General features: G+C 72.8%; 48 protein-coding genes and 1 pseudogene (1 of these 49 only partly in view). 27 read left to right on the forward strand and 22 right to left on the reverse strand.

Annotation, left to right across the window (positions count from 1 at the left end):
• The 3 genes in view from bioB to bioD are tightly spaced (each overlapping or abutting the next) and all read left to right on the forward strand, a layout consistent with a single transcriptional unit that may run on beyond the window.
• Positions 1-945, forward strand: partial view of a biotin synthase BioB gene (bioB, locus tag ACH4DX_RS17850; RefSeq protein ID WP_398155764.1) — the 3' portion only. The gene continues 303 nt to the left of window position 1, outside the view; only the last 945 of its 1248 coding nucleotides appear in the window; its start codon lies beyond the left edge, outside the window; it ends in the stop codon at positions 943-945.
• Entirely contained in the window at positions 938-2272 is a 1335-nt protein-coding gene (locus tag ACH4DX_RS17855) for an adenosylmethionine--8-amino-7-oxononanoate transaminase (RefSeq protein ID WP_398155765.1), read from the forward strand. Before bioB ends, ACH4DX_RS17855 begins: the two co-directional genes overlap by 8 nt.
• Entirely contained in the window at positions 2269-2985 is a 717-nt protein-coding gene (bioD, locus tag ACH4DX_RS17860) for a dethiobiotin synthase (protein ID WP_398118176.1), read from the forward strand. The genes ACH4DX_RS17855 and bioD overlap by 4 nt, the downstream gene beginning before the upstream one ends.
• A gap of 109 nt (positions 2986-3094) precedes the next feature.
• Here bioD and ACH4DX_RS17865 read toward each other — a convergent pair whose 3' ends face one another.
• The 3 genes from ACH4DX_RS17865 to ACH4DX_RS17875 all read right to left on the reverse strand — a co-directional run bounded on the left by ACH4DX_RS17865 (position 3095) and on the right by ACH4DX_RS17875 (position 4297).
• Entirely contained in the window at positions 3095-3457 is a 363-nt protein-coding gene (locus ACH4DX_RS17865; RefSeq protein ID WP_398118174.1) for a VOC family protein, read from the reverse strand.
• A gap of 237 nt (positions 3458-3694) precedes the next feature.
• Positions 3695-4033 (reverse strand): fic family toxin-antitoxin system, toxin component, encoded by a 339-nt coding sequence (locus ACH4DX_RS17870; RefSeq protein ID WP_398119070.1) that lies wholly within the window; start codon positions 4031-4033, stop codon positions 3695-3697.
• A gap of 36 nt (positions 4034-4069) precedes the next feature.
• A complete protein-coding gene (locus ACH4DX_RS17875) occupies positions 4070-4297 on the reverse strand; it encodes a toxin-antitoxin system HicB family antitoxin (RefSeq protein WP_030565916.1) in 228 nt (75 codons plus the stop codon).
• Between the two features lie 187 nt (positions 4298-4484).
• Between ACH4DX_RS17875 and ACH4DX_RS17880 the strand changes: the two genes are divergently transcribed.
• From ACH4DX_RS17880 to purB, 6 genes are all read left to right on the forward strand, one after another.
• Positions 4485-5438, forward strand: a complete 954-nt coding sequence (locus ACH4DX_RS17880; RefSeq protein WP_398155766.1) for an ABC transporter ATP-binding protein — start codon at positions 4485-4487, stop codon at positions 5436-5438.
• Between the two features lie 11 nt (positions 5439-5449).
• Positions 5450-8017, forward strand: a complete 2568-nt coding sequence (locus ACH4DX_RS17885; protein WP_398155767.1) for an ABC transporter permease — start codon at positions 5450-5452, stop codon at positions 8015-8017.
• A gap of 393 nt (positions 8018-8410) precedes the next feature.
• Positions 8411-9751, forward strand: a complete 1341-nt coding sequence (locus ACH4DX_RS17890; RefSeq protein WP_398155768.1) for a hemolysin family protein — start codon at positions 8411-8413, stop codon at positions 9749-9751.
• A complete protein-coding gene (locus ACH4DX_RS17895; RefSeq protein ID WP_398155769.1) occupies positions 9748-10761 on the forward strand; it encodes a hemolysin family protein in 1014 nt (337 codons plus the stop codon). Before ACH4DX_RS17890 ends, ACH4DX_RS17895 begins: the two co-directional genes overlap by 4 nt.
• Positions 10762-11145: 384 nt before the next feature.
• Positions 11146-11991, forward strand: a complete 846-nt coding sequence (locus tag ACH4DX_RS17900) for an SGNH/GDSL hydrolase family protein (RefSeq protein WP_398155770.1) — start codon at positions 11146-11148, stop codon at positions 11989-11991.
• 78 nt (positions 11992-12069) lie between these two features.
• Positions 12070-13512 (forward strand): adenylosuccinate lyase, encoded by a 1443-nt coding sequence (gene purB / locus ACH4DX_RS17905; protein WP_398155771.1) that lies wholly within the window; start codon positions 12070-12072, stop codon positions 13510-13512.
• Between the two features lie 115 nt (positions 13513-13627).
• Here purB and ACH4DX_RS17910 read toward each other — a convergent pair whose 3' ends face one another.
• Positions 13628-14221 (reverse strand): DedA family protein, encoded by a 594-nt coding sequence (locus ACH4DX_RS17910; protein WP_398155828.1) that lies wholly within the window; start codon positions 14219-14221, stop codon positions 13628-13630.
• A 351-nt stretch (positions 14222-14572) separates the two neighbouring features.
• Between ACH4DX_RS17910 and ACH4DX_RS17915 the strand changes: the two genes are divergently transcribed.
• Both ACH4DX_RS17915 and ACH4DX_RS17920 read left to right on the forward strand, forming a co-directional pair.
• The gene (locus tag ACH4DX_RS17915; protein ID WP_398155772.1) at positions 14573-15724 is read left to right on the forward strand and encodes a sensor histidine kinase; all 1152 of its coding nucleotides are present in this window, start codon (positions 14573-14575) and stop codon (positions 15722-15724) included.
• The gene (locus ACH4DX_RS17920; RefSeq protein ID WP_398155829.1) at positions 15724-16359 is read left to right on the forward strand and encodes a response regulator; all 636 of its coding nucleotides are present in this window, start codon (positions 15724-15726) and stop codon (positions 16357-16359) included. Before ACH4DX_RS17915 ends, ACH4DX_RS17920 begins: the two co-directional genes overlap by 1 nt.
• 146 nt (positions 16360-16505) lie before the next feature.
• Here ACH4DX_RS17920 and lysA read toward each other — a convergent pair whose 3' ends face one another.
• Together lysA and ACH4DX_RS17930 are read right to left on the reverse strand one after the other, a co-directional pair.
• Positions 16506-18005 (reverse strand): diaminopimelate decarboxylase, encoded by a 1500-nt coding sequence (gene lysA, locus ACH4DX_RS17925; protein ID WP_398155773.1) that lies wholly within the window; start codon positions 18003-18005, stop codon positions 16506-16508.
• Between the two features lie 118 nt (positions 18006-18123).
• On the reverse strand, positions 18124-18561 hold the full coding sequence (locus ACH4DX_RS17930) for an SAV_915 family protein (RefSeq protein WP_398155774.1): 438 nt from the start codon (positions 18559-18561) through the stop codon (positions 18124-18126).
• Positions 18562-18939: 378 nt separating this feature from the next.
• On the opposite strand from ACH4DX_RS17930, the gene ACH4DX_RS17935 reads away from it, so the two are divergent.
• On the forward strand, positions 18940-19773 hold the full coding sequence (locus ACH4DX_RS17935) for an endonuclease/exonuclease/phosphatase family protein (protein WP_398155775.1): 834 nt from the start codon (positions 18940-18942) through the stop codon (positions 19771-19773).
• Positions 19774-19960: 187 nt separating this feature from the next.
• Here the strand turns inward: ACH4DX_RS17935 and ACH4DX_RS17940 are convergent, their stop codons facing one another.
• Complete coding sequence (locus tag ACH4DX_RS17940) at positions 19961-20650, reverse strand: response regulator transcription factor (RefSeq protein WP_398155776.1); 690 nt, start codon at positions 20648-20650, stop codon at positions 19961-19963.
• Between the two features lie 721 nt (positions 20651-21371).
• On the opposite strand from ACH4DX_RS17940, the gene ACH4DX_RS17945 reads away from it, so the two are divergent.
• From ACH4DX_RS17945 to ACH4DX_RS17960, 4 genes are all read left to right on the forward strand, one after another.
• A complete protein-coding gene (locus tag ACH4DX_RS17945) occupies positions 21372-23240 on the forward strand; it encodes a methylmalonyl-CoA mutase family protein (RefSeq protein ID WP_398155777.1) in 1869 nt (622 codons plus the stop codon).
• Positions 23237-25543: a methylmalonyl-CoA mutase gene (scpA, locus tag ACH4DX_RS17950; protein WP_398155778.1), complete on the forward strand. Its 2307-nt coding sequence runs from the start codon at positions 23237-23239 to the stop codon at positions 25541-25543. Before ACH4DX_RS17945 ends, scpA begins: the two co-directional genes overlap by 4 nt.
• A gap of 12 nt (positions 25544-25555) precedes the next feature.
• Entirely contained in the window at positions 25556-26590 is a 1035-nt protein-coding gene (gene meaB, locus ACH4DX_RS17955) for a methylmalonyl Co-A mutase-associated GTPase MeaB (RefSeq protein ID WP_398155779.1), read from the forward strand.
• Positions 26591-26683: 93 nt separating this feature from the next.
• A complete protein-coding gene (locus tag ACH4DX_RS17960) occupies positions 26684-27757 on the forward strand; it encodes an enoyl-CoA hydratase/isomerase family protein (RefSeq protein WP_398155780.1) in 1074 nt (357 codons plus the stop codon).
• A 95-nt stretch (positions 27758-27852) separates the two neighbouring features.
• On the opposite strand, the gene ACH4DX_RS17965 is transcribed toward ACH4DX_RS17960, so the two are convergent.
• The 3 genes from ACH4DX_RS17965 to ACH4DX_RS17975 form a co-directional block, all read right to left on the reverse strand.
• Positions 27853-28293, reverse strand: coding sequence for a hypothetical protein (locus ACH4DX_RS17965; protein WP_398155781.1), 441 nt, complete (start codon positions 28291-28293; stop codon positions 27853-27855).
• Between the two features lie 143 nt (positions 28294-28436).
• Complete coding sequence (locus ACH4DX_RS17970) at positions 28437-29174, reverse strand: ABC transporter permease (protein ID WP_398155782.1); 738 nt, start codon at positions 29172-29174, stop codon at positions 28437-28439.
• Between the two features lie 3 nt (positions 29175-29177).
• Positions 29178-30227: an ATP-binding cassette domain-containing protein gene (locus tag ACH4DX_RS17975; protein ID WP_398155783.1), complete on the reverse strand. Its 1050-nt coding sequence runs from the start codon at positions 30225-30227 to the stop codon at positions 29178-29180.
• A 152-nt stretch (positions 30228-30379) separates the two neighbouring features.
• On the opposite strand from ACH4DX_RS17975, the gene ACH4DX_RS17980 reads away from it, so the two are divergent.
• From ACH4DX_RS17980 to ACH4DX_RS17990, 3 genes are all read left to right on the forward strand, one after another.
• Positions 30380-31618 (forward strand): sensor histidine kinase, encoded by a 1239-nt coding sequence (locus ACH4DX_RS17980; RefSeq protein ID WP_398155784.1) that lies wholly within the window; start codon positions 30380-30382, stop codon positions 31616-31618.
• Between the two features lie 81 nt (positions 31619-31699).
• Positions 31700-32362 (forward strand): response regulator, encoded by a 663-nt coding sequence (locus tag ACH4DX_RS17985; RefSeq protein ID WP_398155785.1) that lies wholly within the window; start codon positions 31700-31702, stop codon positions 32360-32362.
• 199 nt (positions 32363-32561) lie between these two features.
• The gene (locus ACH4DX_RS17990; protein ID WP_398118137.1) at positions 32562-33719 is read left to right on the forward strand and encodes an ROK family transcriptional regulator; all 1158 of its coding nucleotides are present in this window, start codon (positions 32562-32564) and stop codon (positions 33717-33719) included.
• 111 nt (positions 33720-33830) lie between these two features.
• Here the strand turns inward: ACH4DX_RS17990 and ACH4DX_RS17995 are convergent, their stop codons facing one another.
• Positions 33831-34592 (reverse strand): GntR family transcriptional regulator, encoded by a 762-nt coding sequence (locus ACH4DX_RS17995; RefSeq protein WP_398155786.1) that lies wholly within the window; start codon positions 34590-34592, stop codon positions 33831-33833.
• Between the two features lie 287 nt (positions 34593-34879).
• On the reverse strand, positions 34880-35770 hold the full coding sequence (sigJ, locus tag ACH4DX_RS18000; RefSeq protein WP_398118134.1) for an RNA polymerase sigma factor SigJ: 891 nt from the start codon (positions 35768-35770) through the stop codon (positions 34880-34882).
• A gap of 214 nt (positions 35771-35984) precedes the next feature.
• On the opposite strand from sigJ, the gene ACH4DX_RS18005 reads away from it, so the two are divergent.
• Positions 35985-36833, forward strand: a complete 849-nt coding sequence (locus ACH4DX_RS18005; RefSeq protein ID WP_398155787.1) for an alpha/beta fold hydrolase — start codon at positions 35985-35987, stop codon at positions 36831-36833.
• On the opposite strand, the gene ACH4DX_RS18010 is transcribed toward ACH4DX_RS18005, so the two are convergent.
• Positions 36811-37059 carry a hypothetical protein gene (locus ACH4DX_RS18010; protein WP_398155788.1) on the reverse strand — a complete coding sequence of 83 codons (249 nt, stop codon included), beginning with the start codon at positions 37057-37059 and terminating at the stop codon, positions 36811-36813. The genes ACH4DX_RS18005 and ACH4DX_RS18010 overlap by 23 nt on opposite strands.
• Positions 37044-37454 carry a VOC family protein gene (locus ACH4DX_RS18015; protein ID WP_398155789.1) on the reverse strand — a complete coding sequence of 137 codons (411 nt, stop codon included), beginning with the start codon at positions 37452-37454 and terminating at the stop codon, positions 37044-37046. Before ACH4DX_RS18015 ends, ACH4DX_RS18010 begins: the two co-directional genes overlap by 16 nt.
• 265 nt (positions 37455-37719) lie before the next feature.
• Here ACH4DX_RS18015 and ACH4DX_RS18020 point away from each other — a divergent pair, with 265 nt between their 5' ends.
• From ACH4DX_RS18020 to ACH4DX_RS18030, 3 genes are all read left to right on the forward strand, one after another.
• Complete coding sequence (locus ACH4DX_RS18020; RefSeq protein ID WP_398155790.1) at positions 37720-39300, forward strand: alkaline phosphatase D family protein; 1581 nt, start codon at positions 37720-37722, stop codon at positions 39298-39300.
• Between the two features lie 229 nt (positions 39301-39529).
• Complete coding sequence (locus ACH4DX_RS18025) at positions 39530-41107, forward strand: GNAT family N-acetyltransferase (protein ID WP_398155791.1); 1578 nt, start codon at positions 39530-39532, stop codon at positions 41105-41107.
• 234 nt (positions 41108-41341) lie between these two features.
• Positions 41342-43048, forward strand: coding sequence for a DUF885 domain-containing protein (locus ACH4DX_RS18030; RefSeq protein WP_398155792.1), 1707 nt, complete (start codon positions 41342-41344; stop codon positions 43046-43048).
• A gap of 63 nt (positions 43049-43111) precedes the next feature.
• On the opposite strand, the gene ACH4DX_RS18035 is transcribed toward ACH4DX_RS18030, so the two are convergent.
• The gene (locus tag ACH4DX_RS18035; protein ID WP_398155793.1) at positions 43112-43960 is read right to left on the reverse strand and encodes an SDR family oxidoreductase; all 849 of its coding nucleotides are present in this window, start codon (positions 43958-43960) and stop codon (positions 43112-43114) included.
• A 77-nt stretch (positions 43961-44037) separates the two neighbouring features.
• Positions 44038-44184 (reverse strand): annotated as a pseudogene (locus tag ACH4DX_RS18040) (rhodanese-like domain-containing protein); the annotation flags it as partial.
• 312 nt (positions 44185-44496) lie between these two features.
• Between ACH4DX_RS18040 and ACH4DX_RS18045 the strand changes: the two are divergent.
• A complete protein-coding gene (locus ACH4DX_RS18045; protein ID WP_398155794.1) occupies positions 44497-44943 on the forward strand; it encodes an Lrp/AsnC family transcriptional regulator in 447 nt (148 codons plus the stop codon).
• Between the two features lie 37 nt (positions 44944-44980).
• On the opposite strand, the gene ACH4DX_RS18050 is transcribed toward ACH4DX_RS18045, so the two are convergent.
• The 4 genes from ACH4DX_RS18050 to ACH4DX_RS18065 all read right to left on the reverse strand — a co-directional run bounded on the left by ACH4DX_RS18050 (position 44981) and on the right by ACH4DX_RS18065 (position 51418).
• Positions 44981-48100, reverse strand: a complete 3120-nt coding sequence (locus ACH4DX_RS18050) for an AAA family ATPase (protein WP_398155795.1) — start codon at positions 48098-48100, stop codon at positions 44981-44983.
• Positions 48097-49263: an exonuclease SbcCD subunit D gene (locus ACH4DX_RS18055; protein WP_398155796.1), complete on the reverse strand. Its 1167-nt coding sequence runs from the start codon at positions 49261-49263 to the stop codon at positions 48097-48099. Before ACH4DX_RS18055 ends, ACH4DX_RS18050 begins: the two co-directional genes overlap by 4 nt.
• A gap of 148 nt (positions 49264-49411) precedes the next feature.
• Positions 49412-50512 carry a glutamate--cysteine ligase gene (locus ACH4DX_RS18060; protein ID WP_398155797.1) on the reverse strand — a complete coding sequence of 367 codons (1101 nt, stop codon included), beginning with the start codon at positions 50510-50512 and terminating at the stop codon, positions 49412-49414.
• 279 nt (positions 50513-50791) lie between these two features.
• Positions 50792-51418, reverse strand: coding sequence for a YigZ family protein (locus tag ACH4DX_RS18065; RefSeq protein ID WP_398155798.1), 627 nt, complete (start codon positions 51416-51418; stop codon positions 50792-50794).
• 76 nt (positions 51419-51494) lie between these two features.
• Here ACH4DX_RS18065 and ACH4DX_RS18070 point away from each other — a divergent pair, with 76 nt between their 5' ends.
• Together ACH4DX_RS18070 and ACH4DX_RS18075 are read left to right on the forward strand one after the other, a co-directional pair.
• Positions 51495-52208, forward strand: a complete 714-nt coding sequence (locus tag ACH4DX_RS18070; protein WP_398155799.1) for a 4'-phosphopantetheinyl transferase — start codon at positions 51495-51497, stop codon at positions 52206-52208.
• Between the two features lie 104 nt (positions 52209-52312).
• Positions 52313-52768: a tellurite resistance TerB family protein gene (locus tag ACH4DX_RS18075; RefSeq protein ID WP_398155800.1), complete on the forward strand. Its 456-nt coding sequence runs from the start codon at positions 52313-52315 to the stop codon at positions 52766-52768.
• 70 nt (positions 52769-52838) lie between these two features.
• Here ACH4DX_RS18075 and ACH4DX_RS18080 read toward each other — a convergent pair whose 3' ends face one another.
• Together ACH4DX_RS18080 and ACH4DX_RS18085 are read right to left on the reverse strand one after the other, a co-directional pair.
• Positions 52839-53918 carry a M56 family metallopeptidase gene (locus ACH4DX_RS18080; protein WP_398155801.1) on the reverse strand — a complete coding sequence of 360 codons (1080 nt, stop codon included), beginning with the start codon at positions 53916-53918 and terminating at the stop codon, positions 52839-52841.
• Positions 53919-53926: 8 nt separating this feature from the next.
• Positions 53927-54346 (reverse strand): BlaI/MecI/CopY family transcriptional regulator, encoded by a 420-nt coding sequence (locus ACH4DX_RS18085; RefSeq protein ID WP_398124103.1) that lies wholly within the window; start codon positions 54344-54346, stop codon positions 53927-53929.
• A 229-nt stretch (positions 54347-54575) separates the two neighbouring features.
• Here ACH4DX_RS18085 and ACH4DX_RS18090 point away from each other — a divergent pair.
• Positions 54576-54706 (forward strand): TerD family protein (locus ACH4DX_RS18090; RefSeq protein ID WP_398155830.1); only part of this gene is annotated, 131 nt, incomplete at its 3' end.

Below are 54706 nucleotides of genomic sequence, written 5' to 3' on the forward strand. Positions count from 1 at the left end.
GCCGGCGGCGCGAAGCGGGTGTGCCTGGTGGCGAGCGGCCGGGGGCCGACGGACCGGGACGTCGACCGGGTCTCCGACACCATCAAAACGATCAAGGAGCAGAACGAGGGCGTCGAGGTCTGCGCCTGCCTCGGCCTGCTCTCCGACGGCCAGGCCGAGCGGCTGCGCGGGGCCGGCGCCGACGCGTACAACCACAACCTGAACACGTCCGAGGCGACGTACGGCGAGATCACCAGGACGCACACGTACGCCGACCGCGTCGACACCGTGCGGAAGGCACACGCGGCGGGGCTCTCCGCCTGCTCGGGTCTGATCGCGGGCATGGGCGAGACGGATGACGACCTGGTCGACGTGGTCTTCGCCCTGCGCGAGCTCGACACCGACTCGGTGCCGGTGAACTTCCTCATCCCGTTCGAGGGCACCCCCCTCGCCAAGGAGTGGAACCTCTCCCCGCAGCGCTGTCTGCGCATCCTCGCCATGGTCCGCTTCGTCTGCCCGGACGTCGAGGTCCGCATCGCGGGCGGGCGCGAGCTGCACCTGCGGACGATGCAGCCGCTCGCTCTGCACCTCGCCAACTCGATCTTCCTCGGCGACTATCTGACGAGCGAGGGCCAGGCGGGCAAGGCCGACCTGGAGATGATCGCGGACGCCGGTTTCGAGGTGGAGACCACGGACCAGGTGACGCTGCCGGAGCACCGCAGGGGCGGCGGCTGCGGTTCCGTGTGCGGCTCTGAGGAGTCGGCGTGCGGTTCGGAAGAGCCGGTGCACGGGGCCGAGTCGGTACTTGGCGCGGGGTCGGCGCCCGAGGCGGCTGGGGTGCCCGGGGCGGCCGGGGTGCCGGATTCCGCCGGGGCACCCGAGCCCACCGGGGTGCCGGGGGCGCGCACGGACCTGGTCGCGGTACGCCGTCGTGGCGCCGGCACGGACCTGGCCCCCAATGCGTGAGGGCACGGCGGCCCCCGGCCTGGGCCTGCGAGAGATCCTGGACCTCGACCGCGCCCACGTCTGGCACCCCTACGGACCGATGCCGGGCCGCCAGGAACCCCTGGTCGTGGAGTCGGCCACCGGGGTGCGGCTGAAGGTCACCGGTGTGGGCGAGCTGGTCGACGGCATGTCGTCGTGGTGGTCGGCCATCCACGGCTACAACCACCCCGTCCTCAACGAGGCGGTACGCGACCAGCTCGACCGCATGAGCCATGTGATGTTCGGCGGACTCACGCACGAGCCCGCCGTGCGCCTGGCGAAGCGACTTGTCGACATCACTCCGGACGGCCTGGAGCACGTCTTCCTGGCCGACTCCGGCTCGGTGTCGGTGGAGGTCGCGGTCAAGATGTGCCTCCAGCACTGGCGTTCGCTCGGCAGGCCGGAGAAGCGCCGGATGCTCACCTGGCGCGGCGGCTACCACGGCGACACCTGGCAGCCGATGTCGGTGTGCGACCCGCAGGGCGGCATGCACAGTCTGTGGCAGGGCGTCCTTCCCGAGCAGGTCTTCGCCGGGCAGCCGCCCGCCGGGTTCGACGCGTACGACGAGACGTACGCGCAGCATCTGCACGACCTGATCGGACGGCACGCCCAGGAGCTCGCGGGCGTGATCGTGGAGCCGGTCGTGCAGGGCGCGGGCGGGATGCGCTTCCACTCCCCGCGGTATCTGCGGGCCCTGCGCGAGGCCTGCGACGCGCACGACGTGCTGCTCGTGTTCGACGAGATCGCGACGGGCTTCGGTCGCACGGGGGCCCTGTTCGCGGCGGACCACGCGGGCGTCACCCCGGACGTGATGTGTCTGGGCAAGTCCCTGACCGGCGGCTACCTCACGATGGCGGCGACGCTGTGCACCGCCCGGGTCGCGGCGGGCATCGCGCGCGGCGAGGTGCCGGTGCTCGCGCACGGGCCGACGTTCATGGGCAATCCGCTGGCCGCGGCGGTGGCGGGTGCCTCCATCGACCTGCTGCTCGGGCAGGACTGGCAGACCGAGGTCAAGCGCGTCGAGACGGGGTTGCGGGCGGCGCTCGCTCCCGCGGCCGGGCTGCCCGGCGTCCAGGACGTACGGGTACTGGGCGCACTCGGTGTCGTACAGCTGGACCGTCCGGTCGACATGGCCGCGGCGACGCGTGCCGCCGTCCGTGAGGGCGTCTGGGTGCGGCCGTTCCGCGATCTGATCTACACGATGCCGCCCTTCGTGACCGGTGACGACGACGTCGCGAGGATCGGCCGCGCGGTGTGCGCGGCGGCGGCCGCCAGCACGGCCGCGAACGGTGAGGAGGTGTCCGCGTGAGCGTGCTCGTGGTGTCCGGTACGGGCACGGAGATCGGCAAGACGGTGACGACCGCCGCGGTGGCCGCGCTCGCCGTCGCCGCCGGGCGCAGCGTCGCCGTCCTGAAGCCCGCCCAGACGGGCGTCGGGCCCGGTGAGCCAGGGGACGTCGCCGAGGTGCGGCGGCTCGCGGGCGACCGGGTCACCGGGGTCGAACTCGCCCGCTATCCGGAGCCGTTGGCACCGGCGACGGCCGCCGGGCGTGCCGGGCTCGCGCCGGTCACGCCCGCCGAGGTCGCCGAGGCCGCGGCGAAGTTGGCGGCCTCGCACGATCTGGTCCTGGTCGAGGGTGCGGGCGGTCTGCTGGTCCGCTTCGACCGGGCGGGGGCGACGCTCGCGGACGCGGCCCGGCTCCTCGGCGCGCCCGTCCTCGTCGTGACCACGGCCGGGCTCGGCACCCTCAACGTGACGACGCTGACCGGTGAGGCCCTGCGCGCCCGCGGCCTGACCGCCGCCGGCGTCGTCATCGGCAGCTGGCCCGCCGCACCGGACCTGGCGTCGCGCTGCAACCTGGCCGAGCTGGCCGACGCGGCGGGGGCTCCCCTGCTGGGTGCGGTGCCCGAGGGCGCGGGGGCGCTGGACGCGTCCGCGTTCCGTGACCGCGCCGCGGGATGGCTCGGGCCGGGGCTCGGGGGGCGGTGGGACGTGCGGGACCTGGCGGACCAGGCCGTGTAGGAGGTGGCGGACCCGGCCGTGAAGTAGGGGTCGGCGCGGGCAACGGGCTGTACTTCGCGCACCGTCCGGCCGCGGTCGCCGCCGCCCGCCCGAGGCCTGAGCCCCGTCGTCAGATGGGCTGGACAAGGTTCACCGCGTTGCCGTCCGGATCCTGGATGTGCGCGACCCGCTCGCCCCACGGCATGTCGTTCGCCGGGCCGCGCACCGTGCCGCCGAGCGCTTCGACGCGCGCGAGCAGGTCGTCCACGGATGCTACCGTCACGCTCAGGAGCGAGCGCTGCGGGGTGCCGAGTTCGACGCTCTTGTCGGCGACGATGCCGAGGGCGGAGTCCTCGATGCGCAGGCCCAGGAAGAAGACGGGGCCTTCGTCCGGCACCCGGTCGGTCTCCTGCGCGCCGAACAGCTCCTTGTAGAAGGCGGTGAGACGTTCCAGATCGGGGGTGATCAGCATGGGCTGGATGGTGGCGGGCATGTCCGTACTCCAGAGGTGGCGGGGGCGTCGTGACTGCTTGCCCTGTGCTGACCGATGGGCGGGCCACAACTCATCGGTGTCTGCCACCGGGATTTGCTGCCAGTGTTTGCCGCCGGTGCGTGTAGCCGGTGTCTGCCGCCCGAGCGGGCCGATGCGCCGCCAAAAGTCCTTGGGGAGCTCCCGTTAAGCTCCTTCGGAGCCCACTCCGAGGTCCCTCAAAGGTCCAGCAGAGGTCCCTCACAGGCTCCATTGCCGCAGCTCACGGGCTATGTCCTCGACGCTCGCCCCGCCCTCCTTGATCAGGCGGGCCAGGTCCCGTACCTGCTCGGGGGACGTCACCACCTTGACCCCGCTGGCGACGAGGTAGGCGTACGCGACCGAGGAGGCGAAGAGCGCGTTGGAGCGTTCGAGGGCGGGCAGGTGCAGCAGGAGCTGGAGCAGCGCGGCGGCGCGGTCGTGGGGTCCCTCGTAGACGGGTACGCCGAAGATCTCCGCCTGGTGGCGTGCGACGGCGGCGACCAGGGCGCCCCAGTCGGTGACCTGCGGATCGCCGGGCGTCTTGTGCTCGGCGACCATGAGGAGCCAGGCGAGGTCGATTCTGAGGTCCAACGGTCAGCGACGACCCTCGCGCTCCGCGCCGAACTCCTCGGCGAAGACCGACTCGTACTGCTTCATGAAGTCGGCGGCGGCCTCCACGAAGGTGTGGCCGAGCTCGCCCGCGTCCTGCTTGACCAGCTCTTCGATGTAGCGGTTGACGCTCATGCCGCGGGCCGTGGCGCGCTCGCGCGCGGCCCGGGCGGTGTCCTCGTCCACCCGCACGTTCAGCTGAGTCTTCGCCATGCCCACAAGCTAGCGCCGATGCGCTAGCACCGGCAAGAGGTTCGGAAGGAGCCCGACAGGTGCTCCTTACACACGCTCGTTCGACCGACTTCCGAGGGATACCAGCCCCCGGGTACGAGCGTCTACTCTTCGCTGGACTCTCCGCTGGCAAACGCGAGTCGGGGCGGCCACGACCCGGGAGGCGGCCTTGTCCACATCAGCTTCGGCACCGCACACGGAGCCCACCGAGCCCGGTGGCGCAGCCGCCCGCGCCCGCGGGCTGACGAAGGCGTACGGCTCCGGTGAGACGGCGGTGATCGCCCTGGACGCGGTGGACGTGGACATCGCGCGCCGGCGGTTCACGGCCGTGATGGGTCCTTCCGGTTCCGGCAAGTCCACGCTGATGCACACTCTGGCCGGCCTCGACTCGGTCTCCGCGGGTCAGGTGTGGCTCGGCGAGACGGAGATCACCGGCCTGAAGGAGCGCGAGCTGACGCAGCTCAGGCGGGACCGGGTGGGCTTCATGTTCCAGTCGTTCAACCTCATCCCGACACTGACCGCGCGCGAGAACATCACGCTGCCCATGGACATCGCGGGTAAGCGCCCCGACTCCGAGTGGCTGGAGCACGTCATCGACACGCTCGGCCTGCGCGACCGGCTGCGGCACCGGCCCGCGCAGCTCTCGGGCGGGCAGCAGCAGCGCGTGGCGTGCGCGCGCGCCCTCGCCTCCCGCCCGGAGCTGATCTTCGCCGACGAACCGACCGGCAACCTCGACTCGCGGGCGGGTCTCGAGGTCCTCGGGTTCCTGCGCGATGCGGTGGACGCACTGGGCCAGACGGTGGTCATGGTGACCCACGACCCGGCCGCCGCCGGCCACTCCGACCTCGTACTCTTCCTCGCGGACGGCCGGATCGTGGACGAGATGCCGCGGCCCACGGCGGAGGGGGTCCTGGAGCGGATGAAACGCTTCGACGCGCTCCAGGGCGCACGTCCCGCACTCCAAGGCGAACGGCCCGTGCCTGAGGGCGCCGTCCCGCCCGCGCGCCCCAGCCCGCAAAGCGCCGTTCCACCCGCGCCCGAAGGCGCCGCCCCGCCTACGCGGTCCACCCCTGCGGGCCCTCAGGCGCCCGGCTCCCCCGACGACCCGGCCACCCAGGACTGAGGCGGTTACCCGTGCTGAAGGCCACGCTCCGCAGCTTCCTCGCGCACAAGGGCAGGCTGGCCCTGTCCGCGCTCGCCGTGATCCTGTCGGTGGCGTTCGTCGCGGGCAGTCTGATCTTCTCCGACACCGTCGCCCGCACCTTCGACCGGCTCTTCGCGTCCACCTCCGCCGACGTGACGGTCGCGCCCGCGGACGACGACCTCGACGAGAGCCTGCCGACGGGACGGACCCCGACCCTGCCCGCGGCGGTGGCACGGCAGCTCGCGAAGGTCGACGGCGTCGCCGCCACGCACGTGGACGCGGAGGTCGAGAACATCACGGTCGTCGACCGCGACAACAACACCGTCAGCCCCACGAGCGGCGCGCCCACGATCGCCTCCAACTGGTACGAGACCGACCGCAGCCCGGTGCGGCTCACCTCGGGCCGGGCCCCACGCGGCGCCGGGGAGGCCCTGGTCGACGCGGACACCGCGGACAAGAAGGACGTGGAGATCGGGGACACGCTGTCGGTCCTCGCCGCACCCGGCTCGTTCAAGGTCCGGGTCGTCGGCATCGTCACGTTCACGACCACCAACCCCGGCGCGGCCCTCGTCTTCCTGGACACACCTACCGCGCAGGCCAAGCTGCTCGGTGACAGGGGCGCGGCGACCGGCATCGCCGTCGACGCCGCGCCCGGAGTCCCCGACGCCGAGCTGAAGCGCCGTATCGCCGCCGAACTCGGCACCTCCTACGACCTGAAGACCGCGGACGAACAGGCCGAGTCGGCCGCGTCCGAGCTCGGCGGCTTCCTCGACGTCATCAAGTACGTGATGCTCGGCTTCGCCGGCGTCGCGGTCCTCGTCGGCATCTTCCTGATCGTCAACACCTTCTCGATGCTCATCGCGCAACGCACCCGCGAACTGGGGCTGCTGCGCGCGCTCGGCGCCGACCGCAGGCAGGTGCGCCGCTCGGTACTGATCGAGGCCGTGCTGCTCGGCGTGGTCGGCTCCACCCTCGGCCTCGCCGCCGGAATCGGACTGGCCGCCGGACTCATCGAGCTGATGGGTCTGCTCGGCATGAACCTGAAGTCCACGGAGATGGTGATCGCCTGGCCGACACCGGTGGTGTCGTACGTGGTCGGGGTGGGCGTCACCTTCCTCGCGGCGTACCTGCCCGCGCGCCGGGCCGCGCAGGTGTCCCCCATGGCGGCGCTCGCGGACGCCGAGATCGCGGGTGTGGGGCGGCCGTTGCGGACACGGGCCGTCGTCGGCGGGGTCGTGGCGGCGGCCGGGGTCGCCGCGCTCGTCGGGTGCGCGGCCTCGTCCGACACCTCGACGTCGGCGTCGCTGCTCGGCCTCGGTGTCGTCCTCAGCCTCGTCGCCACCGTCGTGGCGGGCCCGCTCCTGGTGCGTCCGGTGATCCGGGTGCTCGGCGGCGCCTTCCCCGCCCTGTTCGGCTCGGTGGGCCGGATGAGCCAGCGCAACGCGCTGCGCAACCCGCGCCGCACCGGCGCCACGGCGGCCGCGCTGATGGTGGGCCTGGCCCTGGTCGGCGGGTTGTCGGTGGCCAGCGCCTCCATGACCAAGTCGTTCGACGAGCAGATCGACAAGACCCTCGGCGCGGACTTCGTCGTGCAGAACAACGCGTTCATGCCGTTCCCCCTCGAGGTCACCGAGAAGGTGCGGGCCACCGAGGGCACCACCGACGTCGTACGCAACCGCTTCACCCCGCTGAAGCTGCGCACGCCCGACGGCGGGACGACCAGGACGACCGCCGCCGGGTACGGACCACAGCTCGACGACGTCGTGAAGATGACGTACGCGCAGGGCAGTTCGGCGCGGGCCCTGGCCCCCGGAAACCTCGCGATGGACCGGGACTACGCCGAGGACCACGGCGTCCGCCTCGGTTCGGTACTGCCCGTGGAGTTCCCCGACAAGCGCGGGGCCCGACTGACCGTGGCCGCGCTCACCGACCTGGACGGGCCCGAGGGCCCCGGCATGCGGGGCGGGGTGTTCATGGGACTCGACACGCTGGAGAAGCACGTGCCCGACGGCCAGGACTCCGCCGTGTACGTGAATGCCGCGCCGGGCACGGACGCCGACACCCTGCGCGACCGTCTGGACGCCGCTCTCGACCCGTACCCGCAGGTCCAGGTGCGCGACCAGGCCGACTACAAGAAGCTGATACGCAATCAGATCGCCGTGATGCTGTATCTCGTGTACGCGCTCCTCGGCCTCGCGATCGTGATCGCGGTGCTGGGCGTGGTCAACACCCTGGCCCTGTCGGTCGTCGAGCGCACCCGGGAGATCGGGCTGCTCCGCGCGATCGGCCTCGCGCGGCGGCAGCTGCGCCGCATGATCCGCCTGGAGTCGGTGGTGATCGCGGTGTTCGGGGCGGTGCTCGGTCTCGTACTCGGTCTGGTGTGGGGGGTGTCCATGCATCAGGTCCTGGAGTTGCAGGGGCTGACGGCGTTCGCGGTGCCGTGGTCGACGGTCGTGGCCGTCGTCGTGGGCTCGGTGGTGGTCGGGATCGTCGCGGCGCTCCTTCCGGCGCTGCGGGCGTCGCGCATGAACGTCCTGGAGGCGATCGCGCACGAGTGAGGGGGCGCCCCTCGCGTGCGGGCCCCGGGCGGTGGTGGGATACCGCCGAGAACGATCTACGTGTACGGCCCGCACCCCCGACGTGCGCCGCAGCCGGAGTGGAGCCGCTGGGTGAAGCCGCTCACCGACTGAAGCGGTGCGGCGGGGGTAAGCGGCACAGCGGGGACACCCGGCGGGGATCACACGGTGTCGTTGAGTTACATGATGTCACCCAGAGTCACATGGAGTCCAGTGTTTTGCCGATCCTTTAACATGGTCGGATCATTCGCATTCGAACCTTACGGAAAGGTGTGAGCGTCCGCCCATGGGCGAGCCTCCCAGTACCACCAGCACCAGTACCCGACATCGCGCATTCACCACGCCCGTGGCCGACCATGGGACGGAGGTGACCCGATGACCGAAGTGCTTCTGCTTCTCCTGGCGGTGCTGCTCTCGCTCGCGTGCGGCGTCTTCGTCGCCGCGGAGTTCTCGCTCACCACCGTGGAGCGCAGCGACCTGGAGCGTGCCGTCGAACGCGGCGAGCGGGGCGCCGCCAGCGCCCTCAAGGCCGTCAAGAACCTCACCTTCCAGCTCTCCGGCGCCCAGCTCGGCATCACCGTGACCGGCCTCGTCGTCGGCATGCTCGCCAAACCGGCCATCGGAGATCTCATCGAGGGCCCGCTGAACGCCGCCGGCGTGCCCGACTCCGCGTCCTCGACGGTCGCCCTCATGCTCGGCACCGCCCTGTCGACGATCTTCCTGATGGTCGTTGGTGAGCTGGTACCCAAGAACTGGGCGATCTCCTCACCCCTAGCCATCGCCAAGCGCGTGGCGACGCCGCAGCGCTTCTTCAGCGCCGCGTTCAGGCCCTTCATCAAGCACCTGAACAACACGGCGAACCGCGCGGTGCGCCGCATCGGCATGGAGCCCACCGAGGAGCTCGCCTCGGCGCGCGGCCCCAAGGAGCTGGTCGCCCTTGCGCGGCACTCCGCCAAGGAGGGCGCCCTGGAGCCGGACACCGCCGAGCGGTTCATGCGCACGCTGAACCTGGCCGACCTCACCGCGGAGAACGTCATGACCCCGCGCGTGCAGGTCGTCGCCCTCGACGTGCAGGCCACCTGCGAGGACGTCGCCAACGCCACCCGTGCGACCGGTCTGTCCCGGTTCCCGATCTACCGCGGCAGCCTCGACTCGGTCGTCGGTGTCGTCCACATCAAGGACATCCTGGCCGTGCCCGCCGAGCGCAGGCCGCGCCAGTCCGTGCACGAGCTGATGCGCGAACCGCTGCTCGTACCGGAGTCGCTGACCGTCGAACGCCTCCTGGACCGGCTCTCGGGCAAGCGCACCATGGCCGTCGTCATCGACGAGTACGGCGGCACGGCGGGCGTCGCAACCCTGGAGGACATCGTCGAGGAAGTCGTCGGCGAGGTCCACGACGAGCACGACCCGCACGAGACGCCCGACCTCGCACCGGCGGGCACCGACGAGGACGGCCGCGCGCTGTACTCGGCGGACGGTGCCGCACGCACCGACCAGCTCGCCCGCGTGGGCCTGCGGGCGCCCGACGGCCCGTACGAGACGCTGGCAGGCCTTGTCGCCACCGAGCTCGGCCGCATCCCCGCCGCCGGAGACACGGTCGAGGTGGCCCACTGGCGTCTGGACGTCATGGACGCCACGGGCCGCCGCGCCGCCCGGGTGCTGCTGCACGCGCCCGCCGACGCCGCGGACGACGAGCCCGAGGAGGACGATCGATGACCGCCATACAGCTGCTGATCGGCCTGGCGACGCTCGTCGTCAACGCCTTCTTCGTCGGCGCCGAGTTCGCCCTGATCTCCGTGAGGCGCAGCCAGATCGAGCCGCACGCCGAGGACGGCGACCGGCGCGCCAAGAGCGTCCTGTGGGGCCTGCGGCACGTGTCCGTCCTCATGGCCGCCGCACAGCTCGGCATCACGCTGTGCACCCTGGTGCTCGGCGTCGTCGCCGAGCCCGCGATCGCGCATCTCCTGGAACCGATCTTCAACGGTGTGGGCGTGCCGCACGGCCTCGTCCACCCGATCTCGTTCGTCATCGCGCTGGCCGTGGCGACGTATCTGCACATGCTGCTCGGCGAGATGATCCCGAAGAACATCGCCCTGGCCGAGCCGGTACGCAGCGCGCTGCTGCTCGGGCCGCCCCTGGTGACGTGCGCGCGGGCGCTGCGCCCGCTCGTCTTCGCGATCAACGCGTTCGCCAACGCGATCCTGAAGCTGCTGCGGGTCGAGACGAAGGACGAGGTCGCGGCCACCTTCTCGGACGCCGAGCTGGCCCGTCTGGTACAGGACTCCAGCGACGCGGGCCTGATCGACGACCGGGCCCAGGAGCGCCTCCACGAAGCCTTGGAGCTGGGTCGTCGCCCGGTGCGTGACGTGGTGCTTCCGCTGGAGCGCGTGAAGTACGCGCACGTGGGCGTCACGCCGGAACAACTGGAGGCGCTATCGGCCGAGACCGGCTTCTCCCGCTTCCCCGTCGTCGACGAGGGGCGCCGCATCGTCGGCTACCTCCACGTCAAGGACGCCCTCGACGTCAGCCCGCGGGACCTGCCGTTCCGGGTGGCGGACATGCGGTCCATCGCCAGGGTACGGGCGGCCACCCCGCTGGACGACGTCCTGACGGCCATGCGGGGCAGCCGCACCCATGTGGCCGCGGTGCTCGGCGAGGACGGCAGGCTTGCCGGGATGGTCACCATGGAGGACGTCCTGCGGGAGCTGTTCGGCCAGCCTGTGTGAGGTGCCCTTCCCCCCTGACCGCAGGCCCCCGGGCCGCTGAGTCCTGCGGTCAGGGGCCTTGGCTTGCGGTCGGGGGTCCTGGACCGAGCCCCCGCGGTCCGCGGCCCAGGGGCCGGCCTGGGACCAAGCCCTTGCGGTCCGCGGCCCAGGGGCCTGGGGTGCGGCCCCAGGTCGGGGCCGCGAGGCGGGGGTACCCGCCACGGCACGGGGCTGGGCCTCGGTCCACCGGAACCGCCCGGGCCACCTACGGCAGCTCCGGCACCCCCGGCAGCTCCGGCACCCCCGGCGGCTCCGGCGGCTCCGGCGGCTCCGGCGGCTCCGGCGGCTCCGGCGGCTCCGGCGGCTCCGGCGGCTCCGGCGAGGGCGGGATACCATCGCATCGCCATGCAGATCGATCCCCATCACACAAGCCTCGTCGCGATCGGCGACTCCTTCACCGAGGGCATGTCCGATCTGCTGCCGGACGGCAGCTACCGCGGCTGGGCCGATGTCCTCGCCGAGCGTCTCGCGACCCGCGCCCCCGGATTCCGCTACGCCAACCTCGCCGTACGCGGCAAGCTCATCGGTCAGATCGCCGAGGAACAGGCCCCCATGGCCGCCGCACTCGGCGCCGATGTGGTCACCCTCGTCGGCGGCCTCAACGACACCCTGCGGCCCAAGTGCGACATGGGGCGCGTGCGCGGGCTGCTGGAACACGCGGTGGAGACCCTCGCCCCGGCCTGCAAACAACTGGTCCTGATGCGCAGCCCCGGCCGCCAGGGCCCGGTCCTCGAACGGTTCCGCCCCCGCATGGAAGAACTCTTCCACTACGTCGACGAACTCGCGGACCGGCACGGAGCCGTCGTCGTCGATCTGTACGGGTCCACGGCGCTCGGGGACCAGCGGATGTGGGACGTGGACCGGCTGCACCTGACGGCGGAGGGACACCGCCGCGTCGCCGAGGCGGTGTGGCAGACACTCGGCCACGAAGAGGTGGACGACTGGCGCACACCGCTGCCGCCCGCGGCTCGCGCCGCCTGGGCCGCCCGCCGGGCGAGCGACCTGCGCTTCGCACGGCAGCACCTGGGCCCCTGGATCGGCCGCCGACTGACCGGCCGCTCGTCCGGTGACGGCCGCGTGGGCGCTCACGTGGATCCCGGGACCGGCCGCGCGTTCTGGGTCACGCCGAACGATCCGGCGGCCCCGGGCCCCGTCCAGACCTGGCGCCGCGTGGAACCGGACACAGCCTGACCCGGCCCACCTCTTGTAGCTTCCGACGATCCGGCCCATGGCGCTGGCCTGCACAAACCGACAGTAGAATGGCCGACTGTGACTGCTGCGCCTGCAAAGCCCCGTATCCCGAACGTCCTCGCCGGGCGTTACGCCTCCACCGAGCTCGCGATGCTCTGGTCGCCCGAGCAGAAGGTGAAGCTGGAGCGCCGCCTCTGGCTCGCCGTCCTGCGCGCCCAGAAGGACCTCGGCATCGATGTGCCGGACGCCGCGATCACCGACTACGAGCGGGTGCTCGACCAGGTCGACCTGGCCTCCATCGCCGAGCGCGAGAAGGTCACCCGGCACGATGTGAAGGCCCGCATCGAGGAGTTCAACGCCCTCGCCGGTCACGAGCACGTCCACAAGGGCATGACCTCCCGCGACCTCACCGAGAACGTGGAGCAGTTGCAGGTTCGCCTCTCCCTCGAACTGGTCAGGTCCCGCACCGTCGCCGTCCTCGCCCGCCTGGGCAGGCTCTCCGGTGAGTACGCCGAGCTGGTCATGGCCGGCCGCTCCCACAACGTCGCCGCCCAGGCCACCACCCTCGGCAAGCGCTTCGCCACGGCCGCCGACGAGCTGCTCGTGGCCCACCGCCGCCTGGAGGACCTCCTCGGCCGCTACCCGCTGCGCGGCATCAAGGGCCCCGTCGGCACCGCCCAGGACATGCTCGACCTGCTCGGCGGCGGCACCGACAAGCTCACCGAACTCGAAGGCCGCATCGCCTCCCACCTCGGCTTCGACCGTGCCTTCACCTCCGTCGGTCAGGTCTACCCCCGCTCCCTCGACTACGAGGTGGTGACGGCGCTCGTGCAGCTCGCCGCCGCCCCGTCCTCGCTGGCCAAGACGATCCGCCTGATGGCCGGGCACGAACTGGTCACCGAAGGCTTCAAGCCCGGCCAGGTCGGCTCGTCCGCGATGCCGCACAAGATGAACACCCGCTCCTGCGAGCGCGTCAACGGCCTGACCGTCATCCTCCGCGGCTACGCCTCGATGACCGCCGAGCTGGCCGGGGACCAGTGGAACGAGGGCGACGTCTCCTGCTCGGTCGTGCGCCGCGTGGCCCTGCCCGACGCCTTCTTCGCGCTGGACGGCCTGCTGGAGACGTTCCTGACGGTCCTTGACGAGTTCGGCGCTTTCCCAGCTGTCGTCGCCCGCGAGCTGGACCGCTATCTGCCCTTCCTCGCCACCACCAAGGTGCTCATGGCGTCCGTACGGGCCGGTGTGGGCCGTGAGGAGGCCCACGAGGCGATCAAGGAGAACGCCGTCGCCGCCGCCCTCGCCATGCGTGAGCAGGGCGCTGAGCGCAACGAACTCCTGGACAAGCTCGCCGCCGACTCTCGCATCCCGCTGGACCGCGCCCAGCTGGACGAGCTGATGGCCGACAAGTTGTCGTTCACCGGTGCCGCGAGCGACCAGGTCGCCACGGTCGTCGCCCAGGTCGAGGCCGTCCTCAAGGAGCACCCGGAGGCGGCGGCCTACAAGCCCGGCGCGATTCTCTAGGTTCGGTGGTTCGGCCATGACGGTCCTCTGATCTCCGAGTCGGTCGGGTGATCTCTGTGTCGGTCGGGTCGTTCGTACTCCTGCGGGCGGGTCGCGGCTCGCGCACTGGGTGGGGTCAGCTCCTCCCCCGGTGTGTGCCGCGGCCCGCCTTGCGTATGCGGTTCACCACGAACACCAGGACAGCCAGGGCGACGACGCCGAGCACGGCCTTCGAGTACAGGCCGACCACGTCGGCGACCTCGTGCCAGCGGCTGCCGAGGCCGTAGCCGAGCAGCACGAACACGCTGTTCCACAGCAGGCTGCCCAGCGTCGTGAGGCCCAGGAAAACGGGCAGCGGCATCCGCTCCACACCGGCCGGTATCGAGATCATGCTGCGGAAGATCGGGATCATGCGGCCGAAGAACACGGCCTTGGTGCCGTGCCGGCTGAACCACGCCTCCGTCTTCTCTATGTCCGACGTCTTGACCAGCGGCAGGCGTGCGGCGACGGCGACCGTGCGGTCCCGGCCCAGCAGGGCGCCGACCCAGTACAGCGCGAGGGCCCCGACGACCGAGCCGACCGTCGTCCACAGCAGGGCCGCCAGGAGGCTGAACTTGCCCTGGCTGGCGGCGAACCCGGCCAGGGGCAGGATCACCTCGCTGGGCAGGGGCGGGAACAGATTCTCCAGCGCGATCGCCGCGCCGGCACCGACCGCGCCGAGCGAGTCCATGAGATCCGCCGCCCACCCCGCTATGCCGCCCGCGGGGGCGTCGGCGGGCGCGGCCGCATGCGCCACGTGCGTGGGTCCAAAGACGGGTGGGGCCGGTGCCGCGACGGACTCGGGTGCGGCAGCGAGCGTGTGCTGAGCGGTGAGGATCATGTCTTCGACGGTACGAAATCGCAGGCAGCCCCGGTATGAGGGCGGCCGCACAGTTGCGCTGCGGGACGCCGCAGGCACCACTTGCGGAACGCCGCAGGCACCCTCTGCGGGACGCCGTAGATACCGCCTGCGGCCTACCGCAGACAGCTTTGCGGTTTTCCGCAGTCCGCTCCGCGCACCGCTCGGCTAGCGTGATTGATCATGCGAAACTTCCTCGTCCGCCGACTGCGCGTCACCGCCGGAGTCCTCCTCGGATTCCTCAGCGCCGCCGTCGAGCTGGTCCTGACGCTGGCGTCCGGGCTGTGGCTGCTCGTCACACTCGGGCGCTCCGCCGACGAGCGCCGCGGCGAGACCCCGATACTCGCGGGCGCCCGCCGGTGGGCGGGATGGCAGCGACGCCGGATGACTCTCTGGTACGGCCCGGACCCGACAGGCGTCACCGCGCCGCTGACCGGCATGCCCGCCCTCGCCTATGTGTCCACACGCTGGACGGTGGGCGTCCTGGGCGGAGTGGTGCTCCTGGCGGCTGTCTCCGGTGCCGGTTACGCGTCGCTGCTGGTGTGGGGCTGGTTCTGGGTCGACCTCGACCGGTGGCCGGTGACCATGGTGCTCTCCGGGTGCGGGGGCCTGTTCCTCCTCTTTCTGAGCATGCAGGGAGTGCATGCCGTGGCGTTGATGGACGAGCAGCTGGCACGGCATTTCCTCAGCCCCAGCGACCGCATGAGCATGCAGCGACGCATCGGGGAGCTGGCGGAGAGCCGCGCCGGAGTCGTGCAGGCCGTCCACGACGAGCGGCGGCGCATCGAGCGGGATCTGCACGACGGCGTCCAGCAGCGTCTTGTGGCCCTCGGGATGCTGCTCGGCAGGGCCCGCCGGGCGCCGGACCCCGGCAAGTCCGCCGAGCTGCTCCGCCAGGCCCACGAGGAGTCGCAACAAGCACTGGTGGAGCTGCGAGAGGTGGCATGGCGCGTGTATCCGGCGGCGCTCGACGAGGGCGGACTCGCCGCCGCCCTGGAATCGGTGGCCGAGCGGGCCGCGATACCCGTCCGGCTCTCCTGCGACCTGCGGGACATACCCCCGCCGACGGCGCAGGCAGTCGCGTACTTCGTCGCGGCCGAAGCGGTGACGAACGCGGTCAAGCACTCCGGCGCCGGCCTGGTGACGGTGCGGGCCGACCGTACGGGCACGCTGCTGCGGCTGTGTGTGGAGGACGACGGCCGCGGTGGGGCGGACCCGTGCGGGAGCGGGCTGCTGGGCCTGACCCGCAGGGTCGCAGCGCTCGACGGTACGTTGACGGTGGCCAGTCCGGCCGGAGGCCCCACTGTCATCACCGCGGAGTTGCCATGCGTGTAATGCTCGCCGACGACTCGACGCTGCTGCGCGAGGGCCTGGCCCGGCTGCTCGCCGACGAGGGCCACGAGGTGACGGCGTCCGTGGGGGACGCGAGCGCCCTGCTCGAGGCGATCACCGCTGAGCCGCCGGACGCCGCCGTGGTGGATGTGCGGATGCCGCCGACGCACACCGACGAGGGGCTGCGGGCCGCCCTGGAGATCCGCCGGACCTGGCCGGAGACCGGGGTTCTCGTCCTGTCGCAGTATGTCGAACGGCGGTATGCCACCGACTTGTTGACGACGGGGACGGAGGGGGTGGGGTATCTGCTCAAGGACCGAGTCGTCCAGGTCGACGAGTTCTTGGACGCGCTCGACCGCGTCGGTGCGGGCCGGACGGCGTTCGACCCGGAGGTGGTACGACAGTTGCTGACGTTCAGCAGCCATGTGGACCCCTTGCAGCGGCTGACGGAGCGGGAGCGTGAGGTGCTCGCCAAGATGGCGCAGGGCCATACGAACGCTGCCATCGCGGAGCAGCTGCACGTTTCGCAGAGCGCCGTGGAGAAGTATGTGAACGCGATCTTCGACAAGCTGGAGCTGTCCGGTGTCACGGGCTACAGCCGCCGGGTGCTCGCGATCCTGCGCTTTCTTGGTTCGTGAGGACGAAGGGCAACGCGGTTCGTGAGGACGAAGGGCCGCGTGCTTCGTGAGGGCGGAGGGCCGCGTGAGAGGAGCAGAGTGAGCTTGCGGTCCTGCCGTGTCAACCGCGCCGTGTGTTGTTGCGCGGCCGTCGGCCGTAGGGGCGTTCAGAGGCCGACGTCCCGGCTGCGGAAGTCCTCCAGGGACTCACGCCGTACGAGGAGGCGGGCGTGGCCGTCGGCGACGGCGATGACGGGGGGACGGCCGACGAGGTTGTAGCCGGAGGCCATCGACAGGTGGTAGGCGCCGGCGACGGGGACGGCGAGCAGGTCGCCGGGGCGGATGTCGGACGGTAGCGCGATGTCCGCGGCGAGCACGTCGCCGGCCTCGCAGTGGCGACCGACGACGGTCACGGGCGCGGGCGCGGCGGTGGAACGGCGGCCGATGAGGCGCGGCAGATAGCGGACGCCATAGAGAGCAGGGCGCGGGTTGTCGCTCATGCCACCGTCGACGGCGACGAAGGTGTGGTCGTTGGTGCGTTTGACGGACAGGACGCGGTAGAGGGCGACGCCCGCGGGCCCGGCGATGGCGCGCCCGGGTTCGACGATCAGACGGGGGACGGCGAGGCCTGTGGCGGCGCAGCTCTCGGCGAGTTCGGCGCGTACCTTGCGGGCGAGGGAGGGGATGTCGAGGGCGCTCTCGCCAGGGTGGTAGGCGATGCCGTGGCCGCCGCCGAGGTCCAGTTCGGGGAGGGTGATGCCGTGGTGGTCCTTGATGCGTGCCATCAGGCCGACCAGGCGGCGCACCGCGCACAGGAAGGGTTTTTCGGCGGTGATCTGCGAACCCAAGTGGCAGTGCAGGCCGACCAGTTCAAGGCTGGGCTGGTCCAGTATGCGGGCGATGGTGTGTTGCGCGGAGCCGTCCGTGATGGACAGGCCGAACTTCTGGTCCTCGGTACCCGTCTGGATCTTGCTGTGACCGCCGGCGGCGATGCCGGGGACGACCCGTACGAGGACCTTCTGACGGCTGCCGGGCGGCACGGCTGCGGCCAGGCGTGCGATCTCCGAAGCGCTGTCGATGACGATGCGGCCGACGCCGAGGCGCAGGGCGGCGCGCAGGTCCTCGGGGCTCTTGGCGTTGCCGTGCAGGACGATGCGGGCGGCGGGGAAGCCGGTGGTGACGGCCAGTTCGAGTTCACCGGCGGAGGAGACGTCGAGGCCCAGGCCCTCCTCGGCGACCCAGTGGGCCATGGCACGACAGAGGAACGCCTTGGCGGCGTACAGGACGTCGGTGTCGGGAAAGGACTGCACGTAGGTGCGGCAGCGCCCCCGCACCTCGGCCTCGTCGAGCAGATAGGCCGGGGTGCCGAAGCGGTCGGCGACCTCGGTGAGGGGGACACCGCCGACGGCCAGGTCGCCGTGGGCGAGGTGGGCGGTGGAGTGCGGCCAGACGGCCAGGCCGCCGTCGCCACCACCACCGTCGCCGCACTCGCCGCCCTGGCGGCAATCGCCGCCACCATCGCCGTCGTCGGAGGTAAGGGACGTGATGTGACCGCCGGTCACCGGAGTCACAGGGGCCGCTGCGGCCAGCGGGGCCGCCGGGGCCGCTGGCGTCTCCGGAATCGCCGGTGCCGCGGGGCTGGCCGCGGGGATGTCCGCAAAAGTCATGGCTGGCTTCTCGTTTCGCCTCGTCGTCGTCTTCACAGTTGCCTTCAGGCCGGTCCCCTTCAGGCCAGCTGCCGCCAGGCCAGCTGTGCCAGGCCAGCTGCCGCCAGATCAGTTGTCCTCAGCCGAGCCACGCGGTCAGTGCGCCGACCGGAGGAGCTGCCCCGGTGACGCGCAGGGCGCCGACGGCCCGGGGGGCCCATGCGCGATCCCGCGCGGCGCGCAGCGGAGTGTGCCGGGGTGGGGCCACGGAGGCGGCGAGAGGCGCGAGCGGGGCGGGGGTCAGACGGGGGTCGACGGTGACCGCGGTGATGCCCAGGGGTTCGGTGAGGGCGCGCAGGGCGGGCTCGGAGAGCCGGATCCAGGGCTGGCGGGCGCCGAGTGCGTCGGTGAGACGTAGTGGTGTGGTGAAGCCGACGGCGGTGCGGCCACCGACGGAAGTGCGGAACAGGCGGGCGACACAGCCCGCGGGTCCCGGCCGGACGGGTACGAAGAGCGGTCCGGCCGGGCGGCGTTCGGAGGGCTCGGGGTCTTCCCCGTACACCAGTTGCTGCGCCATGTGATTCCTCCTTGAAGCGATTGAGGAGACTTGCGGAGCCTTGAGGACACTTGCGGAGCGCTGAGGACACTTCCGGAGGCCCACGAGGTCCGCAGGGGTTTTTCCGAGGCCTGCGGGGGCTTACGGAAGCCCGCGGGGGCACTCGGGGGCTCGCGGGACCTCGGAAGGCGCGAGGAGTCCCATGCGTTCCGGCGGACCCACGTAGATCCGGGCGGTCGCCCGGGTGTCGGGCGGCGAGCGCCGGGCACACAGTGACGGTATGCCCGGCACGGGGTGTCATCCGACCAGTCATGACGCGCCGTTGACGGTAAAAGGCAACACGCTGACATTCTGCTGACGCGCGGCCCGGTCGACGGGCCCGAACGAGTGAGGACCCGCGTGCGGATAGTGACGTGGAACGTGTGGTGGCGTTTCGGCCCGTGGCAGCAGCGGAGGAAGGCGATCCGTACGGTGCTGCGCGAACTGCGGCCGGACGTCGTGGGCTTGCAGGAGGTGTGGGAACGGGACGGCGAGAACCTCGCGGAATGGCTGGCGGGGGAGCTCGACCTGCACTGGACGTGGGAGCCTTCGCGGACCCCCGAACGGTGGCAGCGGCGCATCGACGACCCGACGGTGGCCTTCGGCAACGCGGTCCTGAGCCGCTGGCCCATCGCGGAGCGCGCCGTGTCCCAGCTGCCGCCGCTCGACGCGGCGGACGACGGCCGCGTCGCGCTGCACGCGCGCATTGCCGCTCCCGGGCAGGACGTGCCCTTCTTCACCACCCACCTGTCGTCTCCGCCGCACGCGTCGGCGACGCGGTGCGCCCAGGTCGCGGCGCTCGCGGAGTGCGTCGCGAAGCACCGGGGCGGCACGGACTTCCCGCCCGTGGTCACGGGTGACTTCAACGCCTGGCCGGACTCGGACGAGATGCGGCTGCACGGCGGATACCGTACGGCTCCCGCGGTTCCGGGGCAGGTGCTTCTGGACGCCTGGGAGTACGCCGACCCGGGCGCGGCGTCCGCCACTTGGGACGCGGCGAACCCGTACGTGGCGCTGACGTTCGAGCCGAGCGCCCGGATCGACTACGTCCATGTCGGCCCGCCGGGCCCGGGCGGTCTCGGCGCGGTGCGCGGGATACGGCGTGCGGGTGACGGCCCGGTCGGCGGAGTCTGGCCGTCCGACCACGCCGCGGTGGTCGCGGACCTGCGGGGCGACGCGCACCCGGCCGACTGACTCCGCACGCCCGCGCAGAGCCCGGTCCGCGCGCCCCAGTCCCGCCCCAAAGCCCCAACTCTCACCTCCGTACGCCCACACCTGGGACCACGCCTACGGGTACGGGTACGAGAACGCTTACGCGTATGCGCATCCCTACGCACACGCACCCCTACGCACACGCGCTCCCCTACGCACACGCGTACCCCTACGCCTCGAACCGGTACCCCATCCCCGGCGCCGTGATCAGATGCCGCGGATGGGCCGGGTCCGGTTCCAGCTTGCGGCGCAGCTGAGCCATGTACACCCGCAGGTAGTTGCTCCGCGCGCCGTGCGTCGGCCCCCACACCTCCGCGAGGAGCTGCTGCCGCCCCACCAGGCGGCCGCGGTGGCGGACCAGGACCTCCAGGAGGTGCCACTCCGTCGGCGTGAGCCGCACGGCCCGACCGTCCCGTAACGCCTTCTTGGCGGCCAGGTCGAGGGTGAATCCTTCGGTCTCGACGACGGTCGCGGCGGTGACCTCGTCGCGCTGCGCGGCGTGCGGCCTGCGGACGGCGGCCCGCAGCCGGGCGAGGAGTTCGTCCATGCTGAACGGCTTGGTGATGTAGTCGTCGGCACCCGCGTCGAGCGCCGCGACCTTCTCGGCGGAGGCCTGACGGGCGGACACGACGAGGATCGGCGCACGGCTGGAGCCGCGCAGCCATCTGATCACGTCGATGCCGTCCATGTCGGGCAGCCCGAGATCAAGAAGGACCACGTCGGGCGGTCGCGCCGACGCGAGACGCCGGGCACTGGCCCCGTCGACCGCCGCGTCCACCTCGTACTTGCGTGCCCTGAGGTTGATCTCCAGAGCCCGTACGAGCTGCGGGTCGTCCTCGACCACCAGCACCCGGGTCATCGGTTGCCGCCTCCTGGAGGTACGTGCGGGCAGGCCACACGCGGTGCGGTCCGGTGCCCTCGAAAGTGTCCGGTCCCGTGAAGCAAAGCGACCACCAGCGGATCACCAGCCGCCCCTGACGCCTCTCATACGGCAGCCGGGGCGGACTTGACGCCACCCTGACGGCACTCGCCCGTACCCGGTACCTGCCGCGGATGTCTCTGCCCGCGGCGCCGGTGGCCGCGGGCAGAGACCCCTTACGGACGGACGATCACGCCCGGACGGGGCAGTCGCACCTGCTGGGATGGTCACAGCCCGCCCCCCAGCGGAACTGTGCGCGCCGCCGTCGGCGTGCGTCGCGCTCCCCCCGGGGTGCGTGCGTCGCGCTCCCCGCGGGTGCGTGCGGCACGCTCCCGCGGGCAACGGCCCTGCGTCACGGGTTCGCTCGTCCGTTCCCCCGCGGTGACCAGTCTTGGTCGCGCCGCAGCTCATCCCCTATTTGTTGACGCCACCCTGACGCGCACAGTGATCTTCTTGACGCTTCCTTGACGCGGGAGAGAGGAGGGTGAGTGACAGACACACGAAGAGGCTGCGCCTGTATGAGTAGAAACCGCCCCACACTCCCCTCTTATTACTCACGGGTAATAGCGGGCCGTCCGTCCGAGTTCAAGTCCGATCCGGAGAGTGCAAGGTCACAGCGTCGCCCCAGCACGGGGCCGGGATTCCGCCCTAGCATCGGGATATGACGGTCCTGCCTGATGACGGGCTTTCGCTGGCCGCCGAGTTCCCTGATGCGACCCATGAGCAGTGGCAGCGCCTGGTGGAAGGCGTACTGCGCAAGTCGGGTAAGGACGTATCGGGGTCGGCGGCCGAGGAAGCGCTGTCCACCGCGCTCGAGGACGGGCTCAGCACCCGCCCCCTGTACACCGCACACGACGCCGGGGCCCTGGCCGATGTGGGCCATCCGGGTTTCGCCCCGTTCGTACGGGGCGGCCGCGCCGCGGGCAGTGCGGCGGCGGGCTGGGACGTGCGGCAGCGGCACGCCACGGGCGACCCCGTACGCACGAACGAGTCGGTGCTCGCCGACCTCGAGAACGGCGTGACATCCCTGTGGCTCACCCTGGGCCCCAACGCCCTGCCGGTCCCCGGTCTCGAGCGGGCGCTGGACGGCGTCTTTCTCGACCTGGCTCCTGTCGTTCTCGACGCGGGCGCCGATGTCGGGCCCGCCGCACGGGAGTTGCTCCGTCTGATCGAGGCCGCGGGCGTCGCGAAGGACGCGGCGCGCGGCAACCTCGGCGCGGACCCGCTGGCGTACGAGGCGCGCGCGGGCACGGAGGCGGGGACCGACGCCGCCGTCGAGCTCGCGCGACTGTGCGGCCGGGAGTACGGCGGCCTGCGCGCGCTCACCGTGGACGCGCTGCCGTACCACGAGGCGGGGGGCTCGGCGGCGCAGGAGCTCGGTGCGTCCCTCGCCACCGGCGTCGCCTATCTGCGGTTGCTCACGGGCGCGGGCCTCACCCTCCAGGAGGCGTGCGCGCAGCTGGAGTTCCGGTACGCGGCCACGGCCGACCAGTTCCTGACCATCGCCAAGCTCCGTGCGGCCAGGCGCCTCTGGGCGCGCGTCGCCGAGGCGTGCGGGGACGCCGACGCGGGCGCGCAGCGCCAGCACGTGGTGACGTCGCCGGTGATGATGGCGCGCCGCGACCCGTGGGTGAACATGCTGCGCACGACCGTGGCCTGCCTCGGTGCCGGAGTGGGCGGCGCGGACGCGGTCACGGTGCTGCCCTTCGACCACTCCCTGGGCCTGCCGGACGCCTTCGCCCGCCGCATCGCCCGCAACACCTCGACGATCCTCCTGGAGGAGTCGCACCTGGCGCGGGTCGTCGACCCGGCGGGCGGCTCCTGGTACGTGGAGCGGCTCACCGCCGAACTCGCGCACAAGGCATGGGAGTTCTTCCAGCAGATCGAGGGCGCGGGCGGCCAGGCCGCGGCCCTGCGTTCCGGCATGCTCGGCGACAGCCTCGCGGCGACGTGGGCGAAGCGCTCCAAGAAGCTCGCCGAGCGCCGCGAACCGGTCACCGGCGTCAGCGAGTTCCCCAACCTGACGGAGAAGCCGGTCGAGCGTGAGCCGGTGCCCGCCGCACCCGCGGGCGGCCTGCCGCGGGTGCGCCGCGACGAGGCGTACGAAGCCCTGCGAGCCCGCTCCGACGCGCATCTGGCGAAGACAGGTACCCGCCCGAAGGTGTTCCTCGCCGCGCTCGGCCCTGCCGCCGCGCACACCGCGCGTGTCTCCTTCGCCGCGAACCTCTTCCAGGCGGGCGGGATCGAGGCCGTGCACGACCCGGTGACGGTGGACGCGGCGGACGCCGCGGGCGCACTGAAGGCCAGCGGGGCGCGCGTGGCGTGCGTGTGCTCCAGCGACGCGCTGTACACGGCCGAGGGTGCCGCGGTCGCCGCGGCGCTGACCGCGGCGGGTGCCGAGCGCGTGTTCCTCGCGGGGCGTCCCGGTACGGACGCCGCTCTCGACGCGGCCGTCACCCACGTCTTCGCGGGCTGCGACGCCGTCGCCGTGCTCTCCTCCACCCTCGACCTCATGGGAGTGGCGCCATGACCGTCCCCGACTTCTCCGGCATCGGCCTGGAGCCGGACGCGGCCCCGCAAGGCTCCGCCGAACAGTGGCGCGCCGCGGTCGAGGCGGCCACCGGCAAGGACGCCGACGACCTGCTGTGGGAGACCCCGGAGGGCATCGCGGTCAAGCCGCTGTACACGGGCGCCGACCTGGAGGGCCTGGACTTCCTCGGCACCTACCCGGGCGTCGCGCCGTATCTGCGCGGCCCCTATCCGACGATGTACGTCAACCAGCCCTGGACCATCCGGCAGTACGCGGGATTCTCCACCGCGCAGGAGTCCAACGCCTTCTACCGCCGCAATCTCGCGGCCGGCCAGAAGGGCCTCTCGGTCGCGTTCGACCTGCCGACGCACCGCGGCTACGACAGCGACCATCCGCGGGTGACCGGCGACGTCGGCATGGCGGGCGTGGCCATCGACTCCCTGTACGACATGCGTCAGCTGTTCGACGGCATCCCGCTGGACAGGATGACGGTGTCGATGACGATGAACGGCGCGGTCCTTCCCGTACTCGCGCTGTACATCGTCGCCGCCGAGGAGCAGGGCGTGCCGCCGGAGAAGCTGGCGGGGACCATCCAGAACGACATCCTCAAGGAGTTCATGGTCCGCAACACCTACATCTATCCGCCGAAGCCCTCGATGCGGATCATCTCCGACATCTTCTCGTTCACGTCGCAGAAGATGCCGCGCTACAACTCCATCTCGATCTCCGGCTACCACATCCAGGAGGCCGGGGCCACGGCCGATCTGGAGCTGGCGTACACGCTCGCCGACGGCGTCGAGTACCTGCGGGCGGGGCGCGAGGCGGGCCTGGACGTGGACGCGTTCGCGCCGCGGCTCTCGTTCTTCTGGGCAATCGGCATGAACTTCTTCATGGAGGTCGCCAAGCTGCGCGCGGCACGCCTGCTGTGGGCGAAGCTGGTCAAGCAGTTCGAGCCCGAGAACGCCAAGTCCCTGTCGCTGCGCACGCACTCGCAGACCTCCGGCTGGTCGCTGACCGCGCAGGACGTGTTCAACAACGTGACCCGCACCTGTGTGGAGGCGATGGCCGCGACGCAGGGGCACACGCAGTCCCTGCACACGAACGCCCTGGACGAGGCACTCGCGCTGCCCACCGACTTCTCGGCGCGCATCGCCCGCAACACCCAGCTGCTGCTCCAGCAGGAGTCGGGCACGTGCCGGGTCATCGACCCGTGGGGCGGCAGCGCGTACGTGGAGAAGCTGACGTACGACCTGGCGCGCCGCGCCTGGCAGCACATCCAGGAGGTCGAGGCGGCGGGCGGCATGGCGCAGGCCATCGACGCGGGCATCCCGAAGCTGCGCGTGGAGGAGGCCGCGGCCAGGACGCAGGCGCGCATCGACTCCGGGCGGCAGCCGGTGATCGGCGTGAACAAGTACCGGGTGGACAGCGACGAGCAGATCGAGGTCCTGAAGGTCGACAACTCCTCGGTGCGCGCCCAGCAGATCGACAAGTTGCGGCGGCTGCGCGAGGAGCGCGACGACGCGGTGTGCCAGGACGCGCTGCGCCGGCTGACGGCCGCCGCGGGGAGCGGCTCGGGTCCGGGGCTCGAAGGCAATCTCCTCGCGCTCGCGGTGGACGCGGCCCGTGCGATGGCGACGGTCGGAGAGATCTCGGACGCGCTGGAGAAGGCGTACGGGCGGCACGCGGGCCAGATCCGTACGATCTCCGGTGTGTACCGCACCGAAGCAGGCCCCTCGCCGTCCGTGGAGCGCACCCGTGCCCTGGTGGAGTCCTTCGAGGAGGCCGAGGGGCGCCGCCCGCGCATCCTGGTCGCCAAGATGGGCCAGGACGGGCACGACCGCGGCCAGAAAGTGATCGCTACCGCCTTCGCCGATCTGGGCTTCGACGTCGACGTCGGCCCGCTGTTCCAGACGCCCGCGGAGGTGGCGCGGCAGGCCGTCGAGGCGGACGTGCACATCGTCGGCGTCTCTTCGCTGGCGGCCGGTCATCTCACGCTGGTCCCTGCCCTGCGTACGGAGCTCGCCGCCGAGGGCCGCGAGGACATCATGATTGTCGTGGGCGGTGTGATCCCGCCGCAGGACGTGGACGCCCTGCACGAGGCGGGTGCGGCGGCGGTGTTCCCGCCCGGCACGGTCATCCCGGACGCGGCGTACGACCTGGTACGGCGGCTGGCCGCCGGGCTCGGCCACGACGGTGCGCCGGTACCGGACCCGAACCAGGGTCCGGACCCGGACCCGGACCCGGACACCGGATCAAGCCCTGGTTCCGGCCCGGGCTCCGACTCCGGCCGCGCCGGGCTGTGAGCCGCTGAGCCCATGGCACCGAGGATCGATCTCGACACATATGTGAAGGGCGTGCTCGACGGCAAGCGTGCGCACATCGCGCGCGCGATCACGCTCGTGGAGTCCACCCGAGCCCAGCACCGCGTACTGGCGCAGCAGTTGCTGACGGAACTGCTCCCGCACGCCGGACGGGCCCGGCGGATCGGCATCAGCGGGGTGCCGGGCGTGGGGAAGTCCACGTTCATCGACGCGCTCGGCACGATGCTGACGTCGCTCGGCCACCGCGTGGCCGTACTCGCCGTGGACCCGTCGTCGTCGCGGACGGGCGGCTCCATCCTGGGCGACAAGACCCGCATGGAGCGCCTGTCGGTGGACCCGAAGGCGTTCGTGCGGCCCTCCCCCACCGCAGGCACGCTCGGCGGGGTGGCGAAGGCGACCCGCGAGTCCATCGTGGTGATGGAGGCGGCCGGATACGACGTGGTGCTCGTGGAGACCGTGGGCGTCGGCCAGTCGGAGACGGCCGTGGCCAACATGGTCGACACATTCCTGCTGCTCACCCTCGCCCGCACCGGCGATCAGCTCCAGGGCATCAAGAAGGGCGTCCTGGAGCTCGCGGACGTGATCGCCGTCAACAAGGCGGACGGGCCGCACGAGCGGGACGCGCGCTCGGCCGCGCGGGAGCTGGCCGGTGCCCTGCGGCTCATGCATCCCGCGGACGCGGCGTGGACGCCGCCCGTCCTCAGTTGCAGCGCCCGCGAGTCGAAGGGCCTCGACACCCTCTGGGAGCGGCTCGAACAGCACCGTGAGCTCCTGGACTCCACAGGCCGCCTCGCCGCCAAGCGGCGTGACCAGCAGGTCGACTGGACATGGACGATGGTCAGGGACGAACTGCTCGGCAGGCTGCACGCCCATCCCGACGTGCGACGGCTCGCGCCCCAGCTGGAACAGCGGGTGCGTGCGGGGACGCTGACGGCGACCGTGGCGGCGGAGCAGATCCTGGACGCGTTCCGGCGCCCTGACGGCGAAGCGGATACGACACAGCGTTCCGATGGCGAACCGCATACCTAACAGCGTTGGCGTTCCGACGGCGAACCGAACGCTCCACAGCGATCCGCCAGTGAACGCTCCACAGCGTTCCGACAGTGAAGAGGGAACAGTTCATTGAGCCCCGACGTCCCACCGGTCCGCACCCGCGTCGAGGGCCGCGCGGGCCACATCGTCCTGAACCGCCCGCGCGCCCTGAACGCACTCGACCACCCGATGGTCCGCCTCGTCGACGAGGCGCTCACCGCGTGGGAGCACGACGACACCGTCCGGACGGTCGTCATGAGCGGGGCCGGTGAGCGCGGCCTGTGCGCAGGCGGTGACATCCGGGCCGTACGCGAGGACATCCTCGCGGGCGGCGGCGCGGCGTCGGCGGCGTACTGGCGCGACGAGTATCTGCTCGACGCCCGGATCGCCCGCTACCCGAAGCCGTACGTCGCGCTGATGGACGGCTTCGTGATGGGCGGCGGTGTCGGCGTATCGGCCCACGGCGACGTACGGGTCGTCACGGAGCGGTCCCGCGTCGCCATGCCCGAGACGATCATCGGTTTCGTCCTGGACGTGGGCGCCACGTTCCTCCTGACGCGTGCGCCGGGCGAGCTGGGCACACACATGGCGCTGACCGGCACGACGGTGTCCGCGGCCGACGCGGTGCTGTGCGGCCTCGCCGACCACTACGTCCCGTCGGGGCGCCTCGCGGAGTTCACCGCGGCCCTCGCGGACGCGGACCCGGCGGAGGCCGTCCGGCAGTACGCGGAGGCGGTGCCCGCGAGCGAACTCGCCGTGCGCCGCGAGTGGATCGACTCCTGCTACGCCGCCGACTCGGTGGAGGAGATCGTCGACCGCCTCCAGTCCTGCGGTGAGCCGGCGGCCAAGGAGGCTGCCGACGACCTCCTGTCGCGCTCCCCCACGGCGCTGAAGGTCACGCTCGCCGCCCTGCGCAGGGCGCGCCGCCTTCCCACCCTGGAGCAGGCGCTCGACCAGGAGTACCGCGTGTCGTGCGCCTGTCTGACGGCGCCGGACTTCCCCGAGGGGGTGCGGGCCCAGGTCGTCGACAAGGACCGGACGCCCCGCTGGTCCCCGGCCGACCTGGCATCGGTCACCGAGGCCGATGTGGAGCGGTTCTTCGAGCCGGGTGCGTACGGGGAGCTGGGTCTCGGCTCCGGGGAGTTGGACCGCGGCTCCGAGTGAGGGGCCGCTGCCGTTCACGGAGTGTCAGTCGTACACGCGGAACCGGCTACGGATGGGGACCGGCTACGCGAGGACCGGCTACGGATGGGGACCGGCTACGGAGGGTCGACTTCCGTGACGACGGCGACGAGTTGAAGCGCCCGACGCTCGCCCCAGCGGGCCACTCCCAGGGCTATCCAGTGCTCTTCGGCCCGCCACAGGTGCAGGTCGGGGACCGATTCGCTGAGCGTCGCCCAGGGGTCGGGAATCTCCGTCGGCCGAGCCATGGCACGGAGCAGCGCACTGGCGAGGCTGAAGTGCTGCGGCTCGCCCCAGCGCTGGGCCAGGAGCACGGTCAGGGCGTCCCGCTCGGCCTCGTACTGCTCCTCCGCCTCCCCGTGGGCCGTGCCGTCGTCGTCCCACAGCTGGTCCTGCGTCGCTAACTCCGCTATGTGGTAGCCCGGCCCGCCATAGCCGAACTCCGACCTGCCGGACGCCTCGGGGAAGCCGCGGGCGCGCAGCAGGTCGATGGCCGCGATGTGGTCTGCGCTGCTCATGGTGTCCAGTAAAGCGGCCGCCACTGACAATTGGCTTCCCATCAGGCGGCCCCGCCCCCCAGCCCGCTCGGTCAGCCACATCCTCCGCTCCCTCACTCCGTCAGACAGCCACGCCCCCGCCCCCTCGGACAGCTCTCCACCCCTCACGCGTCCCGTCGCCGCAACGCCCACCACCCGGCGCCGACCGCTGCCGCCGCCCACAGCGCCAGCACGCCGAGGCCCGCCCAGCCGCCGAGCACGCCCGTGGGGTCCTCGCGCAGGATCTGCTGCCCGGCCCGGTCGGGCAGGAACTGGGCCGCCCCGCCCGCCACGTCCCCGATCACGAACGGGACGATCAGGTTGAACGGGATAAGCACGCTGAGCACGGCGACTCCGCTGCGCAGCAGTGCCGCGAGGCCCGCCGCGAACAGTGCCATGAGCGCGAGGTAGACCCCGCCGCCCACGCACGCGCGCACGGCACCGTTGTGGCCGAGCCCGATGGCGTACTCGCCCAGGAAGGCCTGGCCGCCTAGGAACGCGGTGAAGCTCGTGAGCAGTCCGACCGCGAGCGCCGCCCCGCCCACGACGGCGATCTTCGAGCGGTAGAACAAGCCTCGGCGCGGCACGGCGGACAGGGAGACGCGCAGGGCGCCGTCGACGTACTCGGAGCTGACGGCGGTGGCGCCGAAGCCGATGGCGGCGAGCTGGCCGAAGTTGAGCGCGTAGAAGGCGTCGAAGAGGGGTTCGGCGTCGGCGTTCTCGGCCTCCGCGCGGCCCACGGTGGCGAAGACGAGCACCGTGACGGCGACGGTCGTCAGGAACACCGCGGCGAGCGAGCCGACGGTTCCCCGCAGCGACTTGATCTTGATCCATTCGGAGTGGAGCACGGCGGTGGGTGACATTGATCAAGCCTCCTTGCGGGGCGCGGGCTTCTCGGAGGCGTCAGAGCCTGCTGCGGGCACAGCTGAGGCTGCCGGGACCGTGGGAACGCCCGCAGTGAATTCGGTGGCTGTCGCCGTGAGCGCCAGATACGCGTCCTCCAGCGAGGCCTCCTCGTCGACGAGTTCGAGTATCGGCACACCCGCGCTCGCGGCGAGCCTGCCGATCTCCTCGGCCCTGGCACCGTCGACGGCCCACCGGGCACCGGCTCCGACACCGGCACCGGCACCGACACCGACACCGACACCGACACCATCGTCATCGCCGTCGACCGCCCTCAGCTCGTGCCCCGCGCGGGCGAGCACGGCCCGCAGCCCGGCCGGGTCCGTGGTGCGGGCACGGACCCGCGGCTTGCTGTGGGACGCGATGAACGCACGCGTCGGGGTGTCCGCGACCAGCCTGCCGCGGCCGAGGACCACCAGGTGGTCGGCGAACGTCGCGGTCTCGGTCATGAGGTGGCTCGACACCAGCACGGTGCGGCCCTCGCGGGCGAGGCGTCGCAGCAACTCGCGGATCCAGATGATGCCTTCGGGGTCGAGCCCGTTGGACGGCTCGTCCAGGATCACCACGGCGGGGTCACCGAGCAGCGCGGCCGCGATGCCGAGGCGCTGCCGCATGCCCAGGGAGTACGTCTTGACGCGGCGCCCCGCGACCGCCGCGAGGCCCGTCTCCGCGAGGACCTCGTCCACGCGCGCGGGGGTGATGCGATTGCTGACGGCGAGCGCGAGCAGGTGGTTGCGGGCGGTGCGCGAGCCGTGGGCGGCCTGTGCGTCGAGGAGGGCGCCGACCTGCCGCAGCGGCTCCTCGTACGCCGCGTAGGGCCGCCCGCCGACGGTGGCGGTACCGGAAGTGGGCCGGTCGAGGCCGAGGACGAGGCGCAGGGTGGTGGACTTTCCGGCGCCGTTGGGACCGAGGAAGCCGGTGACCTGGCCGGGGCGGACGCCGAAGGTCAGGCCGTCCACCGCACGGGTGGTGCCGTACTCCTTGGTGAGCTGCTGGACGTCGATGCTGGTCATGGCACTAGCGTCACGGCGGGGACGGTGCTCGCGCCTCCCCCGCCCGGGGAGACCGCCTCCCCCATCCGGGGACATCGCTTCCCCCGCCCGGGCACATCGCCTCCCCCGCGAGAGGGAGCCGTGCCGCACACAAGCCCTGGCACGATGACGGCATGTCCCTGCCCTCCTCCCGGTGGTTCGCGCCGCTCACGCGGGCCGTCACGTACACCCGCTGGCTGCACCTGGTCGTGAGCGGTGTGGTCGGGCTGACGTTCGCGTCGGTCATCGGCGTCACGGACGCGGGCGTCACCGACTGGTTGCTGCTGTTCTTCGTCCACCCGGTGCCGCTGGTGGCCGCGGCGGCGCTGGTCCCGGCGATGCGCCGCGCGGAGGGCTTGCAGGCGCGCGTGATGCTGTTCCCGGGCGCCCACGCGCGCGTGGACGACGACAAGGCCGAGGACGCCTCCGGAAGCGGTGTCTCCGTGGCGCCGTCGGCATCCTGGGACGACCGCGTACGCACCGCGCTGTGGCTCGTGCTGCGCCTGGAGGTGGGCGGCGCGACCGCCTTCGCCACGGTCAATCTCATCGGCCAGGCACTGGCCCTGGTCGGCGCGGCGGCCGGGGCGCCGGACCAGGACAGCCCGCTGTTCGCCGTGGAGGGACCGCGGTGGCTCGCCGCGCTGCTCCTCCCCCTGCCGCTGCTGGCTCTGTACGTCGTCGTCGTGCTGGCGGGGCTGTCGACGGCGGCGGCCGCGCGCCGCTTCCTCGGGCCGTCGCCCGCGCAGCGTCTCGCCGCCCTCGAGGAGCGCACCGAGCAGCTCCTCGAACGCAATCGCATCGCCCGCGAGTTGCACGACTCCATCGGGCACGCGCTGACCGTGGCGGTCGTGCAGGCGGGCGCCGCGCGGGCCACGGCCGACCCCGCGTTCACCGAACGCGCCCTGGAAGCCATCGAGGACACGGGCCGACACGCCCTGGAGGACCTGGAGCGGGTACTGCGGGTGCTCCGCGAGGACGGGAGGCCCGCGCGCGGGCGGCCGACGCTCGCCGACGCCGACCGGCTCCTCGTCTCCGCGCGCACGGCGGGCGCGAAGCTCGACGTCGATCTGAGCGGCCCCGTGGACCGGCTGCCGGGCCCGGTGTCGCGCGAGGGCTACCGCATGCTCCAGGAGGCCCTGACGAACGTCCTGCGGCACGCGGGGCCCGTACCGGTACGCGTCCAAGTGACCGCCGGCGCGGCCCTGCTGACTCTCGACGTGCGCAACGCCCTGCCCGCCCCCGCCGCGGCGACGGGACGGGGCGGCAGCGGGCTGCGCGGGATACGGGAGCGGGCCACGCTCCTCGGCGGGCGCGCCGACACGGGGCCGCACGAGGGTGACTGGCGGGTCCGCGTGGAGCTGCCCCTGGCGTGAGCGCGGGGGCGAACTCCCGGCGAGCGCGTACGGGGTGGGCGTGCCTCCCCCGGCCGAGGATGCGTGATCTACGCTGGCCGGATGCCGGTCACCGTCCTGCTCGTCGACGACGAGCCCCTCGTCCGCGCGGGCCTGCGCGCCGTACTGGAAGCGCAGCCGGACATCGAGGTCGTGGGTGAGGCGGCGGACGGTGCCGCCGTGATCCCGCTGGTGCGCGCGTTGCGCCCCGACGTCGTCGCCATGGACGTCCGCATGCCGCTCCTCGACGGCATCGAGGCCACGCGCGCGGTGCTGCGCATGATCGACGATCCGCCCAAGATCGTCGTGATCACGACCTTCGAGAACGACGAGTACGTGTACGAGGCGCTGCGCGCGGGCGCCGACGGCTTCCTGCTGAAGCGGGCCAGGCCGGCCGAGATCGTGCACGCGGTGCGCCTGGTGGCCGAGGGCGAGTCGCTGCTGTTCCCCGCGGCCGTGCGGGAGCTCGCGGGCGCCCACGGCACCCGGCACGGCAATCCGGTCGCGGTGGCCGCGCTGGAGCGGGCGGCGCTGACCGGCCGCGAGGAGGAAGTACTGCGGCTGATGGCGCGCGGCCTGTCCAACGCGGAGATCGCCGCCCGTCTCGTCGTCGGTACCGAGACCGTGAAGTCGCATGTCAGCTCGCTCCTTGCCAAGCTCGGCGCGCGCGACCGCACCCAGGCCGTCATCACGGCGTACGAATCCGGTTTCGTGGCCCCGGGCTGATGCTCTCCCCGCGTACGCCCGCGCACGCCCACACCGGCCCCGAGCCTTCGCCCGGCACCGTGGGCGGCACGCCCGGCTGGTCCGCTTTCGTCACCCGCGGCCGAGTCCCTTCGGGCCCGCGGCCTGATCGGCACTCGCACCGGTCGGCGCCTTCCGAGTACCCTTCGCCCATCATGCGCATGGAACGGAAGGACGGACGTTGGGGCGGCTGACCGGCGGGGATCCTTCTCTGCTACGGCGGATCAACTCCGCGGTGGTGCTGCACGCACTGCGCGCCGCGGACTTCGCGACCCTCACGGAGATCACCCGGGTGACGGGGCTCTCGCGGCCCACGGTCGAGGGCGTGGTCGAAGGGCTGAGCGAGGCCGGGCTCGTCGTGGAGACGGACGCGGACGAGGGCGGCGCGCGGCGGCAGGGGCGGCCTGCGCGGAAGTTCCGCTTCCGCGCGGAGGCGGGCCATCTGCTCGGCCTGGAGATCGGCGCGCACCGGGTCGCGGCGGTCCTGTCCGACCTCGACGGCAAGGTCCTCGGCACCGCGGCGAAGAACGTGTCGGAGACGGCGCCCGCGGACGAGCGCCTCGATCGGCTGCGCGCTGCCGTCGCCGACCTGCTGCGCCGCGCGGGGGTGTCCCGCGGCTCGCTGCGCGCCGTCGGCGTGGGCAGCCCCGGGATCGTGGAGGCCGACGGGTCGGTGCGGCTGAGCACCGCGCTGCCCGGGTGGACGGGCCTGCCCCTGGGCGAACGGCTGCGCCGTTCCTTCAAGTGCCCGGTCCTGGTGGAGAACGACGCCAACGCGGCGGCGGTCGCCGAGCACTGGAAGGGCGCGGCCACGGAGTCGGACGACGTGGTGTTCGTCCTGGCGGGCCTGAGCCCCGGTGCCGGATCGCTGATCGGCGGGCGCCTGCACCGCGGGTACGGAGGGGCGGCGGGCGAGATCGGCGCCCTGCACCTGCTGGGCCGCGACGTGACGCCGGAGACGCTCCTGTCGACGACGGACGAACCGCTGCACCCGCTGGACGAGCAGGCGGTGGCGGACGTCTTCGCGCACGCGCGTGAGGGCGACGAGCGGGCCCGCGCGGCGGTCGACCGCTTCATACGGCGCCTGGTGCACGACGTGGGCGCCCTGGTGCTCGCGCTCGACCCGGAACTCGTCGTGGTGGGCGGCTGGGCGGCGGGCCTCGACGGCGTCCTGGAGCCGCTGCACCGCGAGCTGACCCGCTACTGCCTCCGGGCGCCGAGGGTGGCGCTCTCGCTCCTCGGGGAGGCGGCCGTCGCCACGGGCGCACTGCGGCTCGCGCTCGACCACGTGGACGAGGAGCTGTTCGCCGTCGAGGGCACGGTGACGGCACGTCAGTAGGCCGGGACAAGCACTTCCCGCCCTACGGAGACAGCGGTTCGGCGCCGGTACGGAAACCGCGTCGCCTTCGGAGGGCGCCTCGCCCGGTCGACCGGAGGGCGCCCCGCCGGGTCACGAAGCGCGCTGCTCGGGCCCGTGGTGGATCTCGACGGCTCCCTGGTCGCCGAAGGTGAGGCGGCAGGTGTCCGCGCGGTACGTCGCCACGGAGAGGGCTGCCGTGCCGCCGTCGGCGAGGAAGCGGGTGGTGACGAGGAGGACGGGGGCGCCGGGCAGCCGGTCGAGGGCCTTGGCGTCGTCCGCGCGGGCGGAGCCGAGCTCCACGGCACGGTCCTGGCCCGCCAGGTCGAGCCGCCCGAGCTCGCGCAGCACCGCACGCGCGCGCGCCGGTCCCGCGGGGGCGTCGATCGCCGAGAGGTCGGGGACCGAGGCCGCGGGGACGTAGAGCAGCTCGGCGGCGACGGGCTGGCCGTGCGACACGCGGGTGCGCCGCACCACGTGCACGGGCTCGTCCGGGTCGATGCCGAGGGCGTGGGCCACGTGGGCGGGCGGCGCGGCGAGCTCGCTGTCGGCCGGCTGCCAGGCGTCGCCGACCGCGCCCGGCCAGCACCCCTGGGCGGAGCCGACGGCCACGCCCATGCGGGGCGGCGCCACGGTCGTGCCGACGCCTCGGCGGCGCTGGAGCCGCCCCTCGAGCTCGAGCTGTTCCAGAGCCTGGCGCAGCGTCGCGCGGGCGACGCCGAACCGGGCGGCGAGGTCGCGTTCGTTGGGCAGGATCTCGCCCACGGCGAACTCGGAGTCCAGTGCTTCGCTGAGCACGGTCTTGAGGTGCCAGTACTTCGGCTCCGGCACCGATTCCAGCTGCGTGGTCCCCACCCTGTCCTCCGCAATCGCGCGCGCAGGCGGCTTTTCAGCGCCTTGTTTATTAAAGGTTCCTGCACTATCTCAGCGACCATAGAGCCGCGCTCACCCTTGGTCAAGACCAATCCTGAGTCCGTTACAGCCCGCAGTGAAGTGATGCCACAGAGCATTCACGCGCTGTTCGCGCCCGGTCGACACCCCGAGGACGATGTGACGCAATCCGATACGTCGGACATGGCGGTGCGCACGGCAGTGGCCCCGCCCGATTACCGGGCGGGGCCACTGCCGTGCGGGTCGGCGCCCTAGAAGGTCAGCCCGGCGAGCTTGTCCGGATTCCGCATGATGTAGACGCGCTGGATCTGCCCGTCGGCGACATCCAGCTGAAGGATGCTGTCGGGCTTGCCGTCACCCAGGACGAGTACGGACGCCGCGCCGTTGACCTCCACGGCGCGGAACTCGTACGCCTCCACGCCCGGCACCCCCTGCTGCGCGGCGCCGACGAGGAAGCGGCCCACCTTGTCCGCGGACCGCAGGACGCGCAGCGGCGCCTTGGCCTTGCCGCCGCTGTCGCCGACGAGGTGCACGTCCGGCGCGAGCAGGGACATCAGGCCCGCCAGGTCGCCCTCGGTGGCGGCGGCGAGGAAGCGTTCGGTGAGGTCGCGGCGCTGGGCGGGGTCGACCTCGTAGCGCGGCCTGCCGTCCTCCACGTGCTTGCGGGCCCGTCCGGCGAGCTGGCGCACCGCGGCCTCGCTGCGGTCGAGCGTGTCGGCGATCTCCGCGTACGGGAACCCGAAGGCCTCGCGCAGCACGAACACCGCGCGCTCCAGGGGCGACAGGGACTCGAGGACGACGAGCACCGCGAGCGACACGGAGTCGGCGAGCACGGCGCGTTCGGCGGTGTCGGGCACGGTCGGCCCGAAGTCGGTGACCATCGGCTCGGGCAGCCAGGGGCCCACGTACGACTCGCGCCGCACCTGGGCCTGGCGCAGCCGGTCGATGGCGAGCCGGGTGGTGACGCGCACCAAGTAGGCGCGGGGTTCGCGCACTTCCCCGCGCTCGCCCGCCGACCAGCGCAACCAGGCGTCCTGGACGACGTCCTCCGCGTCGGCCACCCGTCCGAGCATGCGATAGGCGACGCCCATCAGGACGGACCTGTGCTCTTCGAAGACGTCGGTCACGGTGTCGGCAGTCACGCCACCATCCCAGCTCACGGAACTGCCGCTGTCCACCCGCGCCAGGGCGGTCGGACGAGGATCACAGCGGCCCCGGGCCCGGCGGGGCCCCCTCGGAGGCGGTGTTCGCGCGCCACCGACGGCCCCCCGGACGAACTCGTCGCGGTCGCCCTCTTGAACTCGTCGCTACTCGGCGGTAATTCTTCCTGACAAGATGTCTAAGTCAGGAGCGGTCATGGTCGCACGGGTGGCAGAGGTCGCAGAGGTGTCGTTCGGCGTCGAGTCGCCTAACGGCCCGCGCACGGTGACGGTCTCCTACCGGCGCACGGGCACCGGGGAGCCGCTGCTCCTGCTGCACGGGATAGGCCACCACCGCCAGGCCTGGGACCCCGTCGTCGGCATCCTCGCGGCCGAGCGCGACGTGATAGCCGTGGACCTGCCGGGCTTCGGCGCCTCCCCCGCGCTGCCGGACGGACTCGCGTACGACCTGGGGTCCGTGGTGCCCGCCCTGCGGGGCCTGTGCGACGCCCTCGGCGTCGGGCGGCCGCATGTGGCGGGGAACTCCCTCGGCGGTCTCCTGGCCCTGGAGATGGCCCGTGAGGACCTCGCGCGGTCCGTCACCGCCCTCTCGCCGGCCGGGTTCTGGTCCGGTGCGGAGCGGCACTACGCGTTCACGACCCTGCGCGCGATGCGCGGCGTGGCGCGGGCGATGCCCCTGCCGATGGTCGAGCGGCTCGCGCGCAGCGCGGTCGGCAGGACCGCGCTGACCAGCACGATCTACGCGCGCCCCGGCCACCGTTCGCCGGAGGCGGTGGTCGCGGAGACGCTCGCCCTGCGCGGAGCCGCCGGCTTCGACGAGACGCTGGCCGCCGGACGGTGGGTGCGGTTCCGCGACGATGTGCCGCAGGTGCCGGTCACCGTCGCCTGGGGCAGTCGTGACCGGCTGCTCCTGCGGCGCCAGGGGATCCGCGCGAAGCACACGATCCCCGGGGCCCGCCTCGTGCGGCTGCCGGGCTGCGGGCACGTCCCGATGCACGACGACCCGGCGCTCGTGGCGCGCGTCATCCTGGACACCAGCCGCTGACGCGGACGCCCCGCCCACGCGCCCGGCGGCGGCCGTAGCAGTGGGCTCCGTAGCCGTCGTCCCCGCAGCCGTCGTTTCCGTAGCCGTCGTTCCCGTAACCGTCGTTTCCGTAGCCGTCGTTCCCGTAATCGTCGTCTCCGTAGCCGTCGTTCCCGTAATCGTCGTCTCCGTAGCCGTCGTTCCCGTAATCGTCGTCTCCGTAGCCGTCGTTCAGGAGTTGGACCACTCGCGGGTGCTGAGGACCAGGCGGTAGCCGTCCGGGTCCCGTACGGTGACGCCCCACTCGTTCCAGTACGGGTTGGGCGACTGCACACGCGTGCCGCCGTGTTCCTCGAGGCGCGCGACGAGGGCGTCGGGGACCTCACCCGCCACGTACACCACGAGGAGGTCCTCCTCGGTGGGGTGGGGCTCCACGGGGGCGGCCGCCTCGTGGACGAGTTCGATGTGCCAGGAGGCGTCGGGCCAGCCGACCATGAGCAGTGCGTGCTCGCCGGGCCCGCCGCTCTCGTCGTGGCGGTACAGGACGTCGAGCCCCAGCCCTTGGACCCAGAACCTCTCGGCGGCGGCGAGGTCGCGGGAAGGGCGGGCGATGCGGATGTGACTGCGGCCGTCGACGGGCACGGGATTCTCCTTGTCCGCGGCCGCGTCTCCGTGGGCCGCTCCGGTCAGGCTACGGGCGAACGATCTTGCTGCCATCGGGCCGGGGGCGGGGTCCGCGCGACCCGGGGCCTGCGTCCCTGGTCCTGGGCCCGCCCGTTGCCCTCCTGCGGCTGAGTTCCTCATGTACGGGATCGGTTGTTCACTTGTGGTTCTTGTGGGCGCCGCGAGGCCGCAGTACACGTGGCACTGCACACTCGATCGACTCGCCGTCCCAGGAGGCGTCCTCATGCCGGACCGTTCGCCGAACCCCTCTCCCCGCCGCCGCAGCCTGCTCCGCGGTTCGCTCGTGGCGCCCGCGGCCCTGGCCCTGCCCGCGCTCTCCGGCACGGCTCCCGCGCTCGCCCTGCGGGGGCGTCCGAGCGCCGACTGGGGCGTGCAGGCCGGTGACGTGGGCGCGCACTCGGGGCTCGTGTGGGTACGGTCCGACCGGCCCGCCCGCATGATCGTCGAGACCTCCGCCACGGAGTCGTTCCGCAGACCCACCCGGTGGCACGGCCCGCTCCTCGGCCCGGGCACCGACTTCACGGGAACGACCCGGCTGCGCGGCCTTCCCAGCGGTGCCCAGATCCACTACCGCGTCCTCCTGTCCGACCCCGACGACCCGCGCCGCACGGGCCGGCCCGTCACCGGCACCTTCCGCACGGCGTCCGTGAAGCGCCGTGACGGGGTGCGCTTCCTGTGGTCGGGGGACATCGCGGGCCAGGGCTGGGGCATCAACCCGGAGCTCGGCGGCTGGCGGGTGTACGAGGAGATGCGCGGCCGCAACCCCGACTTCTTCCTGTGCAGCGGCGACAACATCTACGCCGACGGCCCCATCCAGGAGAGCGTCACCCTGCCCGACGGCCGGGTGTGGAAGAACCTCACCACCCCGGAGAAGTCGAAGGTCGCCGAGACGCTCGCCGAGTACCGCGGCAACTTCCGCTACAACCTGCTCGACGAGAACGTACGCCGCTTCAACGCGCAGGTGCCCTCGATCGTGCAGTGGGACGACCACGAGGTCCGCAACAACTGGTACCCGGGGCAGATCCTGGACGACCCGCGCTACACGGAGAAGGACGTCGACGTCCTCGCGCGACGCTCGCTGCGGGCGTTCAGCGAGTACTACCCGATCTCCACCGGCCGTCCCGGCGGCCGGGACGGCCGGGTGTACCGGATGCTGCGGCAGGGTCCGCTCCTCGACGTCTTCGTGCTCGACATGCGGACCTACCGCAACGCCAACTCGCCGGGCCGCCAGCCCGACGACGCCACCGGCATCCTGGGCGCCGAGCAGCTCGCCTGGCTCAAGCGGGAGCTCTCGCGGTCCCGCGCGGTGTGGAAGGTGATCGCCTCCGACATGCCGCTCGGCCTGGTGGTGGCGGACGGCAGGGAGAACTTCGAGGCCGTCGCCCAGGGCGACCCGGGCGCGCCGCTGGGCCGCGAGTTGCAGATCGCGGAGCTCCTGCGGCACATCAAGCACCGCCGGATCACGGGCACGGTGTGGCTGACCGCCGACGTCCACTACACCTCGGCGCAGCACTACGACCCGGCGCGCGCCGCCTTCAAGGACTTCGCGCCCTTCTGGGAGTTCGTGTCGGGGCCACTGGCCGCGGGTGGATTCCCCGCCGTGAAACTCGACGGAACCTTCGGCCCGGACCAGACGTTCGTCAAGGCGCCGGACCGCGCCAACACATCGCCGGCAGAGACACCGCCCTACTACGGAGAGGTGGACATCGACGGCGACAGCGGCGAGTTGACGGTACGGCTGCGGCAGCAGGGCGGAAGCGTGCTCTTCACCAAGGTGCTGCAACCGGGACGCGTGGGCCAGTGACGGACGGCGCGGGAGCGGGCCTGGAGGTCCGGCGGTGCGACCACACCGCTCGGGCCACTCGGGCCAGGCGGCACCCGCGCGGACCGGTACGGCCAAACGGGGGACAGCGATGAACAAACGGGGTGACCAAAGAGTGATGAAACGGACAGAACCGCTCTTAATCCATCAGTCACAAAGCGTTCGTGATCACGAAACAGCTTTCGGTCAGAGTGGCTGCATGAGTGCAGACATGTCTGATGTGACACGCAAGAGGCACGGCGGGCCGGCGCACCACTGGCGCCGGGACGTCGTCGAACTGGCCGCCCTGTTCACGGCCGTGGCCGCGGCGGACGCGGTGGCCAATCTCGTGGGGCACGGCCCGGACGGACCCGAGCTGCTCCTGCTCTCGGCCGTGCTCCTGCTTGCGACGGTCGGGTTCCACACCTGGTGGGCCCGGCGCCACACCCACGCGCCGCCGGGCAGGGCCGACGCCGACATCGGCACCCGGTCCGCCCACACAGAGGGGGGAGGGTCCGGGTCCGGTGGCGGGTCCGGGTCCGGTGGCGGGCTCGGGTCCGGTGGCGGGCTCGGTTCGCAGGGCGGGTCCGGGTCCGATGGCAGGCCCGGGTCCGAGACCGGGTCCGAGACCGGGTCCGAGACCGGGTTCGAGTCCGGTTCCGGTGTGCCGTCGGAGACCTCCCCTGCACCCTCCGGTGACGGCACGGGAGCGCACGGCGGGTCCACGACGCTGTGGCGACTGCGTACGACCGTGCGCGACACCCCCGGCTCGCTCGCGGCACTGTGCACGGCACTGGCGTACGACCACGTGGACATCCTCAGCCTCCAGACGCACCCGCTGGCCGAGGGCACGGTCGACGAGTTCCTGCTGCGGGCCCCGACGGCACTGTCCGCGGCCGAGCTCACGCGCACGGTCGCGCGGGCGGGCGGCTCCGGCACCTGGATCGAGCGGGCCGACGCGCACGACCTGGTGGACGCGCCCACGCGCATCCTGGGCCTGGCCACGCGCACGGCCATGGACGCGGCGGAACTGCCGCTCGCCCTGCGCCAGCTCCTGGGCCGCTGCACCATCCGCTCGCTGCCCGCCGCCTCGGTGGGCGAGCGCGCCCACGAAGGATCAGCGCCCGTGGAGGGCGTACTGGAAGGGACCGTGCTGCGGCTGCGGGCCCCCGAAGGCGGAGTGATCACGGTCGAACGTCCCTACCTCCCGTTCACCCCCACCGAGTTCGCTCGCGCGCGGGCGCTCGTGGAGCTCGACACCCGGCTCGGTCCGCGCGTCCCGCGCGGCCAGGACGTCCTCACGCTGCCCGAGGGCGCCGACATCACGGTGCGCCGCGCCGACGCGGGTGACCTCGAGGCCGCCAAGGCGATGCACGAACGCTGCTCGAAGCACACCCTGGGCATGCGGTACCACGGCCCCGTGAACGACGCCGACCGCTATCTCAACCACCTCCTGAGCCCGCGGTTCGGGCGCACGCTCGCGGCCAGGACCGCCTCCGGCCGCATCGTCGGCCTGGGCCATCTGCTGTGGGACGGCGACGAGACGGAGATCGCCCTGCTCGTCGAGGACGACTGGCAGCGCCGCGGCATCGGCGGCGAACTCCTCAGCCGCCTGGTCTCGATGGCGATCGAGGCGGGCTGCGAGAGCGTCTACGCGGTCACACAGTCGTCCAACACCGGCATGGTCGCCGCGATGCGCGGGCTCAACCTGCCGCTGGACTTCCAGATCGAGGAGGGCACGCTGGTCATCACCGCCCGCCTCGACACCACGCCGGTCGGTCCGCAGTTGCCGCACGGCAGCCGCCACTGAGGCGACAACCGCCTCCGGGCCGCCGCCACGCCACCCGTGCCCGCCCCGCCCGCGCGCGGCGGGCACGGGTACCGGCCGTACGGTGCCCCGGTCCCGACCTGGGCGCGGGCGCCGGCCACAGCTGGGACGACCGGTCGAGAAATGGGCCGTCGACGAGTCGGTACCGGCCGTGCCGCCCCGTGCTGCGGCAACGCGGGAGTGACGCGCGCCCCTGTCCCGTACCAGGATGTCCACATGTCAGACACGAAGATCACCCCCACCCCCGGCGGCCCGCTGCCCCGCGAGGTCGCCGACACCTACGTCGACGAGCTCATCGCCCTCGACCCCGTCACCGGCACCTACCTCGGCGTAAAGGAGAGCCACGCCAAGCTTCCCGACCTGTCCCCCGCGGGCCTGGACGCCCTGGCGGACCTCGCGCGGACGACGTTGGCCCGGCTCGACGAGGCGGAGGGGCGGCCGGGTGCCGACGCGGAGGCGGAGCGGCGCTGCGCGCGGCTGCTGCGCGAACGGCTGCTCGCGGAGCTAGCCGTGCACGAGGCCGACGAGGGGCTGCGTGCCGTCGGCAATCTGCACACGCCGCCGCACGCGGTCCGCGAGATCTTCACGGTGACGCCCACGGACACGGACGAGGACTGGGCGACGATCGCCGAGCGGCTGCGCGCGGTGCCCGCCGCCTACGACGGCTACCGCGCCTCGCTCGAACTGGGCCTCGAGCGCAAGCTGTACGGAGCGCCGCGGCCCACGGCCACGTTCATCGAGCAGCTGACGCAGTGGGCGGGACCCGAGGGTGGGCCCGGCTGGTACGAGGAGTTCGCGGCGGAGGGACCGCAGGCACTGCGCATCGAGCTGGACGCGGCGGCGAAGGCGGCGACCGGCGCGGTGGTGGCGCTGCGCGACTGGATGCGGGACGTGTACGCACCCGCCGTCGAGGGCGCTCCGGACGTCGTCGGCCGCGAACGCTACGCCCGTCTGTCACGGCACTTCAACGGCACGGACCTGGATCTCGACGAGGCGTACGCGTACGGCTGGGCCGAGTACCACCGGCTGCTCGGCGAGATGCGGACCGAGGCCGAGAAGATCCTGCCGGGTGCCGCGACCCCGTGGGAGGCGCTCGCCCACCTCGACGGGCACGGCACCCACATCGAGGGCGTCGACGAGGTGCGGCAGTGGTTGCAGGACCTGATGGACGAGGCCATCGAGGCGCTCGACGGCACGCACTTCGAACTCGCCGAGCGGGTGCGGAAGGTGGAGTCGCGGATCGCTCCGCCGGGCGGTGCGGCGGCCCCGTACTACACCGGCCCGTCCGAGGACTTCTCACGGCCCGGCCGGACCTGGCTGCCGACCATGGGCCAGACCCGCTTCCCCGTCTACGACCTCGTCTCCACCTGGTACCACGAGGGTGTGCCCGGCCACCACCTCCAGCTCGCGCAGTGGGCGCACGTCGCGCAGAACCTGTCGCGCTACCAGGCGACCGTCGGCATCGTCAGCGCCAACGCCGAGGGCTGGGCGCTGTACGCGGAGCGCCTGATGGACGAGCTCGGCTTCCTCACGGACCCGGAGCGGCGGCTCGGCTACCTCGACGCCCAGATGATGCGCGCGCTGCGGGTCATCGTCGACATCGGCATGCACCTGGAGCTGGAGATCCCCGCGGACTCCCCGTTCCACCCCGGCGGGCGCTGGACGCCGGAGCTGGCCCAGGAGTTCTACGGGGCGCACAGCAGCCGTCCCGCGGACTTCGTCGAGAGCGAGATGACCCGCTATCTGACGATCCCCGGCCAGGCCATCGGCTACAAGCTCGGCGAACGCGCCTGGCTGCTCGGCCGTGAGAACGCGCGGCGGCGCCACGGCGACGCGTTCGACGCCAAGGCGTGGCACATGGCGGCGCTGTCCCAGGGGTCGCTCGGGCTCGACGACCTGGTGGACGAGCTGTCGGCGCTGTGACGCGGGCGGTGCGCCGTGCGGTGGCCACCGCGCGGCGCACCGCGGGCGCCCGTGCCCTGCGGCTCAGCGCCGGATGCCGCCCTCCGAGTCGATGACCTGCCCCGTGATCCAACAGGCCTCGTCCGTGGCCAGCCAGGCGAGGAGCCGCGCCGGGTCGTCGGGCATGCCCCACCGCCCCGCGGGGAAGAGGGCAGCGATGTGCTCGTACGCGTCGCCGGACATGTAGCCCGTGTCCACGGGGCCGGGGTTGACGGCGTTCACCGTGACGGGGAGGTCGGCGAGCGCCGTCGCGAGGGAGCGGGTCACCGAGGCGAGTGCGCCCTTCTGGAGGGCGTACGCCAGCTCGCCCGGCATGCCGCCCGCGATGTCCTGGCCCGACGTCAGCAGCAGGACGCGTCCGCCGGGCGTGCGCGGTGCGAGCCCGGCGCGCAGCCGTGCGTACGCCTGCACGAGCAGGATCACGGAGCGGGTGTCCACGGCCCAGTGGGCGTCGAGCATGGCCGCGTCGATCTCGTCGAGAGTGCCGTCGCGGCCGCTGCGGGCGTGGTTGGCGACGAGGATGTCGAGGCGCCCGCCAAGCGCTTCGGCCGCCGTGGTGACCAACTCGGCGGGCGCTTCCGGCTCCGCGAGGTCGGCGGGGCCGTGGACGACCAGGGCGCCGGGGTCGGCGAGCGCCTCGCGCACGGAGGCGACGACGTCCTCCATGCGGTCGGCGCCCCAGGGCATCTCGGCGTCGTGCGGCACGTGGTGGTGCAGATAGACACTCGCCCCGTACGCGGCGAGCCGACGGGCGACGGCGTGGCCGATGCCGTCGCGTCGGCTCGCTCCCGTCACCAGGGCGGTGCGGCCGCGCAACGGGAGCGGATCGCGGCGGAGTTCGGCTGCGGTGGGCGGCTGCGGAAGTTGCGGCATGACAGGTCATGATGCGTGCTCCGGGCGGCCGCCGCACGGGATTTCTCCCCGGGTCCGACGAGGCCGGCTCCGGCCCGGCAGCCGCGGGCCGCGTCGGCGGGCGCCGTGAGCGGGTCCGCGGTGCGCCGCTCCGTGCCCTCCCGGGTCTCGTACGCGAAGCCCTCCCGGACCCAGTACTCGAATCCGCCGAGCATCTCCTTCACCTGGAAGCCCAGGCGGGCCAGGAGTGGGCGGCGGCAGCGGCGGGATCGGCGTGCGGGAAACGCAGGACGGGGTTGCCGCCGTTCGCGTCATGCATGGCGCTTCCGGTGGCTGTGCGCGCCGCCAGCCCCGTCTGCGTCGTATGCGCCGTATGCACTGTGTGCATCATGTATTCCGCCTGTGCCGTATGAGCTATGTGGGCCATGTGGGCCATGTGGGCCATGTGGGCCATGTGGGCCATGGCTGAACATCTATGAGCGCGGCCGACGGGCCTGAAGGAGCGATTCCCGGTCCACCTCTTGATCAGCCGGGGTTTTCCCTGTTTCCTCTCGGACATGACCGGTTATTCCACGGACGCCACCGACTGGCGCATCCTCGACGTCCTCCAGCGGCAGGGCCGCGCCAGCTACGCCGAGCTCGCACGCGCCGTCTCCATGTCCGCGAGCGCCGTCACCGAGCGCGTACGGCGCCTGGAAGAGGCCGGTGTCATCCAGGGGTACGCGGCCGTGGTGGACCCGGAGGGCCTCGGCCTGCCGGTCCTCGCGTTCGTACGGCTCCGCTGTCCGAACGGCAACTACAAGCCGTTCCACGACCTGGTCGAGGCGACGCCGGAGATCCTGGAGGCGCATCACGTCACCGGGGACGACTGCTTCGTCATCAAGGTCGCCGCGCGGTCCATGCGGCACCTGGAGGAGGTCTCCGGCAGGATAGGCGCACTCGGCTCGGTGACGACGAGTGTCGTCTACTCGTCCCCGCTGACGAGGCGGCCGCTCGGAAGGTGAGCGGCCGGGCGACGGCCGCCAGGGCGGTGAACGGCCCTCAGGCCCCTCCCCGCAGCCGCACCGCCGACCCCGCCCTGCCCTTCACGACCTCCAACTGCGCGTGCACCCGGCGGCGCAGGTCAGCGACGTGGCTGACGATGCCGACGCTGCGGTCCCGCTCGCGCAGCGAGTCCAGGACGTCGAGGACCTCGTCCAGGGTCTGGTCGTCGAGGGAGCCGAAGCCCTCGTCGATGAAGAGGGTGTCCAGGCGCACACCGCCCGCCTCGTCCGTGACGACGTCCGCGAGGCCGAGCGCGAGGGCCAGGGAGGCGAAGAACGTCTCGCCGCCGGAGAGGGTCGCCGTGTCGCGCTCGCGGCCCGTCCAGGCGTCGACGACGTGCAGGCCGAGGCCCGACCGGCCGCGTCCCGACCTGTCGTCGGAGTGGACGAGGGTGTAGCGCCCCGAGGACATCCGGCGCAGCCGCGTCGTCGCGGCGGCGGCGACCTGTTCGAGGCGGGCCGCGAGGACGTACGACTCCAGGCGCATCCTGCGTTCGTTGTCGGCGGAGGTCCCCGCGGCCAGGGTGGCGAGGCGGGCCACGCGGTCGTGGCGGTCGCGCAGCGGGGCGAGCTCGCGGGCGGCGGCGGCCGAGCGGGCCGAGAGCCGGTCGAGTTCGGCGCAGCGCCCCGCGGCGGCGTCGCACGCGGACGCGGCGGCGCGCACCCGCCTGCCCGCGGCCTCCGCGGCGGCCTCGGCGGCGGCGAGCGGCGCGGGCGGCTGCCGGTCCGCGGCGGCGGCGTCGGGCTCGGCGAGCAGGGCGCGCACGGCGGCCTGCTCGTTGCGCCAGGCGTCGATGCGGCCCTGGAGTTCGCGGTGGCCCGCGTCGTCGAGGACCGCGGCGGACGCGGCGGCGGGGGTGTCGAAGCCGGCGCGGAAGGCGGCGTCGGCGAGACGGGCGTCGGCGTCCTTCAGGCGCTGCGCCGCCTCGTCGGCGGCCCGCGCGGCGTCGGCGGCATCGCCGAGGAGCGCGGCCTGCCGCTCCAGCTGCGCGGCACGCCGGGCGACGCTCTCGGACGTGCCGCGCGCGCGGGTCAACTCCTCTTCGATCCCTTGCTGTTCGCGTACGAGGGCGTCCCGCAGGGCAGCGCGGGACTCGACGCGGCGGGCGGCCTCCTGCTGGGCGGCGACGCGGCGCACCTGCTCGCGCTCGGCGTGGGCCAGGGCCTCGCGTGCGGCGTGCAGCCCGGCGGCACGGTCCCGGGCCGCGGCGTGCTCCTGCCGCAACTGCGCCACGGACGCGGCGAGTTCGTCGACGGGAGTGTCCGATGCGGCGGCGGTGGCTGCCGCGAGGGACTCCCGTACGGCGGCGAGGTCCCGCTCGGCCGCGGCGCGCGCCTCGTCCGCCTCGCGGTGGGTGGCGAGGGCGGCCTCCTCGGTGGCGCGGTCGACGTGGGTCGCGGACTTGCGGGCCGGAGCGGGGTGTTCGGTGGCGCCGCAGACCGCGCAGGGAGCGCCGTCGTCGAGGTGGGCTGCGAGTTCGGCGGCGATGTCCGCGAGGCGCTGCTCCTTGAGGCCCAGCCAGTGCTCGTGCGCCGCGGTGGCGTGCTCTCGGGCGGCGAGGGCGTGTTGCCCGGCCTGGTCGGCCTCCTCGGTGAGGCGGTCGCGGCGGCGGGCGGCGTCCAGCTTCTCCTGGGCGGGCAGGAGGCGGCCCGCGAGGTGTTCGGTGCGGGTGGCCGCTTCCTGCGCGGCCTCGATGCCCGCCTGGAGGCGCGCGCGGGCGGTGTTCCAGTCGGCGAGCCAGTCCGTGGCCTCGGCGAGGAGTTCGTCGTCGGCGCGCTCCCGCCGGTCCAGGTCGGCGCGCTGGGTGCGCAGCTCGGCCAGGCGGTGTTCGGCGCGCCGGGCGGCGGCGAGGCCGCCCAGCTCCTCGCTGGCCCGGCGTGCGGCGCCCGCGAGTCCTGTGGCGCCCTCGTCGGCGTACGAGGCGGGGAGCTGCGCACGCGCACGTGCTTCGGCGGCGGTGGCGCGGTGGTGCTCGTCCTCGGCGTCGGCCCGCAGCGCGAGCGCCGGGGCGACGGCCTCCGCCTTGCGGGCGCGCTCCATGCGGGCGGCGAGTTGCCGGTGGTCGTCGGCGCGCTCCTCCAGGGCGTCGGCGCGCTGCCGGGCATCGGCGAAGCGCCGCTGAAGCCGGGCGAGTTCGCGTACGTCGTCCAGCTCGGCGGCGGCCGCGGCGTGGGCGGACTCCGCCTGGTCGAGGGCGCCACGCGCGACGGCGAGTCGCTCGCGGGCGTCCACTCGGGCCACGGCGGCCCAGGTCAGCACGGACTCGGCGAGGCCCGGGTCGCCGGGGGCGGCGTCGGGCAGCGGCAGCTCGGCGCCCCCGCCCCCGGTGTCCGCCGCCTGCTGCATGCGGTGCGCGTCCGCGAGCAGCTCCGCGTCGCCCTCGCGCACCCGGGCCTCCGCGGTGCGGCGCTGCTCGGCGAGGCGCTGCTCGACGGCCGCGAACCTGTGGGTGTCGAAGAGCCTGCCGAGGAGCTTGCCGCGGGCCTCGGCGTCGGCGCGCAGGAAGCGCGCGAAGTCGCCCTGCGGCAACAGCACGACCTGGCAGAACTGCTCCTTGCTCATGCCGAGCAGCTGGCTGATCTCCTCGCCGATCTCCTGGTGGGAGCGGCTGAGGTCCTTCCAGCCGCCCTTTCCGACACCGGCACCGGCACCAGCGGCGGAGGCGCGGTCGGGGTCGGAGGCGGAGGCGGCTGCATCGGATCCGAGGTCACCGGAGCCGGACCCGGAGCCGCGGCCACCCCCCTCCACCCGCTCACGCAGCCAGCTCTGCGCCTTGTCCGTCGTCATGCCCGTGCCGCGCTTCTTCGGGCGCTCCCAGGGCGGCTGCCGGGTGATCTCCAGGCGGCGCCCGGCCACGGTCAGTTCGAGGCACACCTCCGTGCGCGTGTCCGGCCGGGCGTGGTCGCTGCGCAGCGTCAGACCCTGGCCGCCGCCCTGGCGGGGTCCTGGCACGGACCCGTACAGCGCGTAGCACACGGCGTCCAGGACGGAGGTCTTGCCCGCGCCCGTCGCGCCGTGCAGCAGGAAGAGCCCGGCCGCCGACAGCTCGTCGAAGTCGATGTCCTGGGTGGTGCCGAAGGGGCCGAACGCGGTGATCCGCAGGCGGTGCAGCCTCACCGGGCCACCTCGCGCACGGTGTCGTCCGTACGCACGGCGTCGAACGCGTCCCGCAGCACGTCCCGTTCGCGGGCGTCCGGGCCCGCGCCGCGCACATGGGTCACGAAGTCCTCCGCGATCTGCTGGTCGTCGCGGCCCCTGAGGCGCCGGGCGTACGACACGTCCGGGTCCTCGGGGGCGCGGTCCGGGGCGAAGACGAGGCTGAGCGTGTGCGGGAAGCGCGCGGTGAGGCGGGCCATCGGTTCGTCCGGGCGGACCGCGTCGGTGAGGGTCGCCTCGATCCACGCCTGCTCGTGCCGGGCGAGTTCCGGGGCGTCCAGGAGTTCCTCGAGCGTTCCCCTGATACGGGCGAGGGGCCGGGGCACCGGGCAGTCGACGCGCTCGGCCGTCGTCAGCTCACCGGCCGGGCCGAGTTCGATCAGCCACATGCTCTTGCGGTGGTCGGCCTCCGAGAACGAGTACGCCAGCGGGGAGCCGCTGTAGCGCACGCGCTCGGTGATGACCTGGCTGCCGTGCAGATGGCCGAGCGCCACATAGTCCACCCCGGCGAAGACGCCCGCGGGCACGGAGGCCACCCCGCCGACCGTGATGTCGCGCTCGCTGTCGCTGACCTCGCCGCCGGTCACGAAGGCGTGTGCGAGGACGACGGAGCGGGTGCCTTCGGGGCGCGTGGCGAGGTCGGCCCCGACCCGGTCCATGGCGGCGCCGAGCACCTCCTCGTGCCCGGCTCGCTCGACGCCGAACTCGTCCCTGACCAGGGCGGGTTCGAGGTAGGGCAGGCCGTAGAAGGCGACGTCGCCGTGCGCGTCGGGCAGCAGTACGGGGTTCCCGCAGCCCGCCGGGTCGGTCCGCAGGTGGATGCCCGCGCGGTCGATGAGGCCCGCGCCGACGCCGAGGCGGCGCGCCGAGTCGTGGTTGCCGGAGATCATCACCGTCGGCACGCCGAGGTCCGCGAGGCGGTGCAGGGCGTCGTCGAAGAGCTCGACCGCGGCGAGCGGCGGCACCGCCCTGTCGTACACGTCGCCCGACACGACGACGGCGTCCACCGCGCGCTCGCGGACGGTGGCCACGAGATGCGCGACGAACGCGGACTGCGCGTCGAGCATGCTCACCCGGTGCAGCGCCCGGCCAAGATGCCAGTCGGATGTGTGCAGCAATCTCAAGAAACCGCTCCGGCCTGCACTTTTCCCGCCCCTTACGCCTCAAAGACCGCCACGGGCACGCATCGGCCCGCCGTTGGCACGCACCACGCTAACGCCTCGGGGCCCCTGGCCCACCATCGGCCACGGCGCCCGCCGGCGGGGCGCGGCCTCACACCGCCGTGGTCTCGGTGACGATCAGCTCGGTGACGGCGGGCAGACCTCCCTCGGCCAGGGCGCGGCGCTGCCGGTCCGCGTCCGTGCCCTCCTGGAGCAGCCGGTGCACGAGCGCGGTGACCTCTCGGCTGTCCCCGGCCGCGTCGAGGGCGGGCGTGACGTGGTCCATGAGCCGGGACAGCACGTCCCCTGCGCTGCGCGGCCTGCCCTCGTGGTCCAGCAGCGAGCCGCCGAGGCCGTACCGGGCGGCGTGCCAGTTCGCGGCCTGCAACAGCTCCGGCGGGCAGGGCGGCACCGGCACACCGGCTTCGGCGTCCCGGACCGCGGTCGCCACCAGTGCCCGTACGAGGCCGGTGAGCAGGACGGCCTCGTCCACCCGGAGTTGGACGTCGGCGCAGCGCACCTCGATCGTGGGGTACCGGTTCGAGAGGCGGGCCTGCCAGTAGAGCTGGCCCGTGTCCATGACCGCACCGGAGGAGAGCAGCAGCCCGATCCGCCGCTCGTGGTCGGCGAGGGAGTCGAAGTGCGGCGGCGGCCCGCTCACCGGCCAGCGCCCGAACACGATGGTGCGCCAGCTGGCGAAGCCGGTGTCCCGACCGGCCCAGAAGGGCGAGTTCGCCGACATGGCCACCAGGACGGGCAGCCACAGCCGGACGCGGTTCAGGACGGCGACGCCGAGCTCCGGGTCGGGCACCGCCACATGCACGTGCATGCCGCTCACCAGCTGCTCGGCCACCAGTTGCGGAGCCCGCGCCCGCAGGGCTCGGTAGCGCGGCAGGTCGGTCACCGGAGCGGGCGCGTCCGTCTTGACCGGCGGCGTCGCGCAGGCCGCGAGCCTGCACCCGTGGCTCTCCGCCGCACGCCCCAGCGCGTGCCGCAGGCGCAGCAGATGGCCGCCCACCTCGTCGAGGCCGGTGCACACCGGGGTGGCGACCTCGATCTGCGACGCCATCAGCTCGGGCTGCACCTCGCGCTCCTCGGCGATGGGACCGAGCCCCGCCGCGGCACGCACCTGTTCGGCCAGCGGGACGGGCAGGCCCGTGCCGGGGTCGAGGAGCAGGTACTCCTCCTCGACGCCGACCGTGATCGGACTCACGACGCGCTCACCGGCCCGCGCCTTGCCGTGCGCCTTGCCGTGCGTCCCGCCGCGCGTTCTGCCGTGCGGGCGGCCCTCGCGAAGACCCCCCGGCCCGCCGTGCGCCGGAGCGGTGCGACGGGCGGCCGCGATCCGGCGTCGGCCCGGCACCTGGTGGCGCCCGGGCCGGTGCGGAGTGCGCGCACCTCGGAGTGGGGCACACCGCGCCAGTCTTCGCACTGCCACCCACAGGCGCCGACAAAGAGGGTCATAACGCCATCAAAACATGTGCACGCACGGTCACGCGTCTCCGTACGCCTCCCCGCCGAGTTCGCACCGCGCGGTGCCCGCCGTGGCGTCCGCCAGCCAGGCCTCGAACTGTGCGACGTCGGCGTCGGGCAGGCCGATCTCCAGGGTGACCTCGGTGCCGTACCGCACGTCGCGCACGGTGCGCCCGGCCGACCGCAGGTCGTTCTGGATCCTTCCGGCCCGCTGGTGGTCGACGGTGACGGTGGCGATCCTGAAGCGGCGGCGGGTACGGGTGCCGAGCGCGTCGAGTGCCTCCCCGACGGCGCCGCCGTAGGCGCGGATGAGGCCGCCCGCGCCGAGCTTCACGCCTCCGTAGTAGCGGGTCACGACGGCGACGGCGTACCGCACGTCACGCCGGAGCAGCATCTGAAGCATGGGGACGCCCGCGGTGCCGCCCGGTTCGCCGTCGTCGCTCGCCTTCTGTACGGAGGCGTCGGCCCCGATGACGTACGCGAAGCAGTGGTGCGAGGCCGTCGGGTGCGCCTTGCGGACGCGCGCGACGAAGTCCTGGGCCTCCTGCTCGGTGGCGGCCGGCGCGAGCGCGCACAGGAAGCGCGAGCGGTTGACCTCGGTCTCGTGCACGCCCTCGCGGGTCACGGTGCGGTACTCGTCCTGCATCGGGCCACCCTATGCGGCGGCCGTCCTTGGAACCTCGCGGGCCGTCCGGCACGGGCCGCCGGTACAGTGATCGGCTGTGACGTCACCATCGAAGTCCATGGGCGAAGTGTTCGGCGAAACAGGCATATTGAGCTCCCTGCTCGCAGCGGAGCCGGTGTTCGTCGTGGAGACCGACGAGGATCCGGCCGAGGTCGTCCTCTTCCCCGAAGAAGCCGCGTACGTCGCCAAGGCGGTGCCCAAGCGGAAGAACGAGTTCGCCACGGCACGGCACTGCGCGCGCTCGGCCCTGGCCCGGATCGGCCTGCCGCCCGTGCCCATCCTGCGTGGCGACAGGGGCGAGCCGGTGTGGCCCGCCGGTGTCGTCGGCAGCATGACGCACTGCCTGGGCTATCGCGCCGCGGTGGTCGCACGCTCCGGCGAGGTCCTGGGGCTCGGCGTCGACGCCGAGCCCGCGGAGCCCCTGAAGGACAACGGCGTACTGGAGCTGGTGAGCGACGAGGCGGAGCGCGCGATGCTCTCCGCCCTCGCCGCCGGCGACTCCTCCGTCCCCTGGGACCGGCTGCTGTTCAGCGCGAAGGAGACCGTCTACAAGACGTGGTTCCCGCTGACCAATCGCTGGCTCGGCTTCGACGAGGCGCGTCTGGACATCCGGGCGGACGGCACGTTCACCGCCGACGTCCTGGTGGAGGCGCCCGTGGTCGCGGGGACCGCGCTCTCCCGGTTCTCCGGTACGTGGCTGGTGCGGGACGGGATCGCGGTGACGGCGATCGTGATGCGGGCGCGACGGTAGCCCCACGCCGTGGACGCGGCGGTCGCCACGGAAGCGGCGGATGTTAACTTCTACAGTGTTGTAGAACTAAGTTCGCCGCGAGCGACGACAGATGGAGTTTTCCCATGGCTCTGTGGGACCGCTTGAAGGACACCGCGTCGACGATGCAGGCGCAGCTGACAGCGAAGAAGAACGATCTCACGAGCGGGGCCTTCCGCGACTCGAGCATGGCCATGTGCGCGCTGGTCGCGGCCGCCGACGGCACCGTGGACGCGGCGGAGCGCCAGCGCGTGGCGCAGCTCATCGCCACCAACGAGGTGCTGCACAACTTCGCCGCCGACGATCTGCGCCGCCGCTTCGACGAGAACGTGGACAAGCTGACGGCCGACTTCGCGTTCGGCAAGGTGAGCGTGTTGCAGGAGGTCGCCAAGGCCAAGAAGAAGCCGGCCGAGGCGCGTGCGGTGATCCAGATCGGCATCGTCATCGGCGGCGCCGACGGCGACTTCGACAAGGACGAGCAGGCCGTGGTGCGTGAGGCGTGCTACGCCCTGGACCTGCCGCCGCACGAGTTCGACCTCTGAGCACCTTCGCGGCGCCCCGGCTGAGCACCCCCGCAGCTCCCCGGCTGATCACCGCCCCGGCGCACCCCCCTCACAGCGGTGTGGCCGCCCGCAGGACGAGGACCGTCGTCACCGCCGCGTTCGCCGAGGACATCGCGGACACGGCGGTGCCGCACGCCGCGCCCCAGAGTGCCAGGCCCACCCCCGTGAACAAGGAGGGCCGGGTGCGGACGGCGGGGGCCGGGGCGAGGAGGGCGGCCACGCGCCGCGGCACCGGACCCGGCGCCGCGAACCCCGCGAACCCCGTGAGCGCCGCCACCGGAGTGCGCCCCGGCGCGAGCGCCGCCTTGCCGATGGCCAGTGCGACCACCCGCCGGTCCCGCACCGCCCCGGCGGCCGCCTCGTCGGCCCACCGCTCGGTGGTGTACGCGGTGGCCGTACGCAGCGGCAGCAGGAACGGGTTGGCGCGCGCCGCCAACTGCGTCACCAGCAGGAAGCGGTGGTGACGTGCCGCGAGATGAGCGCGCTCATGAGCGAACAGGGCACGTCGCTCGGCGGGCCGCAGCCGGTCGAGGAGGGCACGGCTGACGACGACGCGCCCACGCGCCGGTTCGCGCCGCGCCGGCACTCCCGCCCGCCGCCCACCGTCCCGCGCGCCCGCGCCCGCGCCCGCGCCCGCGCACGCGTCCGCACCGTCCCTTGGCACGTTCCCGGTCGCCACCCCGCGCCCGGCTCCCCGCACCCTCCCGGGCAGCGCGTACGCGTAAGCCCTCTCGGTGTCCGGCAGCACGACCACCGTCGGACCGGGCAGACCGGCGATCGCCCGGCGGCCCCGGCGGCGTACCGCGGCGTGTCGCCACAGCGTGTGGGTCAGCGCGCCGCACACCACGGCCAGCGCCGGAATGGCCGCCGTACCGGTGAACTCGTCGTACGGCAGGGCGGCGCGGACCTCGGGGTCGGACCAGGCGTCGGGCAGGGGGTTGCCGGGGAGCCGGGCGGTGCCGACGACCATGAGCAGGGCCAGGCAGAGCGTGCTGCACAGCGCCATCACGGCGGCGAGCGCGGTCAGCAGGCGGGTGGCGGTGCGCGGATGGAGGTGCTGCGCGGCGAGCCGGGCTACCGGCCAGGCGCTTAGCGGCAGCACGAGCGGCAGATAGACGACGAGCCCCATGCGTACGCTCAGCCCTCCGCGCCGTCGCCGCCCGCTTCGCCGAGCAGGTCGCGCAGCAACCGTTCGTCGGCGGCGGACAGGGTGGTGACGAAACTGGCGAGCACCGCCTCGCGGTCGCTCTCCCCGTCGAGGACCTTGCGCATGCGCAGCGCGGCGAGCCCCGCCTCGCCGGTGGTGGGCCGCCACACGAAGGAGCGCCCCGCGCGTTCCCGGGTGACGACGTCCTTCGCCAGCAGCCGGGTGAGGATCGTCATGACCGTGGTGTACGCGAGGTCGCCGCCGACGCGCTCCTGCACCCAGGCCGCGCCGACAGGACCGCGCGCCTCGTGCAGGGCCGCGAGCACCTGGGCCTCGAGCTCGCCCTGCCCGCGCCTGCGCAGCCGTGCCTCGGGCCGCCCGCCTTCGTCCTGCGTCCTGTCCTGCGCCATACCGTGCCCTCACCTCCCACCGCGCCGCGTACGTCGCTCGCGGGGAGTGTCACATCGTATCGGTCGGGGTCGTCGACTCGGCTCCGGATATTTCTACACTCGTGTAGATTTTAGGTTCCGGTCCGCAACCGGGGCCGGGACGATTTCCCGTACGGACCACGTACGGATCACGCACAGACCACGTACAGACCACGTACAGACCACTTACAGACCACAGCAGGAGGACACCGTGGGAGTTTCCCTGGCCAAGGGCGGCAACGTTTCGCTGAGCAAGGAGGCGCCGGGTCTGACGGCCGTACTGGTGGGCCTCGGCTGGGACGTGCGGACCACGACGGGCACCGACTACGACCTGGACGCGTC

The organism is Streptomyces sp. NPDC017940 (genome assembly GCF_044328435.1).
GTDB lineage: Bacteria > Actinomycetota > Actinomycetes > Streptomycetales > Streptomycetaceae > Streptomyces.

Excerpts from the sequence above, each read along its gene's own strand:
- ACH4DX_RS18030 (WP_398155792.1), top strand. The coding sequence starts at position 41,342 with ATGTCAGACACGAAGATCACCCCCACCCCCGGCGGCCCGCTGCCCCGC.
- ACH4DX_RS17920 (WP_398155829.1), top strand. The coding sequence starts at position 15,724 with ATGCTCGCCGACGACTCGACGCTGCTGCGCGAGGGCCTGGCCCGGCTG.
- ACH4DX_RS18075 (WP_398155800.1), top strand. The coding sequence starts at position 52,313 with ATGGCTCTGTGGGACCGCTTGAAGGACACCGCGTCGACGATGCAGGCG.
- ACH4DX_RS17940 (WP_398155776.1), bottom strand. The coding sequence starts at position 20,650 with ATGACCCGGGTGCTGGTGGTCGAGGACGACCCGCAGCTCGTACGGGCT.
- ACH4DX_RS17930 (WP_398155774.1), bottom strand. The coding sequence starts at position 18,561 with ATGGCGCAGCAACTGGTGTACGGGGAAGACCCCGAGCCCTCCGAACGC.
- ACH4DX_RS18035 (WP_398155793.1), bottom strand. The coding sequence starts at position 43,960 with ATGCCGCAACTTCCGCAGCCGCCCACCGCAGCCGAACTCCGCCGCGAT.
- ACH4DX_RS18045 (WP_398155794.1), top strand. The coding sequence starts at position 44,497 with ATGACCGGTTATTCCACGGACGCCACCGACTGGCGCATCCTCGACGTC.
- ACH4DX_RS17865 (WP_398118174.1), bottom strand. The coding sequence starts at position 3,457 with ATGCCCGCCACCATCCAGCCCATGCTGATCACCCCCGATCTGGAACGT.
- ACH4DX_RS18020 (WP_398155790.1), top strand. The coding sequence starts at position 37,720 with ATGCCGGACCGTTCGCCGAACCCCTCTCCCCGCCGCCGCAGCCTGCTC.
- ACH4DX_RS17915 (WP_398155772.1), top strand. The coding sequence starts at position 14,573 with ATGCGAAACTTCCTCGTCCGCCGACTGCGCGTCACCGCCGGAGTCCTC.
- ACH4DX_RS18080 (WP_398155801.1), bottom strand. The coding sequence starts at position 53,918 with ATGGGGCTCGTCGTCTATCTGCCGCTCGTGCTGCCGCTAAGCGCCTGG.
- ACH4DX_RS17970 (WP_398155782.1), bottom strand. The coding sequence starts at position 29,174 with ATGTCACCCACCGCCGTGCTCCACTCCGAATGGATCAAGATCAAGTCG.
- ACH4DX_RS17895 (WP_398155769.1), top strand. The coding sequence starts at position 9,748 with ATGACCGCCATACAGCTGCTGATCGGCCTGGCGACGCTCGTCGTCAAC.
- ACH4DX_RS17890 (WP_398155768.1), top strand. The coding sequence starts at position 8,411 with ATGACCGAAGTGCTTCTGCTTCTCCTGGCGGTGCTGCTCTCGCTCGCG.
- ACH4DX_RS18085 (WP_398124103.1), bottom strand. The coding sequence starts at position 54,346 with ATGGCGCAGGACAGGACGCAGGACGAAGGCGGGCGGCCCGAGGCACGG.
- ACH4DX_RS17945 (WP_398155777.1), top strand. The coding sequence starts at position 21,372 with ATGACGGTCCTGCCTGATGACGGGCTTTCGCTGGCCGCCGAGTTCCCT.
- ACH4DX_RS17975 (WP_398155783.1), bottom strand. The coding sequence starts at position 30,227 with ATGACCAGCATCGACGTCCAGCAGCTCACCAAGGAGTACGGCACCACC.
- ACH4DX_RS18005 (WP_398155787.1), top strand. The coding sequence starts at position 35,985 with ATGGTCGCACGGGTGGCAGAGGTCGCAGAGGTGTCGTTCGGCGTCGAG.
- ACH4DX_RS18025 (WP_398155791.1), top strand. The coding sequence starts at position 39,530 with ATGTCTGATGTGACACGCAAGAGGCACGGCGGGCCGGCGCACCACTGG.
- lysA (WP_398155773.1), bottom strand. The coding sequence starts at position 18,005 with ATGACTTTTGCGGACATCCCCGCGGCCAGCCCCGCGGCACCGGCGATT.
- ACH4DX_RS17965 (WP_398155781.1), bottom strand. The coding sequence starts at position 28,293 with ATGAGCAGCGCAGACCACATCGCGGCCATCGACCTGCTGCGCGCCCGC.
- ACH4DX_RS17910 (WP_398155828.1), bottom strand. The coding sequence starts at position 14,221 with ATGGACTCGCTCGGCGCGGTCGGTGCCGGCGCGGCGATCGCGCTGGAG.
- ACH4DX_RS17900 (WP_398155770.1), top strand. The coding sequence starts at position 11,146 with ATGCAGATCGATCCCCATCACACAAGCCTCGTCGCGATCGGCGACTCC.
- ACH4DX_RS17870 (WP_398119070.1), bottom strand. The coding sequence starts at position 4,033 with ATGGTCGCCGAGCACAAGACGCCCGGCGATCCGCAGGTCACCGACTGG.
- ACH4DX_RS17985 (WP_398155785.1), top strand. The coding sequence starts at position 31,700 with ATGCCGGTCACCGTCCTGCTCGTCGACGACGAGCCCCTCGTCCGCGCG.
- ACH4DX_RS17980 (WP_398155784.1), top strand. The coding sequence starts at position 30,380 with ATGTCCCTGCCCTCCTCCCGGTGGTTCGCGCCGCTCACGCGGGCCGTC.
- scpA (WP_398155778.1), top strand. The coding sequence starts at position 23,237 with ATGACCGTCCCCGACTTCTCCGGCATCGGCCTGGAGCCGGACGCGGCC.
- ACH4DX_RS18065 (WP_398155798.1), bottom strand. The coding sequence starts at position 51,418 with ATGCAGGACGAGTACCGCACCGTGACCCGCGAGGGCGTGCACGAGACC.
- ACH4DX_RS17875 (WP_030565916.1), bottom strand. The coding sequence starts at position 4,297 with ATGGCGAAGACTCAGCTGAACGTGCGGGTGGACGAGGACACCGCCCGG.
- meaB (WP_398155779.1), top strand. The coding sequence starts at position 25,556 with ATGGCACCGAGGATCGATCTCGACACATATGTGAAGGGCGTGCTCGAC.
- ACH4DX_RS17855 (WP_398155765.1), top strand. The coding sequence starts at position 938 with ATGCGTGAGGGCACGGCGGCCCCCGGCCTGGGCCTGCGAGAGATCCTG.